The sequence below is a fragment of the Candidatus Acidulodesulfobacterium acidiphilum genome, from assembly GCA_008534395.1.
In the GTDB taxonomy this organism is placed as follows: domain Bacteria; phylum SZUA-79; class SZUA-79; order Acidulodesulfobacterales; family Acidulodesulfobacteraceae; genus Acidulodesulfobacterium_A; species Acidulodesulfobacterium_A acidiphilum.
On record SHMQ01000012.1, the window covers coordinates 1 to 57,671 of the forward strand.

Below are 57,671 nucleotides of genomic sequence, written 5' to 3' on the forward strand. Positions count from 1 at the left end.
CGCTTACATATTATATCAATAAATAATTTAATTAATTATCCTATAATGGAACAACAATTACATGACCCGGTTTTTCCGATAGATAAAGGTTATCTTAAAAGAAAAAAAATATATAATAATATTGCATTTCTTTTTGCGACGGCAGCATTTATAATCGGAGCTTTTCCGGTTTTTCATATTATTTATAAAGCTATCGCCATAGGATATAAATATCTTAACTGGAATTTTATATCTACTTTGCCTACGGGTTTTCCTATCGGCGCAGAGGGCGGTATATTAAACGCCATTATAGGCGACGTATATCTTGTAGTAATAGCTTCTATTTTTGCAATTCCCATAGGAGTCGGGGCAGGTTTATATTTATCTCTTTTTGGAAAAAAAAGAACAAACTTTTTTTTAAGGCTTTTGAATGAACTTATGATAGGAATACCCTCTATAGTATGGGGTATCGTGGGATTTTATATATTTTCCACTAATGCCGGTTTTGGTTTTCATTTTGGATTTTCGGCTCTTGCAGGAGGATTTACGCTTGGTTTTATAATGACGCCTATTATAGTGCTTCTTACAGAACAGGCGATTAATCAGATTCCTGCAAGTTACATAGAAGGCGCTCTTGCTCTTGGGGCAACTAAATTTCAGGCTACAAAATCGGTCATACTGAAGGCGGCTCTTGGCGGCATATTTATAGGAATACTGCTCGGAGTTATGAATATAATCGGACAGACGGCGCCGCTTTTATTTACAAATTATTATAATACAGGTCTGCCTACCGGAGTTACGGGCTCTGGAGGAGCGGTAGGAGACATGGCTATGCTGATATTTATATATATTCATGAACCTTCAAGAATACTGCATTATAAAGCAGAAGCGGCTTCGGTAGTTTTATTGATGTTTATATTTTTATTAGATATAGGATTGAGGCTGATAAACTATTTAGTTAAAAAATTTATTCTATAAATTATATATATTATAAAAACAAAAAAAAGGAATAATAATTTTATGCCAAATGATAAAAATGACTTAAAGCCGATAAATTCTGTTGACGGCGATAAAGACAATATAATAGTAAACGTAAAGGATTTAAATTTTTATTATGGTAATTATCATCTTCTAAAATCTATAAATCTTTATTTTAAAAAAAATTCCGTATGCACGCTTTTAGGCCCTTCGGGTTGCGGCAAATCTACTTTTTTAAGGACGCTCAACAGGATGAATGATTATACGGAGGGCGCCAGACTTACAGGCGAAGTTTTGATAGGCGGAAAAAATATATATGATAAATCGGTTGACGTTGTGGAATTGAGACGAAATATAGGTATGGTATTTCAAAACCCTAACCCGTTTCCTAAATCTATATTTGAAAACGTCGCTTTCGGATTAAAAATTCACGGCATAAAAAATAAGGATTTTATTGTAGAAAGGGTAGAAAAGTGCCTTAAATATGCAGGTCTTTACGATGAAGTCAAAGATAAACTTAATAAATCTGCTTTATCTCTTTCGGGAGGGCAGCAGCAGAGATTATGCATTGCAAGGGCGATAGCAACCAATCCCTCAATATTATTAATGGATGAACCGACGGCATACCTTGACCCTGTTTCAACCAGTATTATACTTGATTTAATTAATTCATTTAAGAAATATTATACCATAATAGTCGTCAGTCACAACGTTCAACAGTCCGGCAGAATTTCAGATTACAGCGGGTTTTTTTTAGACGGAGAGCTTATTGAATTCGACGAATCGGGGAATTTCTTTACCAGACCTAAAGACAAAAGAACGGAAAACTTTATAACAAGCAGATATTAAAAATAAATATAAAAAGAGGGGTTGCAGTGAATATTTTAGATAATGAGTTGATGAAATTGAAACACAGTGTCGTTGAGATGGGAGAAATAGTTGTAAGTCAGTTAAGTAGCGCAACTAAATTTTTATTTGAAAGAGATAAAAACCTTGCGGAACAAACTATTAAAAACGATTTAAAAGTTAATTCGCTTGAAGTGGGCATTAACGAAAGTTGTATAAAACTGCTTGCTCTATACCAGCCTGAGGCGGCGGACTTAATGTTTATAACAACCACCATGAAAATAATAACCGATCTTGAAAGAATGGGAGATTTATGCGCTTCGATATGCCAAATTGGGTTAAAACTTACGGACGGACCCTCATTTTCGGAACAATTTAAATGCGTTTATTCATATTTTGAAGATGTTGCGGGAAGGGACGACGAGATGCTTAAAATGGCCATAAAGATGTTTTCGGACGGCGTTAAAGAAAATTTAGGGCTTAAAGACGTCATTATAAAAGACGAAAACGTTATAGACTTACTTTCGCATAAGATAGTCGTGGATATAATAAATAATTCGATAAAAAATTTAAATACTTTGGAAAATAATATAACCTATATCTTTATAGCGCGCAAGTATGAAAGGTTTGCAGACCATGCCCAAAAAATTATGGAACTTTTACTTTACATGGACCTTGGCAAAGATTTAAGGAATTTGCCGGAGTATTAATCTTTTAATCCCATGCCGAGAGCATTGTAAACGTTTATAACATCTTCTTTAACCAATAAATTTTGATTGATGAGGTTGTACTCTGAATTAAGTAAATTTTCTTTATAGGTAAGATAAGTTATTTTAGAAGAAATTCCCGTTTTATACTGCACTTTATAAATATTGAAAAGTTTTAGGGCATAATGGTAATTTTTTTCATAACTTTTCAATGTTTGCATATCTTTCTGAAAATCTGCAAGGTCGCTGTCGGTTTCGCTGAATGCGTTTATTATGGTATTTCTGTAGTTCAATACTGCCTGCTGATATTGCAGTTTAGACCTTTTATATATGCTTATATTTGTTTTATAGTTAAATATCGGCGCAAGAATGTCTAATCCGAAATTCCAAACGCTGTTTGCATCGGTAATAAAATTATTTAAACTTGGGCTTGCGTATCCGTAATTTCCTGTAAGATTAAATACCGGAAAAAAATTGGCGAGGCTTTCTTTTTTGGCATAAGCATATGCAAGAACGTTATATTCCGCTTCTTTAACATCCGGTCTTTGCGTTAAAATTTCCGACGGAATATTCGGCGGTATTAACTTAAAATAACGGTTGTCGTTAAAATTTAAAACGTTTTTTATGTTTGTCTTAACTGACAACTTAAAATTTTCCGGAAATTTTCCAAGATAATATGCAAGCGTATTTTGCGTAATATCTTTTTGCTTTATAGAGTCGTTAAGTTCGGTTCTTAAAATTTCAAGGTTTGTTTTTGTATTTACTATAGGCTCTGCATTTATAAGGCCGTCTTTATACTGCACTTCATAAAGTTTTAAAATCTCTTTTTCCGCTTTATATTCTTTTTTTAAGTTAACAATGGATTCCTTTAAAGCCTGTATTTGAAAATAGGCCTGTGCAACGTTGCTTATAAGGGTTAGTTTTACTACGTCGGCGTCTTCCTTAGATACGGAAACGTTAGCTTTTGCCTGTTTAACGGCATTATTTACCTGGTTCCAGACATCTAATTCATATGAAGTGCTTAAACCTGCCTGATTTAGATTATAGATAATAGTCGGGCTAGAACCTGAAGAAGATCCTCCGGAAAATATGGAAGTTTCATAGCCCATTTTATTTCTTGTAGCTTCATAGCTAAAATTGACGGTTGGGAACAGATTGGATTCATTTTGCGAAACATATGTTTTTGCTACCTGTATATTTTTTATAGCTATTATATAATTTAAATTGTTTTTTAACGCCTTTGATACTAAATTGTCAAGTTCATTGCTTTTAAAATTTTTCCACCAGTCGTTTTTTATTTTAAAATTTACGTTATTTAACGCATATTTAAATTTCTTGGGAATTTTAACCGTAATTTTTTTTGGATGCGTAAACAAGCTGCATCCGCTGAGAACAAACATAGACCCGAAAGCCGTTAAAAAAAATAATAGTAAAGTTTTTTTAATTTTCATAATTTTTTATAGTTTAAGTTTATTTTTTTTTATGTAGTTTTTTATTGACTGAATTTTAAATTTATTATATTCTAATTATACTGACTATAAAGTCATATTGTCAATTAAAAAATTTTATAATTTAATAATCTATTTTAAAATTAAAGGTATTGATATGATTAAGCGTTTCATAATAGTTTTGCTTGTTCTTATAGTTATTTTCGGAGGAATATTCGTATACAAAGCATATAAAGATTACAAAATTGAACAATTTATGAAAACAAGAAAATATCCGCCGGTTTCGGTGTCGGTAGCCGTTTCTAAAATAGGAGACTGGCAGCCTTATATACATACTATAGGCAACGTATCCGCTATAAATTCGGTTAACGTAACGACGCAGGTTGCAGGGCAGGTCAACGGCATATATTTTAAGTCGGGAGAATTTGTTCGCAAAAATCAGGTTTTGGTTACTCTCGACGATTCACTTCAGGTTGCTCAGTTAAGACAATATAAATCACAGTTTATAGCCGATAAATTTAACTATGAGCAGTACAAAAAAGCTTATGCTCAAAATGCCGTTTCTAAAGCATCGTATATATCTATGCTCTCTACATTAAGGCAGAACGAAGCGCAAATCGCACAGTCGGAAGTAACCATAGCCGATATGACTATAAGGGCGCCTTTTTCCGGAATAGTGGGGATTAGAAATTCAAGTTCTGTAAATCTCGGTCAGTACATAAAACCAGGGGCAAATATAATACCTCTTTATTCTATCAACCCGATTTATATAGATTTTACGATGCCGCAAAACGATTTGCATAGTTTAAAGGTAAATCAAAAAGTTAAGATTAAGTTAGATTCATATAATAAAATCTTTTACGGCAGAATAAAAACTATAAGCATAGACGTAAATACCGTTTCCCGCAATATTACCGCAAGAGTTGTCGTAAACAATAAGGGAATGTATTTAAGGCCGGGAATGTTCGTGACCGGAAGAGTTTTTCTGCCCATTATACATAACGTCGTAACGGTTCCGGCGACTGCGGTAACTTATAATCCATACGGCGATTTCGTTTATGTAGTCGTTAAGAGAAAAGGCGTAAATATCGTAAAAACGGATTATGTTAAGGCTGGAGAAGAAAGAAACGGAGTCGTAGTTATACTTAAAGGCTTAAAAGCCGGAGAAAAAGTCGTTACGGCAGGGCAGGTAAAACTGAAAAACGGCATACCCGTAGTTATAAAAAACGAAGCCGAAGTTAATAAAAAAACAAAAACAAAATTAAAAAAATAGCAAAATACATAGATAAAAGGTAATTAAATGAACGAAATAAATCCGCAAAAAAAGAAAGGTTTTACAGACATATTTATTCAGCGACCGGTTTTTGCAATAGTCATAAGCCTCGTTATATTTATACTTGGAGCGAGATCTCTTTCCGAATTGACGTTAAGGGAGTATCCGAAAGTAAAAGATACCCTTATTACCGTTCAGACGGCATATCCCGGCGCAAGCGCGCAGGTAGTGCAGGGGTTTATTACAATGCCTTTGGAGAGAGCTATTGCTTCTTCTGAAGGTATAGATTATATGACTTCGACTAGCACCGAAGGCGTAAGCACTATCCAGGTTTTTATGAAATTAAACTTTAGCCCTAATGCCGCTCTTGCCGAGGTGCTTTCACAGGTTAATTCCGTACTAAATCAGCTGCCCAAGCAGTCGCAACTTCCCGTTATTACAAAGACTAGTGTTACCAATCTTGCTTATTTATATCTGGCATTTACCTCTAATACGCTGTCAAGTTCTCAGATTACGGATTATTTAACCAGGGCGGTCCAGCCTAAAATTCAGGCGGTAAGCGGAGTCGGCCAGGTTCAGATTAACGGCAATAAACAGTTCGGCATGAGGATATGGCTCAACCCAAAAAAAATGGCGGAATTTAACGTTACGCCGACGGAAGTATCAAGCGCCCTTGAAAATAATAATTATATAGCTTCTAACGGTTACACAAAAGGAAATTACATTCAAGTTAATATTTCGGCAGACACTATGCTTAAAACCGTTAAACAGTTTAGAAATTTAGTCGTTGCCGACGACGACGGCACTTTGATAAGGGTTAAAGATATAGGAACGGTAGAAATGGGAGCCGTAAGCAATGACGCCGGAAACATAATGAACGGTAAAAGAGCCGTTGTTATGGGTATTTTTACTACCCCTACCGCAAATCCGTTGACCGTAGTAAAAAAACTTACAGGTATGATTCCTTCGTTAAGAAAACAGCTGCCTGCTCATATGAAACTTAGGATTGCGTTTAACAGAACTATTTTTATAAGCAGTTCTATTAACGAAGTTATTAAAACGGTCGTAGAAACCCTTATAATAGTTATAATAGTTATATTTTTATTTCTCGGTTCTGCAAGAAGCGTTGTTATTCCGGTAATAGCTATACCCTTATCGATTATAGGCGACCTGTTCATAATGTATTATCTTAATTATTCTATCAATCTCTTAACGCTTCTCGCATTTGTCCTTGCTATAGGCTTGGTCGTGGACGATGCTATTATAGTAGTCGAAAACGTCAGTCGTCATATCGAAGAAGGTAAAAAACCTTTCGACGCGGCTATTATTGCGGCAAAAGAGCTCGGCGTGCCTATTATTGCTATGTCTATCACTTTAGTGGCAGTTTTTCTCCCGATAGGTTTTATGGGCGGTCTTACAGGAGCATTATTTACCGAATTTGCCTTTACTCTTGCCGGAGCGGTGCTTATTTCCGGAATTTTAGCCCTAACTCTTTCTCCTATGATGACGTCTAAATTTTTAAAAGAGGGGATGGGTAAAAAAGGGCTTACCCATTTTCTCGACGTAACTTTTGAAAAAATAAAAAATATATATTTAAAAATACTTCACGGCGTTCTTGATTACAAACCGGTGGTAGCGCTGGTTATAATAGTCGTTTTAACCGCCGCATATTTTTTGTTTGTTACCACAAAAAGCGAACTTGCCCCCACGGAAGATCAAGGCGTCATTTTCGTACAAGGTACGGCGTCGCCCACTTCGACTTATAAAAATTTAAAACATTACGCAAAACAGATAGGGCATATTTATGATTCTTTTCCTCAGATGAACAGGTATTTTATGGCATTGGGAGCTTCAGGCAATAATACCTTAATATCGGGTATGATTCTTAAACCGTGGAGTCAGAGAAAATTAACCCAGATGCAGCTTACCCCTATGGTACAGGAAAAACTAAATTCTATAACGGGTTTACAACTTGCGGCGTTTGCGCTTCCGAGCCTTCCGGGTTCGCAGGGTCTTCCAGTTATGTTTGTTATAACATCTACGGATAATTATCTTGAAATGAGAAGCGTTGCTATTAAGCTCGAACAAAAAGCCATGAAGAGCGGGCTGTTTTTGTATATGGACAAAGACCTAAAGTACGATGAACCGCAGATAAAAATTATCATAAATAGAAATAAGGCGCAGAGTATGGGTATTAATATGGCTACGATAGGCGATACGCTTTCTACTATGTTGAGCGAAAAATATGTAAACTGGTTTGAAATGGACGGTTACAGCTATAAGGTTATACCTCAGGTAATCCAAAAATACAGGTTTGACCAAAATTTGTTAAAAAATTATTACATTAAGGCTTCAAACGGCAATATGGTACCGCTTTCCAGTTTTGTAAGCTTTAAAACCGTTACTGTACCGGAATCGTTAAACCAGTTCGATCAGCTCAATTCCGTCACTATTTCTGCTATACCCAAACCGGGAGTTACTATAGGACAGGCGTTAAGTTTCCTTGAAAAAGCGTCAAAAAAGATTTTCCCTAAAGGTTTTTCGTATAATTTTGCCGGTCAGTCTCGTCAGTTCGTTCAGCAAGGTTCTGCTATGATCGTAACTTTTTTCTTTTCCCTGATTATTATTTATCTTGTTCTTGCCGCTCTGTTCGACAGTTTTGTGGACCCGGTTATTATATTGATAAGCGTTCCCATGTCTATTACCGGAGCGTTAATATTTTTAAGTTTAGGTTTTGCGACTATTAATATTTATACGGAAGTAGGACTTGTTACTCTTATAGGTCTCGTAAGTAAACACGGCATTCTTATTACAAAGTTTGCAAACGATTTGCAGAAAGAAGGCATGGATAAACGAACCGCAATAGAGCAGGCGGCATCTATAAGGTTAAGGCCTATACTGATGACTACTTTTGCTATGGTTTTCGGCGTCATACCGTTGCTTCTCGCTTCCGGGGCAGGCGCTGTCAGCAGGTTTGATATAGGTTTGGTTATAGCCGCAGGACTCGGCATAGGTACGTTTTTAACTATATTTATAGTACCGACCGTATATATGTTCTTCGGTAAAGATTTGCATAAAAACAAAGAAAATGCCGACTAATTAGCCGGCTTATTTATTTGCGAAGTCTTAAGAAAAAGGTGTCAGATTAATTTTACGCATACGGATAAACGGATAAAGGTGTCACGGATAAAGATAAGGATAAAGGTGTCAGATTTATTTATTCTTTTACTCCTGACTGCGTTTGCGGGTTTTTAGCTGCGTAACAATAGTGCTATCGAAAAAGGTGTCAGATTAATTTTCCGCAAATATCTTTTTATATAAATTGAATATTTCGTCTGCGGAAAATAAAATCTGACACCTTTTTCTCAAAATCTGACTTTTTCTATTTTCGAAGTCTTGGATCGACGAGAGCATAAGCGATGTCGGCCAAAAGGTTGCCGATAAGAGTAAGTACCGCGCCTATTACGAGTATTCCCATTATAGTCGGATAGTCTCGCGCAAGGACGCTCTGATAGAAAAGCCTGCCCATTCCGTTTATATCGAAAATAGTTTCTATGATAACGCTTCCTCCTATAAGTCCCGGAACGCTTAACCCTAGTATTGTTATAAAAGGAATAAGGGCGTTTTTCATGGCATGCTTGTATATTACCGTCCGTTCTTTAAGCCCTTTAGCTCTTGCAGTCAGAATATAATCCTGCCTGTAAACTTCAAGCATATTGCCCTTCAAATATCTGGAAAGTCCGGCAATACCTCCGAACCCGGCGACGAATACGGGCATGACGAGATGCTTTGCTATATTTGCGATTTTGCCCCACCAGGGAAGAAAATTATAACCGGCAGAGGTTATACCTCCTATAGGCAGTATGTGCAAATCTATTCCGAAAAAAATAATTAAAAGAAGAGCGACCCAGAAAGACGGCGCCGCAAAACCGATAAAAACCAATACCGTGGTAATTTTATCGAAGATGGAATCGTGCTTAACCGCCGACATAACCCCCAGAGGAATAGAAAATAGGAATATAAAAAACATAGCAAGAGAGTTTATAATAATAGTTATGCCTATAGTTCTTTTTATTTCGGTAATGACCGGTTCATGGTTTGCGGTAAAAGAAACCCCGAAATTAAGCGTGACTATCCGTTTAAGCCATTCGTAATACTGGGTTAAAAGAGGTTTGTTTAAACCGTAAAGTTTTGAGAGCATCTCCCTCGAAGCAGCCGAAACCTTCGGATTTAAACCCAACTGTTCGGTAAGGGGGTTGCCCGGCGCAAGGTGTATAACGAAAAATGATATTAAAGTGATTCCTATTAAAATAGGTATCATAAAAAAAATTCGTTTTATAATATATATTCCCATGACGTGAGCGTTGCCCTAAAAAAAATTTTATTTTTATAAAGCTATATTATATATTATAATATTCGATAATTAAAATTAAAAATTTGATTTAAATCATGAACGAAATAATAAACGCTTTTAAAAAAAATAAACTCGCCTTATACTCTTTGATTTTTATTTTGCTTATTATTCTGGCAGCCGTATTTGCGCCTTATATATCTCCGTACAATCCGGATAAAATAAACGTAAACGCAATACTTCAGCCGCCGAGTTTTGCGCATATCCTTGGAACCGATCAGCTTGGACGCGACGTTTTTTCAAGACTCATTTACGGTTCTAGAATTTCCGTAGAAGTAGGTTTTATATCGGTTTCCATATCTCTTTTTATAGGGATAATTATAGGCGCTTTTGCTGGGTATTATGCCGGTTTGACGGACGGTTTTCTAATGAGATTCGTCGATATCATGCTGACCTTCCCGTCTTTTTTTCTTATTCTTGCGGTAAGCGCGATTTTAAGACCCTCTATCATAAACATTATGATTATAATAGGCTTAACTTCATGGATGGGCGTCGCCAGAATAATCAGGGCAGAATTTATGCAAAACAGGGAAAAAGACTATGTCCTATCGGCTAAAGCGGCGGGAGCTTCAGACCTCTATATTATGTTTATCGAAATTTTACCGAACGTCGTCGCTCCTATTTTAGTTTCGGCAACGCTTGGAATAGCCGGAGCAATCTTAATACAGGCGTCTTTAGCTTTTCTCGGGATTGGTATTATGCCGCCTACGCCTAGTTGGGGAGGAATGCTTTCGCGAGGGAAAACCTATATAATGGTAGCATGGTGGCTGACGCTGTTTCCGGGTATTGCAATTTTACTTACCGTCCTAAGTTTTAATTTAGTCGGTGAAGCAGTCAGAAATGCCCTCGACCCCAGATATTCGACTGAGAAATAGTACTGTGAGGGAATTCAATTCTGTCGCCGTAACAAATTGGAAGGACGGAATTCGCAGGAAAAGGTGTCAGATTTTATTTTTGACACCTTTTCCTTTAAAAAAAAGCTCAAAAATGCTAATATAATCTATGTATATTTATTATTAATTAAATTTTAAAGAGGTCTTTACAATGAACGCTTACAAGCAACTTAAGGTAATTATTTTATTTTTATCCGTTATTTTTATTTCAGGTTTAATGCTAACGGGTTGCGCGACTACGCGCGATATTACGGGCAAACCCATATCGACTTCCAATGTAGATAAAATAATAAACGGAACGACGACAAAATCGCAGATAATTTCCATGTTCGGACCGCCTTATTCTATAAAGAAAAATCCTTTTAAACCCGGCGTGGTTACTTATAAATACAGATTCAGATATAAAAAATACGTTCATTTAGGAAATGAAATTCTTACTACTTCGACGAGAAAATTTAAAGAAAAATTATATATAGTTATTAAAAACGGAATAGTTATAAGCCATAGTTTTACGACTACGGGAAACACATCGCTAAGGAGGATTTTAAAAAAAGAAAAACAATGAAAATAAAATTTACGAAACTTCATGGAGCCGGCAACGACTATCTTTATATAGACGGCATTAACGATATTCCTGCCTGTGTTGTCGGTAATACGTATAGTAATAATTTCTATAACGAACTCTCGGAGAAAATCAGCGATAGGCATTTTGGAGTTGGTTCAGACGGCATTATAATAATTTTGCCTCCTTCGTCAAATGAAGAGTTTGGGGTTAAGCCGGATTTTAGAATGAGGATGTTTAATGCAGACGGTTCTGAAGGAGAAATGTGCGGCAACGGAATAAGATGCTTTGCAAAATATGTTTACGATAAGCATCTTACGGATAAAAAGATTATAAATATCGAAACTCTTGCGGGAGTTAAAACGGTGGAAGTTTTTTTGGCGGAAGGAACGGGCACGGTAAAAGAAGCAAAGGTTTTTATGGGTATTCCAGAGTTTGAGGCAAGTAAAATTCCGGCAATTTTTCAAAAAACGGAAATCATCAACGAAAAAATAAACGTAAAGAATAAGAACTTTACCGTATCCTGCGTTTCAATGGGTAATCCGCATTGCGTTACTTTCGTAGATGACGTAAAAAATTTTGATGTTCATTATTACGGACATATTATAGAAAACGATACTATGTTTCCTAATCGGGTCAATATAGAGTTTGTTCAACTGCTCGACGACGGAAACGTGATAGTAAGAACATGGGAAAGAGGCTCAGGCGAAACTCTGGCGTGCGGTACAGGCGCATGCGCAGTTTATTCGGTCATAAAAAAAACCGGCAAAATAGACTTGGGCGAAAAGGAGCTTAAGGTTAATTTATACGGCGGAACGCTTAAAATATCGGGAGATATAAATAAAGGCATATATATGGTCGGTCCAGCCGAAGAAGTTTTTAGCGGTTATTTTAATTTTTAATTATGAAAAAAGCGAGTTTATTAGCTTATATATTGTTTGCCGTCGTCCTGCTTAACTGTTGTTTTTCAGATTATGCTTTTTCTTTTGTCGATTATTTAAGTAAAAATTCAAAACCTTATCTCAATTACAATAACGAAGGCGTTTTTAAAAAAGCTTTTAACAGTTTTGTTTCCGGCAGATATAAAACTGCTGCTGGAGAATTTTGGCTTTATTTGCACAGGGGAGGTAAAACGCTCGGTAATTTTGCGCTTTATTATCAGGGGTTGTCTTTTATCAATCTTAAAGAATACGGAAAAGCGGATTATGTTCTAATGAAACTATCAATTTCTTATCCTAATTTCGTTTTTTATAAAAACACTATTTTTTATTTGGCTATATCTGAAGAAAAAACGGGAAACTATGTTTCAGAAATATCCCATTTTAAATATATTATTGCACGTTCAAAAAAATCGTCCGTACGTTCTTTTGCAATGTACGATGTATATAAAGCATATGCGAAGCTGAAAGATTATAAGCTTGCGGATAAATATTTAAAGCGGCTTTATATAGATTACCCTTACTTTTGCAAAATTCATCATATAAAAATAAAAAATGCTTTTTTAAATTTATCCGAAAAAATTAAACGTGGAGAAGATTTATATTATGATTCCTATTATACAGAATCTATTGCCATACTAAAGACGGTCGCTTTAAAAGACAAAAAAGCAAAATTAATCATTTTGAAAGATTTGATGAATATTAAAAGTTCTTTGTTTTTAGATAAAGTTGATAAATGTTTAAAATACGAAAAAAATAAATCATGCTATGAATATTACGGAGTAAAAAATTTAAAAATACTAGATTTGAAAGCCCGTTATTATTACATTAGCGGGCAAACTCAAAAAACGTTTTTAATTTTAAACTCTATATCGGAGAAATATGGATTTCTTAACCGAAGGCTTAAAAATATTTACGGGAATATTTTGTGGAGTCGCATTTTAAACGATCTGAAATCAGGGGAATTATTGAGCGCGGCAAAAAGGCTTAAGTCTTTTTTTATTATAGACGATTCCGTAAACCAAAACACGGCAAGATTTCTATTCTGGTACGGCATTATACTTGAAAAATTAGGCTATAAAAAAAGAGCCCTTTTTTATTTTAATTTGATAAGAGCTTCGAGGATTTTAAGGTATTCTTATTACGGTATTATGTCGGACATATTTGTCAGCAGAATAACCGGCGCCGCAGATTACTCTTCGGAAGTCTTGAACAATGGCGATATCCGCAGTTATAGCATTGTATCTTTGAAATATGCATCCGAATTTAAAAAAGCAATAAATAATAATTATGCCTTAAATTTAAGATTTAAGAGATTAAAAGCGCTTTTGAATCTAAATATTTATTCTCTTTCTTATATAGAACTGCGGAAAATAGCGTTAATGAATGATAATAATAAAAATTTCGACGTTTTTTTGATATATTTACTTTATAAAAAAGGATATTACGGGTCGGCCATTAACATTGCTTTCACTTTAATTTTTAAAAATGACGATTATAGGCAATTGCTCTTAAATAAAAAATTTTTAGAAATTCTTTATCCAAAGCCTTATTACGGCTATGTAGAAAAATACTCTTCAAAGTACGGTATCCCGGTAGATTTAATATACGGCATAATGAGGCAGGAAAGCCTTTATAATCCCATATGTTATTCCGGCGCAAACGCAATAGGTCTTATGCAGATTATTCCGTCCACCGGTTACTATATAGCAAGCCATACCGGCTGCTATAATTTTAATCCTTCCATGCTATACAGCAAGCATATAAATATAAGTTTCGGCTCATATTATTTGAAGACCCTTCTCGATCAGTTTAACGGAAAAAAATATCTTGCCATAGCTTCTTATAATGCAGGACCGGGAGCCGTTTCATACTGGAAAAACAATCTTTTAAAAAATGATGCAATGCCTCTTTTTATAGAACTTATACCGTTTAATCAAACAAGGACTTACGTTAAAAGAGTTTTGGCAAATTATTATGTTTATAATTTTCTTTATAATTAACCAACATATATGAAGAAAAGTTCCGATTTTGACGATACAGCAAGTAAAATTACGGAAGAAAAAGCAAAGCAAAGAATAGCAGAGCTTACCGATGCCTTGAACTATCACAATTACAGGTATTATATGCTTGAAGATCCCGTTATTTCCGACTTTGAATTCGACAAACTTATGCGCGAATTATCGGATCTTGAGCGAAAATATCCTCAATTCGTAAGGCAGGATTCACCCTCCAAGAGAGTCGGCGGCGCGGTTAGCGAAAAATTCAGCCAGGTTAAGCATAACGTCCCTATGCTATCCTTGGATAATGCTTATTCGCGTGAAGAAGTTTTAGAATTCGACGCAAAAGTAAAAAGATTCCTTGGATATGAGGCGGCAGAAAATATAGATTATGAATGCGAACTCAAATTTGACGGACTTGCCGTTGAAATTGTTTATAAAAACGGCTTTTTCGTTCAAGGTTCTACCAGAGGCGACGGCGTTATCGGAGAAGACGTAACAGCAAACTTAAGAACTATAAATACGATACCGTTAAAACTTTTAAAAGATATAGAATATATAGAGGTGCGCGGAGAAGTTTTGATGGATAAAAAATCTTTCAAAAGCCTTAACGAAGAAAGATTAAAAGAAGGTTTAAGCCTGTTTGCGAATCCAAGAAACGCCGCTTCGGGCAGTATAAGGCAGTTAGACCCAGATATAACAAAGAAACGAAATCTTATAATGTTTGCTTACGGGGTCGGCGATTATTCCATAAAAGACGTGTCCGATTTTAATACGCAGTTCGAGATGATGAATTTTTTAAAAACCGCAGGCATTAACATAAATAAAAAAATAAAATTGGTAAAAGGTATATCGGGAGCGGTAAATTTTTTTGACGATATAGCAGAAATAAGAGAATCTCTGCCTTTTGAAATTGACGGCATAGTTATAAAAGTAAACGATATCGGACTTCAAAAAAAACTTGGCGAAATATCTAAAAGCCCAAGGTGGGCTATCGCCTATAAATTCTTGGCTAAGCAGGAAACATCGGACATAATCGATATAGAAGTTTCTGTTGGAAGGACGGGTATTTTAACTCCGGTCGCTATTTTAAAACCGGTTAATATCGGCGGAGTAGTAGTCAAGAGGGCTACGCTTCATAATCAGGATGAAATAGACAAGAAAAATATAAATATAGGCGATAAAGTTCTTGTAGAAAGGTCTGGAGACGTTATTCCCGAGGTGGTTAAAGTAATATCGAAAGGCAGACATAACGGAGCGTTTAAACTGCCTGAGTCTTGTCCATGTTGCGGTTCTTCGGTCGTTATAGACGGCGCAGCCCACAGATGCATGAATGAACTTGCATGCCCATGCCAGATTAAGGGGGCTATCGTTCATTTTGCATCGAAAAGAGCTATGGACATAGAAGGACTCGGCGAAAAAATAGTCGATAAGTTAGTGGAAAAAGGTTTAATAAAAAATGTCGCAGATATTTATTATTTAAAGCGCGGAGATTTAAGCGGGCTTGAAGGTTTTGGGGAAAAGTCGGAAGAAAATCTTTTTAATTCTATTGAAAAATCTAAAAATATATCATATGATAGATTTGTTTATGCGCTCGGCATAAGACACGTCGGAGAGCATATAGCCGATTTATTAGTCAGGTATTTCGGCGATATAGAAGGTATAAAAAAAGCGGATACAGAAGAGCTGTCTTCCAAGTATGGAATAGGAGAAGAAATAGGCAGGTCTATTTATAATTTTTTTAGATTGGATTCTAACGTCGAGGTCATAAAAAGACTTTTCAATGCGGGCGTTTCTCCTTATAAAGCAAAAGTTCAAAGCAGAAACGAAAACGGTGCCGTTTACGGAAAAAGTTTTATTTTTACCGGAACTCTTAAAGATTTTACTAGAGGAGAAGCTGAAAATATAGTAAAGGCGGCGGGAGGCATCATAGAAAAGACGATTAAAAAGAAGTTGGATTACGTGGTCGCCGGTTCCGATCCTGGTTCGAAGTACGATAAAGCCGTAAAACTTAATCTTAATATAATAAACGAGGATGAATTTAAAAAAATACTTAATAAATAAAATAACTTAGCAAAATATTTGAATCGAGCAAATAAATTTAAACTTTTAATAACGGGTGTATTTATGTCAAAGTTAAAGTATTATGTTTTAGCGATGTTTTTTTTATGTTTAACCGTTTTTATCAATACGTCTTCGGCGCATGCATTTCTTACTCCCAGACTGACAAGGAACATACCGGTAGGCAATATGCCTTACGGAGTTTCTTTTTCTTCTAACGGAAATTATGCCCTCGTGACCAATGCCGACGACGATACGGTATCCGTAGTGAGTATGGCCACTAAAGGGGTCGTAGCTGCAATAAAGGTCGGAGTCCATCCGACAGGGGTCGCTATTGCCCCTTCGCTGACTTTTGCTTATGTTTCAAATACGGCTTCCGGCAACGTAAGCCTTTTAAATATGTCGACATTAACTAAAGCTTTAAATATCCATACCGGAGGAACGCCCTTAAATATAGTTTTTACGCATGACTCCAGATACGCGTTCGTAACGAATATACACGATAACGACGTAGACGTTATAAATACCGTTCAAAATGCCGTTATCAAGAGAATAAGAGTCGGAAAAGAACCTCAGGGAATCGCAATTTCTCCGAACGGAAAGATAATAATAGTAACTAATGCCGGCGGTTCGTCTATTTCGATAATAAACGTATCTACATTTTCGGTTGTAAGAAATATACATACCGGATTGAATCCTACTTCCGTTGCTTTTTCTCCGTCGGGGGCACCGGTAAAATATTTTTATGTGGCATCTGGCAAGAAAAATAAAATTTACGTATATAACGAAAAGAATTTTGCGCTGGTCAAAAAAATTAAGACATTGTCCGATCCTTCATCCGTAGCTTTAACTCCAGACGGAATGATGCTATTTGTAGTAAATTATCAAAATATGGCAGTTACTATATATAATGCCGTTCATTTTAATCATATCAAAACTATTAATATGCCTTCCGGGCCTATAAATGTATCTGTCGCTCCGGACGGCAGCGCAGCTTTGGTAACGGTAACCCGTGCGGCAAGCGCGGCTTTTATAAGGATAAAGAAGACGAATACCGTTTACGCTAAGATAGCCCCGCCTTCTCCCGTGACTGTAAGTACTCCCGTTTCAGGAGTTCCCGGTCAAACGCCTACAGAAGCTGCGGCTGCTATAACGGCCCCTGCTCCTGCTCCGGTTTATACGACGCCTCCGTCAAATTACGTTCCTAAGCCTTTTGGGAAACTTGCTACGGTTTATACAGGCAAAGGGCCGACTGCGGAAGCTATTACTCCGGACGGAAGATATCTTTACGTTATAAATACTCAGGCATCTACATTAAGTATAATAAATATTGCAAAAGATGAAGTCGTTAAAACCATTAAAGTAGGAAATTATCCGTCCGCCGTCAGAATCTCGCCGGAAGGGCATTACTGTTTCGTCGTTAATTCTGGTTCTAATACCGTAACTATAATCTCTACGGGAAATTACTATTGATTAAAAGAAATCTTTATATATTTTTTAAAGCTTTACCGTTTATCTTATTTATACTATTTACTCAAAAAAGGTTTGTTATTTTTGGAGGCAGGCGGACTTTAAGTCAAAAATACCACTTAAAGTCCGCGAAATGGCTGACACGCATAATTGCTTCATTAGGTCCTACCTTTATTAAACTGGCTCAGGTTATATCCACGAGAGCCGACTTTTTACCTTCTGCTTATTTAGAAGCCTTATCGACCTTGCAAGATGAAGTTCCGCCCGTTTCGTTTATTAAAATTAAACCTATAATTGAAAAAGATTTCGGAAAAAATATTGACGAAATATTTGAAAAATTTAACGAGAAACCTCTCGCGGCGGCATCCGTAGCGCAGGTTTATTCCGCTGTTTATAATGGTAAAGACGTTATAGTAAAAGTAATAAGACCTGATATAGAAAAAAATGTTTCGATAGATATAAAAACCTTAAGGAGCGTTTTAAATCTGTTGAAAATTTTTTTTCCGCAGAATAAATCTATTCATTCTATCTCGACGGTTTTAAGGGAGTTTAGCGTTACTATTTACGAAGAAATGGATTTAAAACATGAAGCAAAAAATATAAAAGAATTTAAGAAGATAGAAAAAGAATTAGGTTTTATCATAATACCAAAAACATATTCCGAATTAACTTCAAAAAATGTTTTGGTTATGGATTTTCATATAGGCACTAAAATAACCAACTTTAAGAAAATTAGGGAATTCGGTCTCGAACCTAAATCAATAATAGATAAACTTATAGAATTTTATATTTATCAGGCATTAGTGTCTGGAATAGTTCATGCCGACCCGCATCCAGGCAATATTCTGGTTAATGAAGAAGGCAAAATAGTTATGCTGGACTTTGGACTCGTCATTCATATGACGGAAGATACTAAGGAAAATCTTATTAAAGCCGTCCTTGCCGGAGTCAGGGAAGATATTCCCGGAATAATCGATGCATATTATGCGCTCGGTATTATAAACAAAGAAGTTTCGCGCCAGCTTTTAGAAAGTATGGCGGCTAAACTATACAAAGTTTTAAGCCAAAAAGATATTTCCGGCAAAAAGATACAAGTTATAATAACCGAAATAATGAAGAGTTTTTATGCTTTTCCATTTGAACTTCCGCAAAACCTAGTGTATATCTTTAAAACGGCGGCTCTGCTTGAAGGCATAGGGACTGCCTATAATCCTTCTTACAACTTAGTAAAGGATATTATTCCGGTAGCCAAAAGATATATAAAACAAACCGAACTCGGAAAAACTTTTTCCCCGATATCTTTTATTAAAAACGGATTTAACCAGATTAAAGAATTTTTTAACGACACAAGAAGGCTTATGCATGCCGCCTATTCCGAAAATTTCAGGGTTAAAATACATCCTACCAATATATCGGCTCTCGAGAATTTTTTAATACATGTAATAAAAAGATTGATTGCCGCAGTTACCGGAGGATTTATAGGAATAATTTCCGCGCTTATATTTATCGAATATAAAAATATTTATCTGCTTATAGCCGGTTTAATAGTTTCTGCCTTTATAGTATTCTTGTCGATAGCATTTCCTATAAAAACGACTTACGGTTATTCGACCCTCCTCGACGTATTCAGGCATGGAAACGACGAATAAATTATTTAAAGTCGTGTGTGTTATTAATCATTTTAAAAATATTTTATGCAGGTTTTTTAAATAATTTTATATAATATTAGAATTAGAAATATGATAAATGAAAATCAAGTTAAAAATTTAGGAGTTATTATTTTAGCGGGGGGCTTGGGGACAAGGATGAAATCCGAAAATCCTAAGGCGCTTTCCGGTTTGCTTGAAAATCCGCTAATATTTTATGCTATAAAATCGTTAATAGACGCCGGTGAAAAATTTAATAGCGAATCTTTCGACGAATATAGCGAAAACTTTGGCGGCATAAAAGCTAAAATAGATAGAATAATAACCGTGATAGGACATAAAGGAGATTTGGTAAGGCAATATATAGAAAATGAAGCAAGATTCAAAGCGAAAAATATTTTGTTCGAATTTGCCGTTCAAGAGCAATATCTAGGAACCGGAGATGCAGTCAAAAAAGGGCTGGAAGTTTTTAAGGACGATGAAAAAGAAACGGACGTAATTATTTTGCCTTGCGATATGCCGTTAATAACCGACGAAACTTTTGCAGAAACAGTAAAATTTCATATATCTAATAATGCCGACTTAACGGTTATGTCGGTCGATGTCAAAAATCCATATTCATACGGTAGAATTTTGAGGGATAAAAATGGTCGTGTGGAAAAAATAATAGAAGAGAAAGAATTATGCGATTATCCTAAAAAAACCGCTCTTATAAAAGAAATTAATTCGGGAGTTTACATCGTAAAACTAAATCTTTTAAAGCAGTTTATTAACGAAATTAAACCTAATAACAGAAAAAAAGAGTTTTATTTTACCGATATAGTCGATATATTTTATGGTGCAGGATTAAAAACTTTATGTTTTAAAGCGGGCGACGAGGAAGAATGCGCAGGCGTTAACTCTAAATACGATCTTCTTAATGCGCAAAAGATAATGCAGAAAAGACTTATTAAAAATCTTATCGAAAAAGGCGTCGATTTTATATCCGACGAAAATATTTATATAGGTTATAACGTTGAAATAGGCGAGGCATCGATTGTTTATCCTGACGTTTTTATTTCCGGAAAGACTAATATAATGAAAAATGTGGTTTTAGAAAAAGGATGCGTAATAAAAAATTCTCATATCATGGATAATGCTACTATAAAGAGCTACAGCGTTATAGAAAATGCGGTCATAATGAATAATGCGCAAATAGGCCCTTTTGCAAGAATAAGACCGGAAACAAAAATATCAGAAGGCGCAAAAATAGGCAATTTCGTAGAGATTAAAAAATCTTCTATAGGCAGAAACTCCAAAGCGTCCCATCTTAGCTACATTGGAGATTCCGTTATAGGCGAAAACGTTAATATAGGCGCAGGCGTCATAACATGCAATTACGACGGAGAAAAAAAGCATATTACGGAGATTGAAGACGGATGTTTTATAGGCTCGGATTCTCAGCTTGTCGCGCCTGTCAAGGTCGGTAAAAATTCATACGTCGGTTCGGGAACTACAGTAACTAAAAGCGTTCCCGAAGGCGCGCTTGCAATTTCCAGAGCGCCTCAAAAAAATATCGAAGGCTGGGTTTTGAGAAAACAAGCTGGAAAAAAGACTGAAAAAGACTGAAAATTTTAAAAATAAAACTTTAAAACTTGAACAATATTTCTTTAATTTAAAAAATAAAAAAAGGGAGACTTAAGGGTATGTGCGGTATAATAGGTTTTTCAGGCGACGGCAATGTCCGTTCCAAGCAGGGAAACTGCGAAAGTTCCGTAGATATAGTTTTAAACGGACTTAAAAGCTTGGAATACAGGGGGTACGATTCTTCAGGCGTTGCATATTACGATGAAACAGACGATAAAATAAAATCTATTAAAAAATCAGGCAAACTCGTTAATCTTTCGGCCGAGTTAAGCTGTATTAAACCCGTTAAATCCAGTATTGCGATAGGCCATATTAGGTGGGCTACGCACGGCAGACCTACCGACGATAATGCCCATCCCCATTTAGACTGTTCCGGAAATATAGCTATAGTGCATAACGGAATAATAGAAAATTATCTAGTTTTAAAAAATAAACTTATAGGTAAAGGACATAAATTTATTACTCCTACCGATTCCGAAGTAATTGCCCACTTAATAGAAGATTATATAAAAAGCGGAGCTAAAACTTTTTACGAAGCCGTCAGGCTTGCTTCGCTGGATCTTTCGGGCGCTTTTGCTTTTTTGGCGATGAATGCCGATGAAAAAAGCATATGCGCCGTAAAATATGGACCGCCTTTAGTTATGGTGAATAAAGATAAAGAAATTTATTTTGCAAGCGACGTTTCGCCTCTTATTCAGTATTCCGACGAAGTTATATATTTAAAAAATTCAGAAATAGCATATTTTAAAGACGGCTTGCTTAAATTGACGGATTTTAAAGGCAAACCGTTAAATAAAACCGTTACGAAAATAGACTGGGATGCGTCGAGAGCGGTTAAAACCGGCTTTTCTCATTTTATGCAGAAAGAAATATTCGAACAGCCTTCATGTCTTTTGGATGCTTTTTCTTCCCGCATAATTTCGGTAAAGAACGACGGCTCAGCCGTCGATTCAAATAAATCGGATTCCTTCTTTTCCGGATTTAAAATTATGCTGGAAGACGTAAGATTGACAAAGAAAGATATCGATAAAGCAGGCAGAATAATTATTACGGCTTGCGGCTCTTCTTATTACGCCGGTCTTGTAATCAAATATATTACCGAAACGCTTTGCGGTATTCCCGTAATAGTCGAATACGGTTCCGAATTTAGATATGAAAATTTTCCCGTTTCAAAAAACGATATTTTTATCGGTATTTCACAATCCGGCGAAACTGCCGACACTAACAGCGCTCTTGAGATTGCAAAAGAAAAAAAAGCAGGCATACTTTCCATAACTAACGTTCCCGGTTCGCAGATAACTACAATGTCGGACAAAGGAGTAATATATACGCACGCCGGTCCAGAGATAGGCGTAGCTTCTACTAAAGCATTTACGACTCAGATAATGTGCGGCTTGCTTTTGGCTTTGCACATTAAAGAGATTAAAGATACTGCTTCCGTTGCAAGAAAAAATTTGAACGGAGTTAATTTTTTAGAGGAAATAGTGAATCTTCCAAAGAAAGCGGAGCAAATTTTATTTTTAAACGATTCGATAAAAGAAATAGCAAAACAATATTATAAAAATACAAATTTTTTATATCTCGGCAGAGGAATATTATATCCGATAGCTCTTGAAGGCGCTTTAAAATTAAAAGAAATTTCATATATTCATGCGGAAGGTTATCCTGCCGGAGAAATGAAGCACGGACCTATAGCTTTAGTCGATGAAAACATGCCGGTGCTGTTTCTTCTGTCCAATAATATGCTTGCGCCTAAAACAATATCTAATATAGAAGAAATAAAGGCCAGAGGCGGTAAAGTCATAGCGGTGGCTGATTACGAACCGGATATAGACGGGATATCTGATCTTATTAAAATACCGGCGTCTGCCGAAGTTCTCAGCCCAATTCTTTATACTATTCCGCTGCAAATTCTGGCATATCATATAGCCGCACTGAAAGGCACCGACATAGACCAGCCGAGAAACCTTGCAAAAAGCGTGACCGTGGAGTAGAATATTAATCGTGAATAATATACAAGAAACGGATTATCTATCCGGATTAAACGAAGAACAGCTAAAAGCCGTAACTCACGCTGACGGACCGCTTTTAATACTTGCGGGAGCGGGTTCTGGAAAGACCAGAGTTATAACCTTAAGGGCAGTCCATCTTATAAAAACCGGCAAAGCAAAACCTTATAATATACTCGGCGTGACGTTTACCAACAAAGCGGCCCGCGAAATGAAAGAAAGAATAAAAAAAGCGCTTAAATATAAAGAGCATGATGAATTTTTAGGTTACGACGGATATCCCGATGCCGATAATGTCGGTATACGCGATAGCGGTGCCCTTCAAGGACTGCCGGAATTTTCTACTTTCCATTCGTTTTGTTTAAAACTTTTAAGAAGACACGCCGATTTAGTCGGCTATGAAAGGTCTTTTGTCGTTTTCGACGAAGACGATTCAGGAAAAGTGATTTCTAAGATCATTAAGTCGTTAAATTTAAACGAAAAAATAGTAACGCCGTCCAAAGTGAAATATTTTATAGAAAAAAATAAAAATTCTTTTATTACTCCGGATGAATCTTTCGGCGGCGTAAGAGCCTGGGAAAAAGATTACGCCGTAATATATTCCGAATATGCAAAAAAGCTCAAAGAAAGCAATGCAATGGATTTTAACGACCTTTTGTTTAACGCCGTAAAACTACTGCGCGATAATCCCGCTATTCTTGAACGTTATTCCAATCTTTACAAATATATTATGGTCGACGAATTTCAAGATACTAATTATATACAGGATAAACTTATTAAGCTTCTTGCGCAGAAACATCAAAATATATGCGTAGTAGGAGACGACGATCAGTCTATATACAGTTTCAGGGGCGCTACCATAGATAATATTTTGAGTTTTGAAAAAACCTATGCAGGCTGTTCGGTAATAAAACTTGAAAAAAATTACCGCTCTACCAAAAACATACTGAATGCCGCATCCGCTTTGGTAAAAGGAAATAAACTGAGAAAAGATAAAACTTTAAAGACCGATAAAAAAGGCGGCGGCAGTATAATTACTATCTACCAGGCAAATAACGATTATTCGGAAAGCTATTATATAGCAAAAGAGATAAGACGGCTTATTAGGGAGGACGGATACTCGAATAAAGACATAGCTATATTATACAGGGCAAATTCGCAGTCGAGAGTTATAGAAGACAGGCTTTTAAAAGAAAGCATAAGGTATAATATTTACGGCGGATTAAAGTTTTATCAGAGAAAAGAGATAAAAGATATTTTGTCTTTTATAAGGTTTGCAGTTAATCCGCGAGACGCCGTGAGCTTTGAAAGAAGTATCCAGTGCGTTCCGACAGGGGCCGGCGAAAAAACTATTAAAAATATGCAGGATATCGCCGCTAAAAACGGATTCGATATTTTGAAAGCCTTAAAAAACGGCTTATTTTCATCGATAAGAGGACTGGGCAATATGCAGATTCAGAGCATTTTAAGCGCAGATTTCAATGAAGAGATTTCAGCCTCTAATTCTAATTCTTCAGGCATCGCAAACTATTTTGACGTTATATTGAGAATAAGGCATATGATAGAATCTGCAGTTTCTTATTCTAAAGAAAACGTCGATTCGGAGGAAATAAAAACAGGGGATAAACTGGCGGATATAATCAATTTTACGTATAAAAAATCGGGTTACGAGAGTATGCTTAAGGCGGGAGTCGCAAAGTCCAACGAACTTGACGGAAACAGAATAGAAAATATAGAAGAATTAATTAACGCGGCGCACGATTTTGACGATATAACCGAATTTTTAGACCAGAGCGCAATAAACGATACTAAAGAAGAGCCTAATTCAGAATACGGTTCCGATATAACGAAAGTATCTCTAATGACTCTGCACAGCGCAAAAGGACTTGAATTTCCAGTAGTTTTTATAGCCGGACTCGAGGAACATCTTTTCCCTCATATAAGGTCTTTGGACAACGAAATGTCCTTAGAGGAAGAAAGACGACTGTGTTATGTCGGGATTACCCGCGCCAAAGAAAAACTTTATCTTACATGGGCAAAAAGGCGGCGGTCGGGGAAAGATTATAAATATAATATGCCTTCAAGGTTTTTAAGGGAAATACCGGAAGAACTGATAGAAGAAATAGTAGATACTTACGAATATTATTAAATTATTTTTGGATTTAAAATTTAAAGGAGATTTATATAATGGATATAAATCATGTTATGAAACTGGCAAAATTAGATTTAAACGAAGAAGAATCGGCGCATTTTGCTTCCGAACTTAATAAAATTATCGGATATATAGACATGATACAGTCTGCCGACGTTTCAAAAATAGAAGGCATTCTTGACGAACTTGATTACGACAGGTTAATTTCAAACGAAGGTTTGAACGAAAGATTTTATAAAGACTGCCGTATCGACGAGTGCAAAACTGACGATACGTTCGATTTTGAAATAGTAAAATCTAATGCGCCGAGCTTTGAAGCGCAAACTGCCGGCTTAGGTTTGGAAGATACTGCAACCGAATCCGGTTTTTTTGTAGTGCCGCAGGTTATAGAATAAAAAATAAAATATAAAGACAATTAAGAGGACAGCAAAACATGGACGATTTATACAGGTTGACTATAAGCGAACTTGCCGGTCTTTTAAAGAAAAGGGAAGTTAAAAGCACGGATATTCTTAATTCCTACGTAAAAAGAATAGAAGCCGTAGAGCCGGAAATTTCCGCTTATCTTTACAACGACCTTGAAGAAGCCGAAAGAAATGCCGAAGCCGCAGATAAAATTATATCTTCCGGTTCAGATTATCCGGTACTTACCGGAATACCTCTTTCCATAAAAGATATTTTTTTGATAAAAGGTAAAAAAACCACGTGCGCGTCAAAAATATTGGATAATTTTATTAGCCCTTATGATTCTACCGTAGTAAGGAAACTTAAAGAAAATAATTATGTTTTTTTGGGCAAAACGAATCTTGACGAATTTGCAATGGGTTCTTCGACCGAAAACAGCGCATATAAAATAACAAAAAATCCTTACGATTTTAACAGGGTTCCAGGCGGTTCAAGCGGCGGTTCAGCCGCTTCTGTTGCGGCCGATTTATGCGCGGGTTCTTTCGGAACTGATACCGGAGGTTCGGTAAGGCAGCCTGCCGCCCTTTGCGGAGTAGTCGGATTAAAGCCCACGTACGGCTTGATTTCAAGATACGGCATAATTGCTTTTAGTTCCTCTTTAGACCAGGCAGGCATTCTCTCCAAAGACGTCGCTGACGCCGCTGTTATGCTTGAAGCCGTTGCGGGTTTCGACGAAAAAGACCAGACTACGAGAAAATTTAACGTACAAAAATATGCCGAAATAGTTAAAAAAGCCGATAAATCCATATTAAAAGGATTGAAAGTCGGAATTCCGGCAGAATTTTTTTCCGACGGTTTAGACCCCGAAATAAATTCAAAAGTTTCTGAAATAAAGGTTTTACTGAAAGACTTGGGCGCAAACATAGTCGATATATCTCTTCCCGATACCAAATATTCCGTATCGGCATATTACATAACCGCCACTAGCGAGGCAAGCTCTAATCTCGAAAGATACGACGGCATAAGATACGGTTACAGATATAACAGAAAAGACGGAGAGACTATACAAAGTTTAGACGATCTCTACAGAAAATCTCGTGAAGCCGGGTTTGGAAACGAGGTTAAAAGACGCATAATACTGGGAACTTTTGCGCTTTCGGCGGGTTATTACGACGCTTATTATAAAAAAGCTTCCTTAGTCAGAAAACTTATTATAAAAAATTATAAAGATGCGTTTGCAAAAGCAGATATCATAATCGGCCCGACTTCACCGACGCCTGCGTTTTTAATCGGAGAAAAAACGGCCGACCCTCTAAGTATGTACCTGTCCGATATTTACACTATTTCCGTTAATCTTGCATATCTTCCTGGTTTAAGCATACCTATCGGAGTCGTAAAAAATCCTACGAAACCGGACGGCGTTCTTCCGGTAGGACTGCAGATTATATCGCCGTGGGCTACTGAAGACAGGCTTCTTTCCGTTGCAAAAATTATAGAGGACGAAGTTAAGTTCAGAGAAAAAATAAAAAAAAATAAAGGTGTCAAATAAAGGTGTCCAAATAAACAAATAAAGGTGTCAGATTTATTTATTTTTGAATGATTATATTTTAAAGAGGATAAAATATGCACGGTAATAACGATTCATTCGAGGCGGTTATAGGGCTTGAGGTTCATTCCCAACTGCTCACCAAAACAAAAATGTTTTGTTCTTGTCCGAATATTTTCGGTATGGAACCGAATACTGCGGTATGTCCCGTCTGTCTTGCTCTGCCAGGCGCCCTTCCGGTAATAAATATCGAGGCTGTAAGACTTGCTGTGAAAGCGGCTCTTGCTTTGAATATTAATATTAATAAAAAAAGCTTGTTTGCCAGGAAAAATTATTTTTATCCCGACCTGCCTAAAGGCTATCAAATATCGCAATATTTGGATCCAGTGTCTTCCAACGGCTATTTAGATATAGAAACCGAAGACGCTTCTAAAAAAAATAAAATTAATAAAAGAATAAGGATAAATCGCCTTCACATAGAAGAAGACGCGGGAAAATTAATTCATATAGGAAACAGGTCATATGTCGATTTAAATAGGGCAGGCACGCCCCTCGTGGAAATAGTTTCCGAACCCGATATAAGTTCAGCGGCCGAAGCTTCCGCTTATTTAAAATCGCTCAGAGAAATACTGGTATATCTTGGAGTTTCAGACGGAAATATGGAAGAGGGCAGCTTCAGGTGCGATGCCAATGTTTCGGTCAAAAGGAAAGGCGATGCGGAACTTGGTACAAGGGCGGAAATTAAAAACGTAAATTCTTTTAAATTCGTGGAGAAAGCCATCGAGTATGAAATAGAAAGACAGATAGACCTGATATCAAGCGGCGGGAAAGTAATTCAGGAAACAAGATTGTACGATTCTAAGGAAAATATTACAAGGTCCATGAGAGGCAAAGAAGAAGCACATGATTACAGATATTTTGAAGAGCCTGATCTGCCGCCGTTAATTCTTTCCGAAGAATTTATTAACGAAATAAAAAATTCTATTAAGGAACTTCCTGCAGAAAAAAGACGCAGATATGTTTCGGAGTATAAACTTACAGAATATGATGCGGAAGTACTCACTCAGGATAAATATATAGCTGATTATTTTGAAGATTTAATTAAAGAAAACTCAGGTAGAATAGAGATAAAAAAATTAGCAAACTGGGTTATAAACGAACTTCTTTCCGAATTAAAATTAAAAGAATCAGGAGAAAGAAGGCAGAGAATGACTGTTGACGCTAAAAATTTTCTTGAGCTTATAACGGCTGTAGAATCAGGGAGTATAAACAGAAATACCGGTAAAATAGTACTTGCCGAAATGCTTTCGTCAGGTAAAAGCGCTCCCGAAATAATTAAAGAAAAAAATCTTGCCCAAGTTTCGGACGATAAAGGCATAGAAGATATAGTAAAACAGGTAGTCGCCGAAAATCAGAAAGAATTTACCGACCTTGCAGGCGGGAAAGACAAACTGTTCGGTTTTTTCGTGGGCGAAATTATGAAAAAAACTAAAGGTAAAGCAAATCCTAAAAAAGCTAACGAGATATTGCGAAAATATATAGACGAAAATAAATAGGACATTTAAGTTTTATTCGGAGGCTAAAAAATGGCTTTTTATACGCTAAGATTAAGAAACGACGACATAGTCGAAATGATAGACCAAAGAAAACTCCCTCTCGAAGTAACTTACGTTGAATTAAAAACTTATAAAGAAGTTTATGATGCAATAAAAGATATGATAGTTAGAGGCGCTCCTGCAATAGGAGTTTCCGCCGCTTTCGGTTTATATCTCGGCGCTAAATCTTTGCTTGAATCGACTGAAGTAAAAGATTATGAATCATTCAAAAAAAAGTTTTTCGATATAGCCGATTTTATGTTTTCTGCAAGACCTACCGCCGTAAATCTCGGATGGGCCGTCGATAGGATTAAAAAACTTGTTTTAGACGAAGAACATAATAATTCAAATTCAGATTTAAAAACATTGGTTGACCGCATAAGAAAAGAATCCGTTAAAATTTACGATGAAGATATAGAAATTAACAAAAATATGGGAAAGTACGGAGCAGCCCTTTTAAAAGACGGATATAACGTTCTTACCCATTGTAACGCAGGAGCGTTGGCTACCGCCGGTTACGGAACCGCTCTAGGCGTTATCAGAGCCGCAGTTTCGGAAAACAAAAAAATATCGGTGATTTCCGACGAAACGAGGCCTTTTCTTCAAGGCGCAAGACTTACTACTTGGGAATTAATGGAAGACGGAATACCGGTAACCCTTATAGCCGATAATTCCGCAGGTCTTTTAATGAGAAAAGGAAGAGTAAACGCCGTTATAGTCGGTGCGGACAGAATAGCTTCCAACGGCGACGTTGCCAATAAAATAGGTACTTATCAGGTTGCAGTCCTCGCTAAAGAAAACAATATTCCTTTCTATGTCGCGGCGCCGCTTTCAACTATAGATATCAATATTAAATCGGGCGACGAAATTCCGATAGAAGAGCGCGACGTTAACGAAGTAGTTTCCGTATTTGGCAAAAGAATAGCTCCGGAAAACGTAAAAGCGGCTAACTATGCTTTTGACGTTACTCCAAATAAATACGTTTCAGCCATAATAACCGAAAAAGGAGTATTATATCCGGATTATAAAAAATCTATTGCGGACGTTTTCCGTAAATGATAATATAATAAAGCACTTATAATTCTAACAGCCGTTATGCGTATACCGTTAATGATAACGATAGTATATTAATCATAATATAAATAAAAAAATAAATAGAATTAATTTTATTAACTAACCCCAATAAAATATAAATATAAATAAAAATTAAAAGAGCGAAAAATCATGAAAGACAAAAAAACGGCAGGTAAAAAAAACGGCAGTCCATTTGAAGGTTCAAAAGTATGGATGGACGGAAAATTCTTAGATTATAAAGATGCAAAAGTTTCCGTAAACAGCCATTCCCTTCATTACGGATTAGGCGCTTTTGAAGGCATAAGATGCTATGAAACAAAAAAGAAAGGTTCCGCAATATTCAGGTTGGACGAACATATAGACAGACTTTACGACTCCTGCCATATTCTTCAACTGCCTATTCCATATGAAAAGAAGGAAATTAAAAAGGCTGTTATAGAAACCGTAAAGGTAAATAAATTCAAAGAATGTTATATCAGGCCGATAGCGTTTATCGGCGACGGCGGAGGATTAGGCATATTCCTGAAAAATTACGATACTAAGGTAGCGGTTTCGGCATGGTACTGGGGGGCATATCTTGGAGAGGAATCCCTAAAAAACGGCATTAAAGCTAAGGTTTCTTCATATGCAAGATTTCACGTCAATACTTTTATGGGTATGTCTAAATCGACAGGGCAGTATATAAATTCAATTCTTGCCAAAAAAGAAGCCGTAAGCGCGGGATGCGACGAAGCTATAATGCTAGATACTTCAGGATTTGTCTGCGAAGCAAGCGGAGAAAATATCTTTATCTATTCCGGCGGTTATATTAAAACTCCTCCGCTGTCTTCAGTTTTGCCCGGTATTACTCGAAACAGCGTTATAGAGGTTATGAGCAAAGAAATGGGTTTGACTATTAAGGAAGAAAGAGTGACGAGGGACGAACTTTATATCGCCGACGAGGTATTTTTAACTGGAACCGCCGCCGAAGTTACTCCGGTAAGAGAGATAGACGACAGGAGTATAGGAATAGGAAAAGCCGGTAAAATTGCATTAGAGCTCCAAAAAATATTTTTTGATATAGTCAAGGGCGGAAATAAAAAATATGAAAAATGGCTGACTTACGTTTAATTAAAGTCCCTATCTGCTTGCCCATCCATTATCTTTTATTTTAAATCTGTAAGGCAATTTTGCATGTTCGGCGGCGTAATCCACCCCTATTCTTGGCGTCGAAATTATTAAATCTTCGCCGATATTTATATTTCTGTCTTCAAGCCATATTTCTAAACTGCCGTCCTTTTCGCCTTTATTTTTTAAAATATTCTGTTCGCAAATCGGAATGCCGTTATGTTTTAAATTTATTCCAAGCGCTACGGTTAAAAGACCAGGGCCGGAAGTAATTCTTTTTGTGTTTTCTTTATTCTTTATTTTCAAATTTTTATTTCTTCGCTCCAGCATAATATCTATGCCTATTTCAGGTTCTATTGCCCTTATAAGAACCGCATCGGCAAAATTTTCTTTTCCGGTGACTACGTTAAAAAGGTAATACATTCCGTATATAAAGTAAACGTATGAGTAGCCGCCTTCTTTGTACAAATTTTTATTTCTTTCCGTTTTTTTGTTTCCGTAACCGTGCGACGCTTTGTCTATAGCTCCGAGATAGGCTTCAGTTTCGACTATTTTTCCTCCGGTTAAGCCTTTGCCGTCTATATCGGTCATTAAATATTTTCCGAGCAGTTCCCTTGCTATTTTAACGGTATCGCCGCGAACGTAAAAGGATTTGTCTAATTTTTTAAAAATCATCGTAGAGGCGGGCTGACTGTCTATTGTTTAATTATATCTTAAGGCGGACATTCTAATTATAAAAAATATTTGTTTTTATTTATAAATATTTGAAAAAGCTCTATAAGCATAGGCATGGAATCGGCGATTAAATTAACGTGTCCTCCGGGTTTATGCCGCCAGTTTACGCTGGCTTCTTTAACTTTTATATTATTTAATAAAGCTATATATAGTATTTCCACATCGAAAGAAAAACCTTTAATTTCCGATTTTGCAAAAATCTTTTTTGCCGTCCGCATTCTGAAAGCTTTAAATCCGCATTGCGAATCGAAAAAATTAATTCCAAGCAATTTGGATTTAATAAAACTGAATGTTCTGCCGACTAAATTTCTGAAAGGCGGCTGTATTATGACTGCTCCTTCGGGAAGATACCGTGAACCGATTATCACGTCTGTTTCAGGTTCATTTTTAAAAATATCTATAAAATTTCCGATCTCATCCGTTCCCGTGGAAAGATCCGCGTCCATAAAAAAAACGTATTCGTTTTCGTCGTTTGCGGAAAGTATTCCTTCTTTAACGGCTGCGCCTTTGCCGCTTTTAGTGATAGTTATTACCCTTAAATCGGTCGATAAAGAATCTTTAAGCACGTTTAAAGTTCCGTCGCTGCTTCCGTCATCTACTACAATTATTTCGTACGAGTATTTTTTCGATTTCAGGTAAGACCTTAATGCGATTATGGTCTGCTTTATTCTATTTTCTTCGTTATAAGCAGGAATTATAATAGATAAAGCAATCCTTGAATTTTTGAAATTATAATTTTTATAATCTATGTTTTCAGTCATATTTAAATATTCATGTCCCTTATAAATATCTTATAATGTTTTTAAATAATTTACAATTTGAATTTAAAAAATTTATAATTATAGTATAATATAAAATAATATAAACAAGATATGATTAAAAACCCAAAATTTATAATTCTTTTATATCATAAGATAGGAAGGTACCCCGAAAACGCCAAATTTCCGGGTTTATACGTTACCGAAGAAAATTTCGACAGGCAGATTAAATATTTGAAAAATGCTGGTTATTCTTTTTTAACGTTGTCTGAATTAAAAAAGACGTATGATTATTATTACGCAGGTGAAAATAAAAAAGACGGACGACTTAATGATTTAGGGGAACAGTTAAAAATAAATAATAATAAAAAATATGTCTCAATAACTTTTGACGACGGCTCTAAATCCGTTTATTCAGGTGGATTTAAAATAATTCGCGATAATGGGGTAAATGCTACGGTTTTTATGGTTTCCGGACTTACAGGAGGACTAAACGAGTGGGATATTAAAAACGGAGAAAATAAAGACGAAATGTTAAGCGTATCGGAGCTTAAGGAGCTGACGGAATACGGTATCGAAATAGGCGCACATACTGTAACGCATCCCCATCTTACCCAAATTTATCCGGAAAAAGCTTTCGATGAAATATCGGACTCTAAAAAAAAATTAGAGGAACTCTTAAATATTAAAATAAATTTTTTTGCATATCCATACGGCGATTATAGCGAGGACGTTAAATTACTTGTTATAAAAGCCGGTTTTGAAGGAGCCTGCATAACTAAAACCGGCATAGTGAAAAAAAATGCAGATTTTTTTGCATTAAAAAGAGTTGCCATAAGACATAATACAAATTTTTTTAAATTTAAAAGAAAGATTTTTAAAGTCAGGCTTTTTTATTAATTTATTTTTATCTTTGTCTTTATATTTATATGAAAATTAATATAGATTATTATTGCATTCATTATAAAAATATAATGAAGTATGAAGGTTAATGAATATACTTATTATAAAATTAAGTTCAATAGGAGACTGCCTTCTTGCGACCCCTGCGGTAGAGTCTATCAGAAAAGGCTATCCGGACAGTTTTATTACTTGGCTTATTGAAGATAAATCTAAAGACATAGCCTTATTAAATCCTAACGTGGACGAGGTTCTTGTTGTAGATAAAAAAAAATTTAAATTTAGGGATTATTTGTCTTTAATAAAAAAAATCAGAAATTTTCGCTACGATATAGTTATCGATTTGCAGGGTGTTGATAGAACGTCTATTTTCTCTTTTTTAAGCGGCGCTCCGGTCAGATATTACGAAGAATATGCAAAGTTAGGTTTTTTATGTAATAGAAAAATTGTAAGACAGGGAAGACCCTTAGAGCATGCGGTAAATTTTTATCTTTTTTTGGCGGAAAACAGCGGCGGAGCAAAAATTGAGAAGCCTCAGCCCGTTCTTATTACCTCGCCGGAGGATAAAAAATTTGCCGAAGATTTCTTAAAAAATAGTTTTGAAAATATTGAAAACAAAATATTTATAGGCATAAATCCTACCGGAACTTGGAAAACTAAAAGATGGCCTACAAAATATTTTATAGAAATTTCAAGGCGGCTATTGGATTTTTTTGGCGATAATATACATATAATAATTTTTGGCGGCAAAGGGGAAGAATATCTATCCGATGAAATATTGCAGGCATTAAACGGCAAAAACGTAGTCAGCGCAATCGGAAAAACGACGCTCAAGCAGGCTAAAGAACTGTTATCTAAAATGGATTATTTTATAACGCCCGATTCTGGACTAATGCACGTAGCGGCTTCAATAGACAGCCTTAAAACAATAGCTTTATTTGGGCCGACGGATCCTAATCTTACAGGACCGGTAGGAAAAAATTTTACGGTATTAAGGGACAACCTTATATGTATTCCCTGCTTTAAAAAAGAATGCCCTCTTAATAAAATAGACGATAAAAATTTAACGGAATGCGTATTATGCATGAAAAGAATTACTCCAGACTCTGTATTAGATATAATTAAAAAGGATTATTTAATAAAAAATGAAAGATATTTTAATATTCGGGCATAATTATATCGGTGACGTATTAACTATTACGCCGGCAATAAGGGCTTTGAAGCTTAAATTCCCTGAAAGCAGGATAGTAGTGGTCGTTTCTAAAAATGCTTCCGCTGTTTTGAGAAGAAACGAAGATATCTATAAAATAATAGAAACGGATAAATTTAACGGTATAAAAGGTATTGCGGCATTTTTTAAACTGTTTTTAACGCTTAGAAATATTAATAAAACAAACGGAAGTAAATTTTATATTTGCATTAATTTTCTTACTTCTTTAAAGTTTACTATGCTTGGATTTCTGCTTTCCAAGAAACAGGTTGGACAGGAAAAGTTTTTAAATAATTTTTTTTTACGCTACCCCATAAAATTTGACGGAGAAATAAATAATATCGATAAGTCTTTAAAACTTGTCGAACCGTTTTATATTAACGCAAGCAATAAATATTTTAGCAAAAATTATGTTTACGATATAGAAGATGGCGATATAAAAAATGCTAAAAATATTCTTCAAAATTCTTTTAACGGATACGGAACGGAAATAACAGACGAAAATTTTAAATTAGCTTTATTTTCTCCAGGTTCGACAAGGAAGTCTAAGGAATCGCCGCCTTACTTATTTTCGGTTTTTGCGGACTTTTTAAACAAAGAAGGATATTTCGTAATAATTACCGGAAGCAAAAAAAATACAGATATTTCCAAAGAGATATGCGATCAGATCGAAAATAAACATATGAGCTTTAATTTAACGGGTTTAACCGATATATTTACTCTCGGCGGATTAATTTATCTTTCAAAATTAGCGGTAACGGTAGATAACGGAACCATGCATTTAGCTTCGGCGCTTAAAGTTCCGACTATAGCGTTATTCGGCTCTACAGACCCTGCGATTTGCGCCCCTATGTCCGATAAATTATTTATAATAGACAAAAAAATTGGATGCTATCACTGCTTTAAAAATTTATGCGATACCGAAAACTATAAAATTAAAAGATATCCAGATTGTATGAATAATATTTTGTACGAAGACCTTATAGAAGGATACGATTTTTTGCTTAATTATCACATTAAAGTTTAAATTTAATTTTAAAAAAATTAAAAATAATCTAAACCATATATAATATATTTACTATTTAGCTTAATAAAAATAAAAAATGAAAATTTCTGGTTTTACTTTTATAAGAAACGGCATATTAATGGGTTATCCGTTTAAAGAATCTATTATGTCGGCGCTTCCTTTAGTCGATGAATTTATCGTAGTCGTGTGCGAAAGTGCAGACCAAACTAAAAACGAACTCGAAAAACTGAAAGATTTAAATCCTAAAATTAAATTAATAGAATCCGACTGGAAAATTACAAAAAAAAGCGGAACTATTTTATCCGAAAAAACCAATTTAGCGATACAAAATATTACCGGAAATTATGGGCTTTATGTGCAGTGCGACGAAGGCATCCATGAAAAAGATTATGAAAAGATTTTACGCGTTCTTGAAGAAAATATTAACGATAAAAACGTTAAAGGCTTTGTTTTTGACTATATACACTTCTTCGGAGGCTATTTTTCTTATGCCAAACGGTCGGAAAAAAGATTTTTTTACGATAGAGAAGTAAGAATTATTAGGAACGATGGAACTGTTTTATCATGGGGCGACGCTATGGGTTTTAAAGATTTAAACGGCGTCAAAATAAACATTGAAAATAAAAATGCTTTGCCATTGAACGTCAATATGTTTCATTATGGCAGGGCTAAAAATCCGGCAGATATGTATAAAAAAGACAAAGAAATGGAAAGGCTTTATAACTTTCAAATAATTAACAGGCTGAAAAATTGGGTTTCAAATTACGATCCGCGCATCGATAAGTATATATATTCCGACTTTGGATGGCTTGAAAGAATCGACAGGAAAAATTTAGATTTTCATCCGGCGCCGTTCAGAGAACTTGCTTCAAAACAAGACTGGAAAGTAGACGATTTTAAAACGTTTTTGAAAGAAAAAAAAGGAACTTCGCAATTTTTTAAGATGCTTATTTACAGAATAGTAAAAGATTCGATAAACGAAACTTCTAATGCATATAAAAAAATAAGAGCTTTTTTAAAAAATAAATAACTTATAATAACTAATAACGCAAATAACATACATTATATATTACAGTGAAAATTTTAGAATTTATTACTCCGTCAAATATTGGAGGAGCAGAGAATTACGTAGCCAACTTATCAAAAAAATTTATAGAAAAGGGACACGAGGTTTTTATACTTTCTGCAGCTACCGGTAACAATAAAAATCCGGATTTATCGGTAGAGCAGTTTTTTTCCAAAAGCGGATTGCCTTTCAAAATATTAAAAGTGGATTTTAAATATAATCCGTTTACGATATTAAAAATTGCATATTTTATAAAAAAGAATAAATTCGATATAGTTCATACGCATTTGTCTAAAGCAAATCTTATCGGGGCATTAGCTTCAAAAATAGCGAAAAAAAAATCTATTTCTACAGCACACGGATTAAACAAAAAAGCGCAGTATAAATACGGAGATTACGTTATTTGCGTATCTAATGCGGTAAGAGAAAATTTAATATCCCAAGGGATGAATGAAACAAAATTAGGCGTTATTTACAACGGAATAGATATTTTAAAGTTTAATCCCAAAGCGGAAGGTCTTCCGGCAAGAAAAGAATATTTTTTTTCGGAGGATATGGGCAATAATAATCATAATAGTGCCGATAATGCGGCAAGACAGTTTAGCGTTGGTATAATTGCAAGGCTTTCCCGCGAAAAAGGTGTAGATTTATTTATCGAAGCAGCAAAATTCGTTCTCATTAAAATACCTGAGGCTAAGTTTTTTATTGCCGGTGCAGGCAGCCTTAAGGATGCGCTGATTAAAAGAGCTAAAGATTTAAATATTTATAACTCCATATATTTTGTAGGATTTGTAGGCGATAATTTAGTTTCTTTTTTAAATGAATTAGACGTCGTCGTTTTTCCGTCTATGAAAGAAGGACTTCCGCTTGCACTTTTAGAAGCAATGTCTATGAAAAAGATAGTAATCGTTTCTGATGCCGGAGGCATGCCTGAAGTGGTAGAAGACGGTAAAAACGGTTTTGTGGTTAAAAAAGGAGATATAAATGCTATTTATCAAAAATTAATTTTCGTGTATAATAATATGTCGGTTTTAAACGAACTTGCCGATTCTGCCGCAAAAACCATTAAAGAAAGGTTTAATATCGAAAATTGTGCGGATAAAACTATAGATTTATTTATGAAATATTTATAAAAATATAAACAGATTAGATGCCTATCCCGTTTTCAAAAAATTTGATAGATATAGTAAAAAAATTTAGTCAGGCCAGAATACTCGTCGTGGGAGATATTATGGTCGACCATTTTGTTTACGGAACCGTTAACAGAATATCTCCCGAAGCTCCGGTGCCGGTCGTTAACGTTAAGTCGGAAAAGCTTATGCCTGGCGGAGCCGCAAACGTTGTCAGCAACGTGGCTAAACTCGGCGCAAAAGTTTATATAGCCGGAGTAGTAGGAAACGATTATAACGGCGATATATTAAAAAAATTAATCGGCAATGTCGATAGTTCATATATTTTAACTTTAAAAAATTTTCAAACGATTATTAAAACCAGAGTAATTGCCCATAATCAGCAAATCGTGAGATTCGACAGGGAAGATAATGGAAAATTTAATGCTTCGGTTTACAGGAGGCTTCTTGAAGGAATCAAAAATATTGCCGATGAAATAGATGCGGTAATAATTTCAGATTACGGCAAAGGATTAATAGAAAAAAATTTTTTTTCAAGTTTAGTTAATTTTTTAAGAGAAAAGAATAAATTTATAGCTCTTGATCCGAAGGTTGAAAATTTCAAATTCTATAAAAATGTTTCAGTCTTAACTCCAAATTTAAATGAAACTTCAGGCGGTTCAGGCATTAAAATAAAAGACGAAAAAACGCTTGAAAAAGCAGGCAGGGCGGTTATGAAAAAAGTCAAACCGGATTACCTGATTATAACAAGGGGAGAGTCCGGCATGTCGCTTTATTATAACGACGAGAGGAGTCCTTTACATCTAAAAGCGCGCGCAAAAGAAGTTTATGACGTTACCGGTGCAGGAGATACGGTTATTTCGACGCTGGCTGTTGCAAAAAGCGTCGGAGCTTGTATTACCGATGCATGCTATATCGCAAACGCCGCGGCAAGCATTGCGGTTTCCCAGCTTGGAACATACGCGGTAGGCGTTAACGAGTTAGAGGAACTGTTACTTTCGGATTTTCGGCGAAATAAAGAAAAAACTTTATAATATATAATTATATAAAATAATAAACAAGTTCTATAAAAATAATCTAATTTTTATTTAAATGCAAAAACTTATAAATATAGGGTTTGGAAACGTAGTTTTGCAGAACAGAGTCGTAGCAGTAGTTTCTCCTAGTTCTTCGCCGATGAAAAGACTTAGAGAAACGGCAAAGGATGGAAATAATTTAGTAGATGCTACCGAGGGAAGAAAAACCAGGTCTGTTATTATTACAGATTCGGGACATATCATACTTTCTGCGCTTAATACTTCAACGATTATTGCAAGATTAGAAGGGAAAGAGCATCAAACGTAATTAATAACATAATTTTAAAAATCAAAAATATAAAAATGAATAATGATAAGGAAAATATTGATTTTAAGAATGAATCGCTTCACGGCGACGGGAAGCCTAAGGGTTTAATTTTTGCAGTGTCCGCTCCTTCCGGCACCGGAAAAACTACTTTATGCAGTATGCTTTTGAAAGAATTTAAAGATATAAAGCCGAGTGTTTCCTTTACCACCAGGGCGAAAAGAGAGGGCGAGATAGACGGCGTCAGCTATCATTTTATAAGCGATACCGAATTCGATAAGATGATAGGGTCGGATAAATTTATAGAATGGGCAAATGTTTTCGGCAAAAAATACGGCACCGCATACAAATCGGTTTATAATCCGGATTCTTTATACGATATTTTATTGGAAATTGACGTTCAGGGCGTTGAAAAGCTAAATAAGATATATAAAAACAAAAAAGATACCGCTTTAAAAAGCAATAGTTTAATAACTATATTTATTGCTCCGCCTTCCTATGAAAAATTAAAGGAAAGATTAAAAAAAAGAGGCGGGTTAAACGACGACGAATTAAATAAAAGGCTATCTACTGCTTACGAAGAGATTAAGCGCAGTGAATTTTACGATTATATTATTACAAACGACGATTTAAAAGAGGCATATACAAAATTAAAATCTATCGTTATCGCCGAGAGATGTAAAAATTTAAATAAATTTAAAGCTTAAATCCAAAAACAATGATATAATAAATATATTACAGTGCCAGAATTCAATTCTGGCACTGTCACAAAATTGAAAGGACGGAATTCAATTCTGGCACCGTCACAAAATGGTAAGGTCTAAACGGAAAACTACAAAATTTTAAACGGAGGAATTTAAATGGCAAGAGTAACTATCGAAGATTGTTTAAGAAACGTGGAAAATAGATTTACGCTTGTAATAATAGCGGCAAAAAGGGCAAGACAGATTATGGAAGGAGCCGAACCGAAAGTCGTTTCAAAAAATAAGCCTATCGTCGTAGCGTTAAGGGAGATAGCGCAGGGATATGTCGGCGTTAAACAGCGGAAGTAAAATAAACCATCTATTTTTTTATGAGTATTTCAAACGAAAACCTTGTAACGGTTAATCCCTCCAACGATTTCAGCGCCTTAAACAATATAATAGAGCTTTTTAGGAATAATATAAATACTCTTGACGACGTAAGCATAGAAGAAATTCATACCGAAAAGTTCAAACTGCTCAAAAAGGCTTATACATTTTCCAAAAAAATGCATCAGGGGCAAAAAAGAGTGTCCGGCGAGCCTTACCTTACCCATCCGATCGAAGTTGCCGCTATAGTTGCGGGTTTAAGGATGGATTGTGCTTCCGTAGTTTCCGCTCTTTTGCACGATACCGTAGAAGATACTTTAACGACGATAGAAGATATCAAATCCGAATTCGGCGAAGAAGTCGCTTTTATAGTCGACGGATTGACTAAGTTGGGCAAACTGAACTTTAAAACCTCTGAAGAACTTGAAGCCGAAAATATCAGAAAAATGATAGTCGCAATGGCTAAGGATATAAGGGTTATAGTTATAAAATTAGCCGACAGGCTTCATAATTTGCGAACCCTGGAAGTTCTTTCGAGAGAAAAACAGATTAAAATAGCGCAGGAAACCTTAGATATTTATGCACCTTTAGCTAACAGACTTGGAATATTTTTTATAAAAAGCGAACTGGAAGACCTTTCTCTTAAATATTTAAATCCACAGGCATACAAAGATTTATCTTTCAAAATAAATAAAAAAAAGACGGAAAGAGAGAAGTATATAGAAAAAGTTACGGATATTCTTAAGGAATATTTAGAAAAACATAATTTAAAAGCTGAAATATACGGAAGGCCAAAGCATTTTTACAGCATTTACAAAAAGATGATGGAACAGCACGTCAGCTTTGAGGATATTTATGATTTACTGGCGCTTAGAATCATAGTGGATAACGAAACCGAGTGCTATGAATCGCTGGGCATAGTTCACTCAATCTGGAAACCTATTTCCGGAAGGATTAAGGATTATATCGCCATGCCTAAGGCAAATCTATACCGCTCATTACATACGACGGTAATAGGTCCGGAAGGTATGAGGGTGGAAATTCAAATCAGGACTAAAGAGATGCATTTTATAGACGAGTTCGGCATAGCTGCACATTGGAAATATAAAGAAAACATAAAAGAAGTTGAAAAAGAAGACATAGAGCAGTTTAACTGGTTAAGACAGCTTGTGGAATATCAAAGAGATATGAAAGATCCGCATGAATTTTTGGACAGCGTAAAAATAGATCTTTTTCAGGAAGAAGTTTATGTTTTTACGCCGAAAGGAAAAGTTATAGCGTTGCCGAAAGATTCTACGCCCATAGATTTTGCTTACTACATACATACCGAAATAGGCGACAAAACTACCGGAGCTATAGTAAACGGCGTTATGGTGCCTCTTAAATATAAACTTTCAAACGGCGATATAGTAGAAATTTTAACGAAAGAAGGACATCATCCTTCAAACGACTGGTTAAAATATGCAAAGTCTTCAAAAGCCATATCTAAAATAAGAAATTACGTCAGGCAGGAGGATAGAGAATTAAGTATTGCCGCCGGCAAAGAAAATTTAGAAAAGGAATTTAAAAAATTAGAAAATAAATCCTTAGACTTTAAGGAATTATTATTTTTAACGATGCAGAAACTTTCGTTAAAAACTGAAGAAGAACTGTTTGCAGCCATAGGTTATGGCAAATATTCCCCTCAATATATATTTTCTTTAGCCATACCAAATTATAAAAAGACGGACAAATTATCTTTAATTACAAAAACGACCGGAAACGTAATTAATAAAATTATTCAAAAAATTAAGCCAAGTTCGACTAGCAACGATGCTGTAGTTTCTTCGCTGGGAGACGGCCTTCTTTATAAGCTTGCCGGATGCTGCCGTCCTATACCTGGGGATGATATAGTAGGATTTATTTCAAGGGGCAGGGGAGTTATAGTTCATAAAACAGACTGCAGAAATATAATAGGAATAGACGAAAGCAGGCTTATAAGCGTTAATTGGAAAGAAACTTCCAAAAATAAATCAAATTTATCCAAAGCAGAGTTGTTTGAAACAAAAATAAGGATTATAACCGACGATAAAAAAGGCGTTTTAGCCAATATAGCATCTTTGATATCTGCCAGAGAGGCTAATATATCAAAAGCGCAGGTCAGAACTCTTATAGACGGAAGAGCGGTTCATTTGTTCGATATCGAAGTGAGAGACAACAAACAGGCGGAATCTATTATTGACGGTATTAAATCTATTAAAGGAGTAATAAAGGTCAACAGGGTAACTTAAAAATTATAAAGCATTAAATAACGGTAGCGTTATTATTCTTTATTTTCTAAAAATAAATACATGTATAAATGAAAGCGAAAGACTGCTAAGCGGGAGAGATATTAACCCAGGCTAAAAAAATATATTCTCTCCCGTTTGCGCGTAATTATTTTACTTTTGGCAATTTTTACACGTGTTTATTCCAAGCAGCGTATATAATGCGCAAAATCCGGTAATTCCAGTAATTAAAGCTATTAAACCGACTATTATAAGTATAATTCCCAATACTTCTGCGCCCTTAAGCGCTAATGCGCCGACGACTATTAAAACTATTCCTATAATAACTCTTATTATCCTGTCGGTGCCGCTTTCATTCGTTTTCATTGATAAACCCCCCCTCATTGATTTAAAAAAAATTAATTTAATTTAAAAATTAAATATAAATATATGAATAATCATATCTATTAATTAGTGTATCATATTTTTTAAAAAAAGCAATTAGTTATAAAGCGTTATTTATAAGGCGGTTAGTTTAGCGGCATGCCTATAATGAATTTTAAGATATACAATCAATGTAATAACCGCAATATTAATAAGGATTTTTTAGAGTTTATTATTGACTAAAGGCATTAAAAGTTATAGTATATCAGCTGATTAGTCCGTTTGTTAATTAAAATAATCGTTAAATAATAAAAAAATTAAATGACGAAAAAGATAAAAAATAAAATTGCTTTTTATGTAGATTATGAAAGTTTTAATTCCAAAGAAGCCCCGCCTATACTCTTTTTTATTTCTTTTTTGAGAAATAAAGGTTACAAAGTAGATTTTTTTGCGTCGGAAAAAATGCTTCTTGAAGCATTTAAAAATACCGCAAACAAAAATAATCCAATAACGCAACAATCAGCTATGCATTATGATGTGTGCCTTCTTTCTTTAATGAGTTCCGATAAATTAAGAAAAATACTCCAGACGGCTATTAAAGTTAAAGAATACAGTCCTTTTACCGTTAACGTTCTCGGAGGAACCGGAGTTTACGGCTATTATAAAGATATTATAGAAGCAGAAGGCATAGATGTTACAATAGAAGGCGACGCCGAAAAAATTCTTCCCGCAGTGCTAGAAGGTATTGCCAATGTATTGAATCAAAATAACGTTTTGGTTTTAAATAACAACGGAGATTATAAGGCGGAAGACCTTAATTCGTTAATTTTCCAAAATTATCCGGAAAAATTAACATCCGGAATAACACAGCAGGAAGCATATTATTGCACTCCCGAACATATGGGACTGTTGTTTAAACGAAAGGGACGCTATCTTTCTCCTATAGCAAAAATACCGGAAAATATTTTTTTCGAAAGAATACTTTCGGGATATACGATAAAGTGTCCTATTTCAAATACCGCAATAAAATTAAACAATGGGAAAATCAGATTTTTTGAAAAAATAGATGCTTCACATGAAGACTTTGATATATTTTATTCAAATTATAAAAATATAATGACTAAGGAAGAATTTACGAATACCATACCGCCTTTTCCTACGGAAACCGAAATCAATGCTGAATATACGGATTATCCTTGGGATATATACGACGATTTTAAGTTTGAATCCGTAGGTTTATATGCCCAAAGAGGCTGCAACTGGGGAAAATGCACCTACTGTTCTATAGTTAATTATAAATACAGAAAATTAAGCACGAAGTTCCTTTTAAAAATTATAAAAGAAGCGAGCAGTCATAATGTTTACGGTTTTAGTTTCGACGACGATCTTTTTGTTCAGAATAAAATATGGCTTAATGAATTTTTAGACGGTATTATCGCCGGAAAGTTCAATGAAAAATTCAGTTTTACGGCTATGTTTAAAGTAGAGCATATTACGGACGAAGACATTTTAAATAAGCTAAAACAGGCTAATTTTACCAAAATTCAAATAGGCGTAGAAAGTTTTTTGCCAGAAAAGATTTCATATTTTTCAAAAACAAAAAAAGACAAAGAACGGTCATATATCGATAAAGCTAAAAAAATTATAGATTATTGCGCATCTATAAAAATTATTCCTTCGTCCTTTATTATTTTGACGCTACCGGATAAAAATTTTAGTTTATTTGATATAGTTTCCGAAATGGGAGAAATTATAGACATTATAATAAATGTTTACGACAGGCATGAAGTCGTTCCCATTTTCTTGTTTAACGACTTTATAAACGCATATCCGAATGCTCCTTTATTAAATCGAAACGCTTATTCTAAATTTATAATTCCTCTTTGCGGCGAAATAAAAAGAGTTAAAAACGAAGAAGGCGTTAATGCAGATATGCTGAATTTAAAAACTATAGAAGTACCTTATCTTTATAAATTTGAAAACTTAAAAATTGCTCATTTTATTGATTTACTTATAAAAAATAAAAATATAAACGGCAATCTGAATAATGAAAAAGAAAAATATAGTAAATCTAGTAAATCGAGCAAAATAAAAACTGGTGACGAAACGGGCGAAAAAGAGATGTTTGCAAATATAGACAATATTCTTAATTCTCTGAGCGCCGCTTTCGATTTATACGGAACACCCGAATTTTTGTTATACGATATTATAGACGGTTTAATTGCGGCGTACGACGGAAACGACGATATAGTAAAAAAAATTATAACGGAATATTTTAACGTAAACGATATAAATAAATTTAAAAATTATGTAGCTTCCGGTAAAATAGACCGCAATAAGGCTATAGATATTTTCAGCTCTATAATAACCGGCTTTGACGAACTAAAAGCACGGCAAGAAGAAAAAAAGCTTAAAGGTAAATCTATAACAGGCGTTTTAAATGAAAGGATAAGCGCATTTATAAAGCAATATTATAATAATTTGCAATTATAATATTGCTTTAATCCGCCGCAATAAATTTTTATCTGCATAAAAACTGCATACGTTTGTAATGCGAAAGCCGAAATATGAAATATAAATTTTTAAATCAGTTTTATAGCATCCAGCCGTGATTTAAAGTAATATATTGTGCTATTGCCGCTTTATTTATCCTTATTTTTATTCGCAAGCATTTGCAGAGCTTTAAGATAGCTTGCTTTAAGCCTGTTGAACGATTTAGCCAGCAAACCTATTTCGTCGTTCCCTTTTACTTCAAAATTTTCGTTAGACTTTCCCATTGAAATATCCTCGGCTAATTTAGTCATTTCATGAATAGGTTTAATTATAGCTTTATTGATAAAAAACAGCGCTACGATGAATGCCAAGAATGGAAGAATAAATATTGCCAATACTATTATCAAAGAACTTCTAAAAGCTACTTTATCCATATATTTTGTAGGAACTAATACGCTTAACGAACCGACGATTTGCCCCGGTTTCCAATGCCAGCCGTGCGTACCGCCGTATTTTTTAACAATAGCTTGGGTAATAGGGGATTTGTTTTCGGGATTGCCGTGACAGATCATGCATCCATTTTTTGCGACTACAGGTTTCATAACGTAAAAATATGAACGTCCGTTAAAAATATGATAGCCGCTTAATGATTTAATATCGGGATTGTTTTTAAATTTTTGTATAATTTTTTGTTGAAACGGGTTTGCTTTATTGTTTAAATTTAACGGGTTTAAAGTAGGTTCGGAATATATGTAATGAGGAAGAAATTTTTTAATAAGTTTTGCAACGCCAAGCGCTACAAATGTAGCAGATTCGGCCTGCATAACAAATTTGGGGGTGGCTTTCATGACGGCAGGCCTTAATTCGTTAGAAGTATAATCTCTTGTCGATTTTTCGGCATACAGAACCATAGCCGCTTCATGCGTGAGTTCGTTTTTTTTGAATTTTTGAATATAATAAAAAGAAACGGCGGCAACTAAAAGGTTAGCGCCGAAACCGATAATTATCATAATTACCGCAAATTTCGTTTTTAAAGACGCATTTTTGAACATTTCTACCCCCTTATTTAAGCAATATTTACATTATATTTCAATTTCGCTAAAATATATATTATATTATAAATTTTATCATAAAAATATATTACTAAAGTTAATTTGATTTTATAATATATTAAATTTTATTTCAATAAAAAAAAGATATAATTAATCGGTTTATATTTTTATGCAATAACTTTAATATATTAATATAAAGATATTTATTAAATTCGATAAAAAAATATTATAATTATATAATCGTCTATTATTATATATAAAGCTACGCCGAATAAATTTTTGAAGTAAATTGATAAAATAATATTCAAAAATAAATCATAAACAATATTAACGGGAGGCCTATTAATGGAAGTAGCTAAATTGTTTTTTGAGTGCGAAAAATGCGGACAGCCGTTTGATTTAGCAATAAACAGGGGAGATTTTAAGAAGATAATAACGGAAAACATAGAATCGTCCAAGGAATATACGCATGAATTTAAAAGAAAGTTTTATTGTTGCGGTAAAAGTATAGAGATAAGAATAAGTATAAGGCGTAATAATTTTAACGAATACGAAACGCACGAGGTGTATCATAAGGGTTTGAGAAATTTTAGAGTCGGCGATAATTTTGACTCGATAATAAAAGAGGTAGGTTCCAACTAAATTTTCGCGGCAATATATATAAAAAATAATTTAAAAAAGGGACGGTCAATAAATGGAAAATGACATGATTAAAGAAAAAATAGAATTAGAAAAAGAAAAAAACGATTTAGAAAAACAAGTCGCAGCAATTATCGATAAAAAAGGAAATGGATTTTTCGATAAATACAAGAAAGAAATCGAACTTGATATAGAGCTTGCAATCAAAAAATTTGCTTACGAAAAAATAGAAAAAAAGGAAAAAGAAAACGATTTAGACAACATTAAAACCGATATTTTATCATTGAAAGTATTATTAGATTATACCGGCAGGGATGACTCATAAATACCGGTTTTATGTTTATGCTAACCGGCTGACGTCCAAGGTAAATATTTTACGAGTTAATTATTTTTATTTAAAAATCAACTTGTATAGAAATGGTTAAAAATCTTTATTGACAAAATAAAAGGATTAATAGTAATATATATTAGTTTTATTTCCAAATTTTTAGGCGCGTAGCTCAGGGGTTAGAGCACTACCTTGACACGGTAGGGGTCGGCGGTTCGAGACCGCCCGTGCCTACCAGTATAAACCGCAATAAATAAGCCTTTCCAGACTCCCTTAATAAATTTTATATTGATTATATTTTGCACAAATTTTATAATTTTTATAGAATTTTTGTCCCAAATTTGTCCCAAATTTTTTAAAAGAATTTACAAGCAAGGAGAACGAAAATGTCCGGAAACATAAGGCTTAGAGGTAAATTTTACCATTACGACTTTATGATAGACGGCAAACGTTATAAAGGTTCTACCAAAACAAGCGACAAAAAGCTTGCCGAGCATATAGCGGATACGATTAAAGCGGATTTGCTCAGGAAAAAGCACGACTTGCCGACTACGGTAGATTATATTTTTGAAGACTTGTGGAAAATATATTTAGATTCGCAGGCAACAGCGTTAACCACTCAAAAAGTAAAAAGATGGATATCTAAACATTTTTTACCTGTTTTTAAGAATAAGAAAATTGCTGAAATCAATAACGACCAAATAGAAAATTATAGATTAAAAAGGCGACTTGAGATATTATCTATGCCTAAAAATATCGGCAAAAAAGAATCCGAAGTTTCATTTGCATATCTAAATAAAGAGATTTTAATTCTTTCAAATTTCTTTAACTTCTGTATCAAGAAAGGCTATATCGATAAGAACCCTTGCGTCGGCATTAAAAAACTAAACGAATTATCCCGCCTTAAAACATTATCCGACGAAGACATAGGGAAGCTCATTAACGGAGCTACGAATAAGCTTACAAAAGATTTAATATCTTTTTTGATATATACGGGTTGCCGCAAAGGCGAAGCTCTAAATCTTAAATGGGACGACGTGGACTTAAAGAACGGAGTTATTGCAATTAAGGCGACGAAGACCAGATACGACAGGCGTATCCCTATTTCCGCCCCATTGGAAGCCGTTTTAACCGGCATTGAAAGAAATCAAGACTGTCCATACGTATTTAATCGAAACGGAGTAAAATTGACGGATTTTAAACGTTCCTTTCATACCGCCTGCCGCAATGCCGGATTAAAAGATTTGCATATCCACGACTTAAGGCACGTATTTGCAAGCGCTCTTACCATGAGCGACGTATCACTTTATAAGACGGGAATACTCTTGGGACACCGGACGCCTAACATGACCCAGAGATACGCCCATTTAAAGCCCGAAGAGTTAAAAAAAGAGATAGAAAAGGCGTTCGGCAAGAAAAATGAAGATAAAGAGGAAGAAATCAAACGAGAAGAATACGAAAAAGCTTTGGAGATTATAAGGAAATACGAAAAAAGCGGCGGTAAATAATTACGCCTATAGTCTTCATTTCGGTCGTAGAATTTGTAACAAATTATGTTACGCCGTAACGTATTGCTTTACGTTAGTAACATAATTTGTTACATTCGCAACGTATTTTTTTACGGTATTACGTCGAGAAAGCGGTTGACGACGTGCGGAATAAAAAATAAAGCTGATTACCGCATATGGTAGTTATATAATTTTTCGGCAAATTCATCCAATATTTTATTTTTTGCCGCTTCTATTTCAGGAATAAAATCATCCTCTATCATTTTTTTAAGATTTATAACCGACCTCCTTTCTAATTCTAATTTGCGCATTTCTTCCGATGTCTTCTTTCCTTTCCCGACCAGATAAACCAGAAATTATATTTCCGCCTCCGCAAAAATTAATTCCGCAATAAACATCGATATAACCCCCTTAAAATAAATTAATACCGATTATATCAAAAAAATATTACTGGATTATGATGGTTTTGTTATAAAACGGTTAAATTTATATTACAAATGCGTTACAAATTGCCGCTAAATCCATAAAATAGAGGATTTTGACTTTTTTATTATACTATTTTTTATTAAATACCTCAGAGTAAACATATTTTTTAGGAATTAAAATTATATTAGATGATTTTTTGCAATCCACATAATAACTATCGGGAGTTTTAAGAAATAACAAAAAATGAATCCAATTAATATTTGCAGTTGTTTTACTCTTTTTAATATTGCATAAGTCTGATTTAACCTTAATGTATTTACTGATATCTGAATTATTGATATATTTTTTAGAAACACTTAATTCAACGGGAACATTCCCGCCAATTTTTAATACTCTTAACGGTAACCCGGGATACTTCCAAGATAACATAAAATACAAAATACAGAACATAATAAAAATGTATTTCGTTAGGGATATTAATTTTTTCATGAATACTATAAAATAAAAGCTAAAAGATATTAAATTTATTAAGATAACGCACGCAACTGCTAACAAAAAGTTATTATGTATTTCAAAAAATAAATTCAGAAAAATATATGGGATTATAAATTCAATTAATAAAAAAAATATAATAATTAAAGGTGAATATATTACAACCCAAGATTTTTCTATTTTGCCAGACATTGATTTATCAGATTTTGATTTTAATATATTAACCGCTTCTTTAATATAAAATGGAATTATTAAGGGAAAGATAAATATAGTAAAATAAATTACGCTGACCACTATTGCGTATAATAAAGGGAAAGCGATAAATAATTCGGGATTCAATAACGAAATAGGCAATTGTCCTTGATTTTTAAAAAGATACCAAAGAAATTCAAGCAAACCTAAAAAAGGTAAAATTGTAATAATATATTTCCAATTATTTTTCAAGAAAATAAATAAAGAATTAACCATATCTATGATTGGCCTTATTTCCGCCCTGTTACGCAACATTTCAACCCTATCTTTATAATAGCTTTTTGAAAAACTGTGAATTTCTGTATTGTTATATTTTAAACTAAACTTTATCCAACGATCTTTAGCTCTATCTGGTAAGAGAAAGTCCGTCTTAAAATCAAAAGAACCTCCTTTTTGTTTGTCTTTTTTTATCTTTATTTTATCATTTTCAATTGTTCCATTCTTTAATAATAAAGTAAAGATATTATTAAAATCAAAAAATTCATAATCGATAACAATATTGTTTTCTTCCAATGTTTTATCGAAATTAAACTTTATCGGACAACCGTTATAATCGGAATCTTCAGATATAGCAAAATAAATCGGCGGAATAAATTGAATATGGATAGCCGAGTTCACAGTATATTCAATATAGTTAGAGATACCGCCAAGCTTTGTAAAATCAAAATGCTTTTCAAGCGATAAATATTTGCGCAACTCAATTTCATTTTTAAAAGGAGTATTTTTTAATAATACATCAATGTGTAAGTCGCAATCCGCCCAAATACTTGGTTTGCCGTGAATATAAAGGTCTCCGTACGGTATCGTCGAACCTGAAAAAAAGTTAAAAATAGGGAGATATTCGTCAAAGCTAAGGCAAAACTCATCCGTATTTTTTATTTTATTTTCCTTTATAGCGTCAATATATATTTTATCTATTTCTTCCGGACTATTAATTTTCTCGAATTTTATATCGATATTTATTTGGTCAGAATGAATAGTTTTATTTTTGGATTTTTCTTTAAATTCTTTTTCAATATTTTCACCTTGTTCCTCAAGAAAAGAAGGTAATAAAATAATTTTGCCGTAAAACAAAACCCATTTATTATTATTAGGATTTTTAATTGCGCAATAAGATGTTATCTTATATTTAAATGCTTTAGAGAATTCATCTAAATACTTTCTCGCGTCTACAAGCTTTCCCGTTAATAATTCAGACAATTCGGATTCTTTCATGTTTTTGTCGGTATCTATAAAAAAGCAAAATTTTATTCTATAATAGGTGTTATTGGTTTGTTCTCAGCTAAAATCATTTCTATCTTATTTATAATTTCGAATATTACAGGCATTGATTCCTTAAATGCGTCGACAATATTTCTTATCGCTTTAAGCATAAATTCCCTTGACTTAGGGTGAAGAAGAGCCAAAAAAGTCGCCGCGACTAATATTATTTTAATCCATGCAGGCAGTTTTTCTATCCAAACGACAATTTGCGCAATTATGCCGGAAATAATTTTAAAAGTTTCAAATCCGACAACAATTGAAAAAGCTCCTCCTACTTTCAAAATAGCGGTTACGGTAGCTTTTCGAGAATAATCGCGCGCCGAAGCGCAAAATTCAAATACTAAAACTCCTTTATCGCCTACAGGTTTTGCCGATAATACTTTGCCGCCCATTGATTTTAAGTCTCTATCTTTGTTTATAATAGCGTCTGCCGATAATAATTCCGCTAATGCTAAAATCGGAATATCGTCGGGATCTATAGGATTTTTATATTTATCGATAATTACTTTGTCTGGTTCTTTAATTTTAAGCATCGCTTTGTAAGATTTCCACTCTTTTTTAAGAGAATCCATAGGTATATTGTGTTGAGAAGCTATATCTTTTAAATGCTCGTCGACTTCTTTGATGACGGTTTTAGTGCAATAAACAATAAAAGTGCCGGCGAGAATGCATTCTTGTATTTGTGTTATAGCTTCAGGATTTTTTCTTTCTTTAACAAGCCAAATAATATCGCCTAAAATACAATTGGCGTCGATAACGAGGCGAAATTGAGCTAAATCGCCTATTAAATCTTTTATAAACTTTGAACTTTTGATTAACTGACGTAACGATAAAAGATAGGCGGAATTTACAGGAATATTTTTTTTAGCGGTAGGTTTCATCGACGATTTCAATATTATTTATTAATTTTTTTTAAATATTTTATTTTCTGATCACTTTAGAGGCTTCTTTTTCTATATTGGCGTCGTTTGATAATGTTCCCAAATCCTGAATAATTTCCATCCTATTTTTTTGTAATATTCATTGACTTCGACATCTCTCGCCTTGTTTCGTTCTATTTTGGCAACCCAATATTCAATCCTCGTTTTTGGCATCCTTAAATGAGTTTCGCAACCGTGCCAAAAACAAGAATCCACGAAAATAACAGTTTTATATTTTTTTAAAACCAGATCAAATTTACTAAAAAGACTTTAAATCATTTTTTCTGCATTTTAAATGAATCTGGTTTATATCGTAGTATGTATATAGATGTGTTTTTAAATCTGGCATTATTTTAAGTTATATCTCTTTTGAAACCAATAATTCTCCACCTAAAACATCGACTATTTTAACGGCAATTTTTATTTTTTTGTTTTGTATATCAATATCATAATCAGCCTTTATTAAATCTTTTTGTTTTTCAGGAATATCTATATATATAGTTTGGAAGAACTTTTCATTATAATTTACATCAACCGCCACATATTCAATCATACTTCTAAAATCCGGCATATCTTTATCAAGTAAAGTTTTTGCTAAATTAAACCTTTTTATTACTGTTGGCGATATAAAATCATTAATTTTAATTTTTGCTTTATTCTTATTTATTCTTTTTATTTCTATATCAGCTTGTGGTGGCTCATAGATCAAAAATCCTCCAGTTTCTTTATTCGTTTTTAAATTAACAACTTCAATTTTATTTACAGGCATTCTTTTATTCCATTCCTCTATCCAAAGATATGTATTTATTTCCTGACCATAAGTTACAATTGTGATGTTTCTTTCTTCATTATCCCTCTTCTTTAATTCGTCTTTAATATTTTCTAAATCTATCAAGTTTAGAGGATGATTAAAATCAATTATTTTGACCAATCTTTTACCTAGTTTGCCCTCAAAAAAATTGTCTGTTCCCATTTTTTCAATTTCAAGGTGTTTTACTGCCAATTCTTTAGCCTCGCTTTGGAATTGCTTAAACTCATAATCATTTACTTTATAATTTGCAAAAGAACTATAAATTTTTACTTTATTATCTTGAATTAATTTCAAATTTTTATCTTTTTCTAATTGTTCCCTGATTATTTTAGATATGCCTTGTGCGGTAAGTTGTATTGCTCCTTTGTTAATATCGCAGCCAATCCAGCGTCTACCAAGTTTCTGCGCAACCCTAACAGTTGTGCCAGATCCAATAAAACAATCAAGAATTAAATCGTCAAAATTAGTTGAGGCTTTGATAAATATTTCTAATAAATCTTCAGGTTTTTGCGTCTCAAAACCTGTGCGTTCTCCGGAGGTAGAGGCCATTATCGCTACATGATTAATAACATCATCAATTCTTTTACCCTCCGTTTTTGGATAAGTTTTCCCATAGTAGATTGTTCCATCTGTTTTTCTCCTTTTTATTTGAGCATATTTATTACCCTCTTCATCTATTTTATTGTATCTATTCATATCAGTATCTCTATAAGGCTGCCACACATCGTTCCAAACATAATTTTTACTTTTTGAATACCATAAAATAACATCGTGAGCGTGCTGGTAAATATTTTTTGATTCTGTGCCCCTAAAGCCTTTATTCCAAATAATCTCATTTCTAAAATTTTCTTCTCCAAATATTTCGTCCATAATTAATTTCACGTAATGCACCATTCTGTAATCCAAATGAACATAAATACTGCCGCTATCAGATAACAACTCCTTCATGAGTATTAATCGTTCATATATCCATTGAAAATACTCATCCCTTTTCCAAATATCTTCATACATGATCTGTTGCAAAAGCGGGGCTTCATCCTCTTCTATTTCATTGCCCTTAAATCCCTTTAACTTAACCTTTCTTAGATAATCTCTATTGCTTGCATAAGGAGGATCAATATAAATTAGGTCTATTTTGCTACGATAGCCGTTTTCTAAAAGCGTTGCTAAAACTTCTTCGTTGTCTCCCTCGAACAAAAGATTATACCAATTTTTTTCTAATTCTTTATAGTCTGGCGAGTCAACAGGTTTTATATCATTTTTTGGATTGTGAAACTCAATTAATTGTGCAGGAAATCCCTTAACTGTTTGTATCGGTTTTTTTCCTACCCAATAAAACATAGGTCTGCCTTTTGGCGCTTGTATTTTTAACTGTTCGCTCATTTTTTATTGTCCTTTATAGATTAAATTATAGATTTTATCTAATTCGCCATAGACAAGGTTTTCGCCGTCAGTTTCCAAAATTTCATATTTTATCTTTTCTGCGTTTAAGTTTTCCATTTCTTTCATTGATTTTTCAATTAAATTATTTCTAAACGGTTCACCTTTTATTTCGATAATTAAAATTTTGCCACTTGCCTTGCGAATAATAAAATCGGGCGTATAAGTATGCCATTTGCCATCATTGCCTTTATATTCAAAAAGCAAATCCGTTTTGTTATACGAAGTTATAGCGCCTGTAAAATAGACATCTTCAACATCATCAATATCTTCACCAAGTCTTAATAGAATTGAATTATAAAAATCTTTTTCAGGTTTACTGTCAAAATTATAAGGTGTATAATGAAATCCGAATTTCATATTAGGATATTTGTTGATATCTAAACATAATTCATCAAATCGTCTTTTATTTATTTTTATCTCAGTATAATATGAAGTTTCGTCATTATTAAAACCATCTAATTTTAGCAACGCTAATGCTTTTTCAATAATTTCCTCTTTTATTTCATACTTAGATAATTGTTCCTCAATTATTTCTTTTAATTTGTCAATAACTGATAATGGTATTTCAGTTTTATTATTAAATGCTTTTTTTAGTAATTTTAAAACATTCAAGCTTTTCAATCTGTAAGTGTCTGCTAATTCAGTTGCTACAAAATAAATACCTGAAGTTTGCTCTTCAATTTCAAAGGTATTCTCATCAATAATATTTAGCACTTTGCCTTTTTTATCGCTTAATGTAAGCGTATTAGATTGCACTTTTATTTTTTGAGGTGTAACATCTAACTCTGGAAAATATAATTTAGATTTATCAACTGTTTCTTTTAAAACAACGTTTTTGACTTTTTCTTTTACTGAAATAGGTTGAACTTTTGTTTTTCTAATTGTCAGTCTAATAGAAATTAATTCTGATGATTGCAGGTTAATATCATTTAAACTTTCTCCATAAGTTTCTTGTAATTGATTATCTAGAATGCTAACATTTTTTTGCGATAAATAAATTTTTGCTTTTTTTGTATTGTTTGGAATTTGTCTTAAACAACGAGATGCAGCCTGCAAGCAAAAATTATTTGAACCTGTTAATTCACGAGCTAAAGCAGTAGCAAACAACGACGGGCAATTCCAGCCCTCAGTTCCTTTGTTTACAAGCAATAAAATTCTAAATGGGACACTTGGACTATTAATGCGGTTATCAAATAAATCTTTTATTTCATCTTTTGAATTACTGTGGACTTCAAGCAATATTTCATTTGGATTAATATTATTTTTTATTAAAACTTTTTCAATAGTTTCTTTTGCATTTTTTATGTAATCAATTTGAGGAAAATAGAATGCTAATTTTGCTTTTGTCCCATCATAAATTTTTACATTCCAGTATTCTCTTATAAAATCTTCTGTAACTATCTGTGTAAAATAGCTGTTATTCACATCTTCAAATGCTTTAATATTACCACTTACATCTTTTAAAATTCCGTCTTTAATTCCTTGTTTAAGTCCATACCAATAAATTACATCTCGTAAAATTTTTTTTTGATAATATGGTGTTCCTGTTGTATTAATAACAACTTTTAAATTTGTTTTATCTGCAATATAATTTATAGTTTGCCGTATTTTTTTTAATTCATCCCCAATTGATTGCCCGTAAGTATGATGCGCCTCATCAGAAAAAATACCTAAATCAGGCAAAGAAGTCAGGGTCTGCAACCGTTGATTTGCAAGTAATTCTTTTACTTCTTCTTTTTTTTTATCTTGAAGATTTTTAATGTCTTTAAATAATGAGTTTTTTATTGAACTTGCTGTTAATCTTATTTTTTCAGTATTTGTAACAATTACATTAAAAACACTACCTTTAATAACAGGAATATCTTTTTGATTATCTTGTGTATAAATTAATTTCACATTTGTAATAAATTTTTTAAATAATCGCTTTGGCAGAATTATCTCATAAGGAGCAAAACTAATTTCTCTTAATGCACCTAAAATGGTTTTTCCTGGCGCAAAAACTAAAGCATTTTTTATAAAATGCTCATTAGGATATTCCAAAGACATAGCAAATTCAGTTGCAATAATGCTTGCAATTAAAATTGTTTTTCCAGAGCCCATTGCCAAAGCAAGAATATATGATGGATAAGATAATGTAAGTGTTTCACGAACTCCTTCTAAACGATGTCTTTTTACAAAATCATTATCTTCTTTTATATTTTCAATAAAACTTTTATATACTTGTTTTTTTATATCTTCATTTGGAATATTTTCTAAACCAGAAAGTATTTCTTTAGGAATTCCGAGTGCTTTTAATAACTCCATTCCTTCGAAATATTTTTTATATAATTCTTCAATAGTCGGTGAACCTAAAACATTTCTTATATACCAATAATTTTCTAATGCTTCAATTTGCGCTTGTCGTAAATAATTTTCTTTATTTATGTGTTCAAATATTTCGGTTAAAGTTTCAAATTGTGATTTATATCCTCCGTTTCTCCAATCTTTCACACTTTCTTTTATTATTTCATATAAATTCATTTATTTTCTCGTCGTTATACATACTATTATTAATATATATATAATTTCTGTAATTTATAATAATGCTAAAACCTAATCATCGCCTCTAATTTTATCCCGTTTAGTACATACACGAAAATAGTCCCGACGTAAGCTCCCGTCTTTGCTATTATCCTGTATCCGTAATAATTAGCCGTAGCTTTGTCGTCTTGACGTGCCTCTTGGATAGTATTATTTATAACAGATTTAATCCCCTTTGGCAAGTTATCCCACCCTGCCATATTGGTGTTTTTAATATCTGCGATATTGCCGGAGCAAATCTTATAATTTTCGATAGCCCAATATGCCGGTTTCGGAAAGCCCTGCGTGCGTCTTATGATACTTATGAGTTTACAGCCGGACATAGTCGTCGTTATAGGCAAAGCGTTATAGGTATAAGCTCCGTAAGTGTAGGTATAAGGACTACCGAAATTATAAACCCGCATTGCAAGCTTGTTAAAGTTAGAGTCTGACTGGTTGTAAGGGATATTAAAAATCCCTAAAGCAAAAATCTTATTTGCAGAAAATAAGATAAATGCAAATATAAATATTTTTATTATAATTTTATTCATCAAACTCTTTTCATTTGAACTATTATTTGATTGGCAAGGCTTCGTTTGTCTATTAAATAATTATCCCACTTGTTCGATTCTTTTTTCTTTCGTCCGGCAACAAATCCGAGAGATTTTCCGCCGTCAAGTTTATTGGCTAATTTAATAAAATCCGGAGCAGGAACAAACCAGATATAATCCCATAAGTCGTCTTCTTCAGTATCGAAAAAGCAAAAAATAACCGCCATTGAATAATTATCCGAAATAGAAGAAGTTTTAACGTTAGCCGTAAAAATCTTATCGGGATTATCGCCGAAACGGCTTTTAATTTGAATATACATCGTCTTTAAACTGCCTTTTTC

47 protein-coding genes and 1 tRNA gene (1 of these 48 running past the window's edge) are annotated in these 57,671 nt (G+C 34.1%); 35 read left to right on the plus strand and 13 right to left on the minus strand.

The window, feature by feature from the left end:
• The first annotated feature begins 45 nt into the window (after positions 1-45).
• Genes EVJ48_05215 through phoU form a run of 3 tightly spaced genes read left to right on the plus strand, consistent with a single transcriptional unit; the run spans position 46 to position 2,513 of the window.
• Positions 46-957, plus strand: coding sequence for an ABC transporter permease subunit (locus EVJ48_05215; protein ID RZV39115.1), 912 nt, complete (start codon positions 46-48; stop codon positions 955-957).
• 42 nt (positions 958-999) lie between these two features.
• Positions 1,000-1,806, plus strand: coding sequence for a phosphate ABC transporter ATP-binding protein (gene pstB / locus EVJ48_05220; protein ID RZV39116.1), 807 nt, complete (start codon positions 1,000-1,002; stop codon positions 1,804-1,806).
• A 26-nt stretch (positions 1,807-1,832) separates the two neighbouring features.
• Positions 1,833-2,513 (plus strand): phosphate signaling complex protein PhoU, encoded by a 681-nt coding sequence (phoU, locus tag EVJ48_05225; protein ID RZV39117.1) that lies wholly within the window; start codon positions 1,833-1,835, stop codon positions 2,511-2,513.
• On the opposite strand, the gene EVJ48_05230 is transcribed toward phoU, so the two are convergent.
• Positions 2,510-3,961, minus strand: a complete 1,452-nt coding sequence (locus tag EVJ48_05230; protein RZV39118.1) for a TolC family protein — start codon at positions 3,959-3,961, stop codon at positions 2,510-2,512. The genes phoU and EVJ48_05230 overlap by 4 nt on opposite strands.
• A gap of 154 nt (positions 3,962-4,115) precedes the next feature.
• Between EVJ48_05230 and EVJ48_05235 the strand changes: the two genes are divergently transcribed.
• A complete protein-coding gene (locus EVJ48_05235) occupies positions 4,116-5,231 on the plus strand; it encodes an efflux RND transporter periplasmic adaptor subunit (protein ID RZV39119.1) in 1,116 nt (371 codons plus the stop codon).
• Between the two features lie 27 nt (positions 5,232-5,258).
• Positions 5,259-8,330, plus strand: coding sequence for a multidrug efflux protein (locus EVJ48_05240; protein ID RZV39120.1), 3,072 nt, complete (start codon positions 5,259-5,261; stop codon positions 8,328-8,330).
• Positions 8,331-8,613: 283 nt separating this feature from the next.
• Here EVJ48_05240 and EVJ48_05245 read toward each other — a convergent pair whose 3' ends face one another.
• Complete coding sequence (locus EVJ48_05245) at positions 8,614-9,585, minus strand: ABC transporter permease (protein RZV39121.1); 972 nt, start codon at positions 9,583-9,585, stop codon at positions 8,614-8,616.
• 95 nt (positions 9,586-9,680) lie between these two features.
• Between EVJ48_05245 and EVJ48_05250 the strand changes: the two genes are divergently transcribed.
• From EVJ48_05250 to EVJ48_05320, 15 genes are all read left to right on the plus strand, one after another.
• Entirely contained in the window at positions 9,681-10,517 is an 837-nt protein-coding gene (locus EVJ48_05250; protein ID RZV39122.1) for an ABC transporter permease, read from the plus strand.
• Positions 10,518-10,686: 169 nt separating this feature from the next.
• Positions 10,687-11,100, plus strand: coding sequence for a hypothetical protein (locus EVJ48_05255; GenBank protein ID RZV39123.1), 414 nt, complete (start codon positions 10,687-10,689; stop codon positions 11,098-11,100).
• A gap of 2 nt (positions 11,101-11,102) precedes the next feature.
• Positions 11,103-11,999, plus strand: a complete 897-nt coding sequence (locus EVJ48_05260; protein RZV39171.1) for a diaminopimelate epimerase — start codon at positions 11,103-11,105, stop codon at positions 11,997-11,999.
• 2 nt (positions 12,000-12,001) lie between these two features.
• Positions 12,002-14,038 carry a lytic transglycosylase domain-containing protein gene (locus tag EVJ48_05265; GenBank protein RZV39124.1) on the plus strand — a complete coding sequence of 679 codons (2,037 nt, stop codon included), beginning with the start codon at positions 12,002-12,004 and terminating at the stop codon, positions 14,036-14,038.
• Between the two features lie 9 nt (positions 14,039-14,047).
• Positions 14,048-16,099 carry an NAD-dependent DNA ligase LigA gene (gene ligA / locus EVJ48_05270; GenBank protein ID RZV39125.1) on the plus strand — a complete coding sequence of 684 codons (2,052 nt, stop codon included), beginning with the start codon at positions 14,048-14,050 and terminating at the stop codon, positions 16,097-16,099.
• A gap of 63 nt (positions 16,100-16,162) precedes the next feature.
• The gene (locus EVJ48_05275; GenBank protein RZV39126.1) at positions 16,163-17,569 is read left to right on the plus strand and encodes a hypothetical protein; all 1,407 of its coding nucleotides are present in this window, start codon (positions 16,163-16,165) and stop codon (positions 17,567-17,569) included.
• A complete protein-coding gene (locus EVJ48_05280; GenBank protein RZV39127.1) occupies positions 17,566-19,215 on the plus strand; it encodes an AarF/ABC1/UbiB kinase family protein in 1,650 nt (549 codons plus the stop codon). Before EVJ48_05275 ends, EVJ48_05280 begins: the two co-directional genes overlap by 4 nt.
• A 90-nt stretch (positions 19,216-19,305) precedes the next feature.
• On the plus strand, positions 19,306-20,820 hold the full coding sequence (gene glmU, locus EVJ48_05285; GenBank protein ID RZV39128.1) for a UDP-N-acetylglucosamine diphosphorylase/glucosamine-1-phosphate N-acetyltransferase: 1,515 nt from the start codon (positions 19,306-19,308) through the stop codon (positions 20,818-20,820).
• A gap of 77 nt (positions 20,821-20,897) precedes the next feature.
• Positions 20,898-22,832, plus strand: a complete 1,935-nt coding sequence (gene glmS, locus EVJ48_05290; protein ID RZV39129.1) for a glutamine--fructose-6-phosphate transaminase (isomerizing) — start codon at positions 20,898-20,900, stop codon at positions 22,830-22,832.
• A 10-nt stretch (positions 22,833-22,842) separates the two neighbouring features.
• A complete protein-coding gene (locus EVJ48_05295; GenBank protein RZV39130.1) occupies positions 22,843-24,996 on the plus strand; it encodes an ATP-dependent DNA helicase PcrA in 2,154 nt (717 codons plus the stop codon).
• A 38-nt stretch (positions 24,997-25,034) separates the two neighbouring features.
• The gene (locus tag EVJ48_05300; GenBank protein RZV39131.1) at positions 25,035-25,394 is read left to right on the plus strand and encodes an aspartyl/glutamyl-tRNA amidotransferase subunit C; all 360 of its coding nucleotides are present in this window, start codon (positions 25,035-25,037) and stop codon (positions 25,392-25,394) included.
• Positions 25,395-25,432: 38 nt separating this feature from the next.
• Positions 25,433-26,953, plus strand: coding sequence for an Asp-tRNA(Asn)/Glu-tRNA(Gln) amidotransferase subunit GatA (gatA, locus tag EVJ48_05305; protein ID RZV39132.1), 1,521 nt, complete (start codon positions 25,433-25,435; stop codon positions 26,951-26,953).
• Between the two features lie 74 nt (positions 26,954-27,027).
• Positions 27,028-28,506, plus strand: coding sequence for an Asp-tRNA(Asn)/Glu-tRNA(Gln) amidotransferase subunit GatB (gene gatB, locus EVJ48_05310; protein RZV39133.1), 1,479 nt, complete (start codon positions 27,028-27,030; stop codon positions 28,504-28,506).
• 30 nt (positions 28,507-28,536) lie between these two features.
• Positions 28,537-29,604, plus strand: coding sequence for an S-methyl-5-thioribose-1-phosphate isomerase (gene mtnA, locus EVJ48_05315; GenBank protein RZV39134.1), 1,068 nt, complete (start codon positions 28,537-28,539; stop codon positions 29,602-29,604).
• Between the two features lie 165 nt (positions 29,605-29,769).
• A complete protein-coding gene (locus EVJ48_05320) occupies positions 29,770-30,729 on the plus strand; it encodes a branched-chain amino acid transaminase (GenBank protein RZV39135.1) in 960 nt (319 codons plus the stop codon).
• A gap of 9 nt (positions 30,730-30,738) precedes the next feature.
• On the opposite strand, the gene EVJ48_05325 is transcribed toward EVJ48_05320, so the two are convergent.
• The gene (locus EVJ48_05325; GenBank protein RZV39136.1) at positions 30,739-31,401 is read right to left on the minus strand and encodes a DNA-3-methyladenine glycosylase; all 663 of its coding nucleotides are present in this window, start codon (positions 31,399-31,401) and stop codon (positions 30,739-30,741) included.
• A gap of 56 nt (positions 31,402-31,457) precedes the next feature.
• Positions 31,458-32,222 carry a glycosyltransferase family 2 protein gene (locus EVJ48_05330; protein RZV39137.1) on the minus strand — a complete coding sequence of 255 codons (765 nt, stop codon included), beginning with the start codon at positions 32,220-32,222 and terminating at the stop codon, positions 31,458-31,460.
• A gap of 111 nt (positions 32,223-32,333) precedes the next feature.
• On the opposite strand from EVJ48_05330, the gene EVJ48_05335 reads away from it, so the two are divergent.
• From EVJ48_05335 to EVJ48_05380, 10 genes are all read left to right on the plus strand, one after another.
• Positions 32,334-33,119, plus strand: coding sequence for a polysaccharide deacetylase family protein (locus EVJ48_05335; GenBank protein ID RZV39138.1), 786 nt, complete (start codon positions 32,334-32,336; stop codon positions 33,117-33,119).
• 91 nt (positions 33,120-33,210) lie between these two features.
• Positions 33,211-34,293: a lipopolysaccharide heptosyltransferase II gene (gene waaF, locus EVJ48_05340; protein ID RZV39139.1), complete on the plus strand. Its 1,083-nt coding sequence runs from the start codon at positions 33,211-33,213 to the stop codon at positions 34,291-34,293.
• A complete protein-coding gene (locus EVJ48_05345) occupies positions 34,265-35,356 on the plus strand; it encodes a glycosyltransferase family 9 protein (GenBank protein ID RZV39140.1) in 1,092 nt (363 codons plus the stop codon). The genes waaF and EVJ48_05345 overlap by 29 nt, the downstream gene beginning before the upstream one ends.
• A 76-nt stretch (positions 35,357-35,432) precedes the next feature.
• A complete protein-coding gene (locus tag EVJ48_05350; GenBank protein RZV39141.1) occupies positions 35,433-36,386 on the plus strand; it encodes a glycosyltransferase in 954 nt (317 codons plus the stop codon).
• Between the two features lie 44 nt (positions 36,387-36,430).
• Positions 36,431-37,555: a glycosyltransferase family 1 protein gene (locus EVJ48_05355; GenBank protein RZV39142.1), complete on the plus strand. Its 1,125-nt coding sequence runs from the start codon at positions 36,431-36,433 to the stop codon at positions 37,553-37,555.
• Between the two features lie 17 nt (positions 37,556-37,572).
• Positions 37,573-38,586 (plus strand): D-glycero-beta-D-manno-heptose-7-phosphate kinase, encoded by a 1,014-nt coding sequence (gene rfaE1 / locus EVJ48_05360; protein ID RZV39143.1) that lies wholly within the window; start codon positions 37,573-37,575, stop codon positions 38,584-38,586.
• A gap of 58 nt (positions 38,587-38,644) precedes the next feature.
• Entirely contained in the window at positions 38,645-38,896 is a 252-nt protein-coding gene (locus EVJ48_05365; GenBank protein ID RZV39144.1) for a DUF370 domain-containing protein, read from the plus strand.
• Positions 38,897-38,931: 35 nt separating this feature from the next.
• Positions 38,932-39,600: a guanylate kinase gene (locus EVJ48_05370; GenBank protein ID RZV39145.1), complete on the plus strand. Its 669-nt coding sequence runs from the start codon at positions 38,932-38,934 to the stop codon at positions 39,598-39,600.
• Positions 39,601-39,753: 153 nt separating this feature from the next.
• Entirely contained in the window at positions 39,754-39,945 is a 192-nt protein-coding gene (locus EVJ48_05375) for a DNA-directed RNA polymerase subunit omega (GenBank protein ID RZV39146.1), read from the plus strand.
• 20 nt (positions 39,946-39,965) lie between these two features.
• Complete coding sequence (locus EVJ48_05380) at positions 39,966-42,233, plus strand: bifunctional (p)ppGpp synthetase/guanosine-3',5'-bis(diphosphate) 3'-pyrophosphohydrolase (protein RZV39147.1); 2,268 nt, start codon at positions 39,966-39,968, stop codon at positions 42,231-42,233.
• A gap of 150 nt (positions 42,234-42,383) precedes the next feature.
• Here the strand turns inward: EVJ48_05380 and EVJ48_05385 are convergent, their stop codons facing one another.
• Positions 42,384-42,596: a DUF2892 domain-containing protein gene (locus EVJ48_05385; GenBank protein ID RZV39148.1), complete on the minus strand. Its 213-nt coding sequence runs from the start codon at positions 42,594-42,596 to the stop codon at positions 42,384-42,386.
• Between the two features lie 318 nt (positions 42,597-42,914).
• Here EVJ48_05385 and EVJ48_05390 point away from each other — a divergent pair, with 318 nt between their 5' ends.
• Positions 42,915-45,086 carry a hypothetical protein gene (locus tag EVJ48_05390; protein ID RZV39149.1) on the plus strand — a complete coding sequence of 724 codons (2,172 nt, stop codon included), beginning with the start codon at positions 42,915-42,917 and terminating at the stop codon, positions 45,084-45,086.
• A 149-nt stretch (positions 45,087-45,235) separates the two neighbouring features.
• Here EVJ48_05390 and EVJ48_05395 read toward each other — a convergent pair whose 3' ends face one another.
• Complete coding sequence (locus EVJ48_05395) at positions 45,236-46,138, minus strand: DUF3365 domain-containing protein (GenBank protein ID RZV39150.1); 903 nt, start codon at positions 46,136-46,138, stop codon at positions 45,236-45,238.
• Positions 46,139-46,483: 345 nt separating this feature from the next.
• Here EVJ48_05395 and EVJ48_05400 point away from each other — a divergent pair, with 345 nt between their 5' ends.
• The 4 genes from EVJ48_05400 (at position 46,484) to EVJ48_05415 (ending at position 48,613) form a co-directional block, all read left to right on the plus strand.
• On the plus strand, positions 46,484-46,780 hold the full coding sequence (locus EVJ48_05400; GenBank protein RZV39151.1) for a hypothetical protein: 297 nt from the start codon (positions 46,484-46,486) through the stop codon (positions 46,778-46,780).
• Between the two features lie 52 nt (positions 46,781-46,832).
• On the plus strand, positions 46,833-47,102 hold the full coding sequence (locus EVJ48_05405) for a hypothetical protein (protein RZV39152.1): 270 nt from the start codon (positions 46,833-46,835) through the stop codon (positions 47,100-47,102).
• Between the two features lie 164 nt (positions 47,103-47,266).
• Positions 47,267-47,342 (plus strand) — tRNA-Val (locus tag EVJ48_05410).
• 149 nt (positions 47,343-47,491) lie between these two features.
• On the plus strand, positions 47,492-48,613 hold the full coding sequence (locus EVJ48_05415; GenBank protein ID RZV39153.1) for a site-specific integrase: 1,122 nt from the start codon (positions 47,492-47,494) through the stop codon (positions 48,611-48,613).
• Between the two features lie 555 nt (positions 48,614-49,168).
• Here EVJ48_05415 and EVJ48_05420 read toward each other — a convergent pair.
• From EVJ48_05420 to EVJ48_05450, 7 genes are all read right to left on the minus strand, one after another.
• Positions 49,169-50,998, minus strand: coding sequence for a hypothetical protein (locus tag EVJ48_05420; GenBank protein RZV39154.1), 1,830 nt, complete (start codon positions 50,996-50,998; stop codon positions 49,169-49,171).
• A 32-nt stretch (positions 50,999-51,030) separates the two neighbouring features.
• Positions 51,031-51,927, minus strand: coding sequence for a hypothetical protein (locus tag EVJ48_05425; protein ID RZV39155.1), 897 nt, complete (start codon positions 51,925-51,927; stop codon positions 51,031-51,033).
• 72 nt (positions 51,928-51,999) lie between these two features.
• A complete protein-coding gene (locus EVJ48_05430) occupies positions 52,000-52,215 on the minus strand; it encodes a hypothetical protein (GenBank protein ID RZV39172.1) in 216 nt (71 codons plus the stop codon).
• Between the two features lie 109 nt (positions 52,216-52,324).
• A complete protein-coding gene (locus EVJ48_05435) occupies positions 52,325-54,160 on the minus strand; it encodes a site-specific DNA-methyltransferase (protein RZV39156.1) in 1,836 nt (611 codons plus the stop codon).
• Between the two features lie 3 nt (positions 54,161-54,163).
• On the minus strand, positions 54,164-56,740 hold the full coding sequence (locus EVJ48_05440) for a restriction endonuclease subunit R (GenBank protein RZV39157.1): 2,577 nt from the start codon (positions 56,738-56,740) through the stop codon (positions 54,164-54,166).
• A 65-nt stretch (positions 56,741-56,805) separates the two neighbouring features.
• Entirely contained in the window at positions 56,806-57,330 is a 525-nt protein-coding gene (locus EVJ48_05445; GenBank protein RZV39158.1) for a hypothetical protein, read from the minus strand.
• Positions 57,330-57,671: the end of a hypothetical protein gene (locus EVJ48_05450; protein ID RZV39159.1), read on the minus strand. Its footprint extends 417 nt past the window's final position; 342 of the gene's 759 nt are visible here — the last part of the coding sequence; its start codon lies off the right edge, out of view; it ends in the stop codon at positions 57,330-57,332. The genes EVJ48_05445 and EVJ48_05450 overlap by 1 nt, the downstream gene beginning before the upstream one ends.

Bases quoted from the DNA above. Each gene is read 5' to 3' on its own strand.
- EVJ48_05370 (RZV39145.1), top strand. From the start codon at position 38,932: ATGAATAATGATAAGGAAAATATTGATTTTAAGAATGAATCGCTTCAC.
- gatB (RZV39133.1), top strand. From the start codon at position 27,028: ATGCACGGTAATAACGATTCATTCGAGGCGGTTATAGGGCTTGAGGTT.
- EVJ48_05235 (RZV39119.1), top strand. From the start codon at position 4,116: ATGATTAAGCGTTTCATAATAGTTTTGCTTGTTCTTATAGTTATTTTC.
- EVJ48_05415 (RZV39153.1), top strand. From the start codon at position 47,492: ATGTCCGGAAACATAAGGCTTAGAGGTAAATTTTACCATTACGACTTT.
- EVJ48_05335 (RZV39138.1), top strand. From the start codon at position 32,334: ATGATTAAAAACCCAAAATTTATAATTCTTTTATATCATAAGATAGGA.
- EVJ48_05390 (RZV39149.1), top strand. From the start codon at position 42,915: ATGACGAAAAAGATAAAAAATAAAATTGCTTTTTATGTAGATTATGAA.
- rfaE1 (RZV39143.1), top strand. From the start codon at position 37,573: ATGCCTATCCCGTTTTCAAAAAATTTGATAGATATAGTAAAAAAATTT.
- gatA (RZV39132.1), top strand. From the start codon at position 25,433: ATGGACGATTTATACAGGTTGACTATAAGCGAACTTGCCGGTCTTTTA.
- EVJ48_05395 (RZV39150.1), bottom strand. From the start codon at position 46,138: ATGTTCAAAAATGCGTCTTTAAAAACGAAATTTGCGGTAATTATGATA.
- EVJ48_05250 (RZV39122.1), top strand. From the start codon at position 9,681: ATGAACGAAATAATAAACGCTTTTAAAAAAAATAAACTCGCCTTATAC.
- EVJ48_05445 (RZV39158.1), bottom strand. From the start codon at position 57,330: ATGAATAAAATTATAATAAAAATATTTATATTTGCATTTATCTTATTT.
- EVJ48_05255 (RZV39123.1), top strand. From the start codon at position 10,687: ATGAACGCTTACAAGCAACTTAAGGTAATTATTTTATTTTTATCCGTT.
- EVJ48_05375 (RZV39146.1), top strand. From the start codon at position 39,754: ATGGCAAGAGTAACTATCGAAGATTGTTTAAGAAACGTGGAAAATAGA.
- EVJ48_05400 (RZV39151.1), top strand. From the start codon at position 46,484: ATGGAAGTAGCTAAATTGTTTTTTGAGTGCGAAAAATGCGGACAGCCG.
- EVJ48_05385 (RZV39148.1), bottom strand. From the start codon at position 42,596: ATGAAAACGAATGAAAGCGGCACCGACAGGATAATAAGAGTTATTATA.
- EVJ48_05230 (RZV39118.1), bottom strand. From the start codon at position 3,961: ATGAAAATTAAAAAAACTTTACTATTATTTTTTTTAACGGCTTTCGGG.
- glmU (RZV39128.1), top strand. From the start codon at position 19,306: ATGATAAATGAAAATCAAGTTAAAAATTTAGGAGTTATTATTTTAGCG.
- EVJ48_05365 (RZV39144.1), top strand. From the start codon at position 38,645: ATGCAAAAACTTATAAATATAGGGTTTGGAAACGTAGTTTTGCAGAAC.
- waaF (RZV39139.1), top strand. From the start codon at position 33,211: ATGAATATACTTATTATAAAATTAAGTTCAATAGGAGACTGCCTTCTT.
- EVJ48_05330 (RZV39137.1), bottom strand. From the start codon at position 32,222: ATGACTGAAAACATAGATTATAAAAATTATAATTTCAAAAATTCAAGG.
- EVJ48_05245 (RZV39121.1), bottom strand. From the start codon at position 9,585: ATGGGAATATATATTATAAAACGAATTTTTTTTATGATACCTATTTTA.
- mtnA (RZV39134.1), top strand. From the start codon at position 28,537: ATGGCTTTTTATACGCTAAGATTAAGAAACGACGACATAGTCGAAATG.
- EVJ48_05380 (RZV39147.1), top strand. From the start codon at position 39,966: ATGAGTATTTCAAACGAAAACCTTGTAACGGTTAATCCCTCCAACGAT.
- pstB (RZV39116.1), top strand. From the start codon at position 1,000: ATGCCAAATGATAAAAATGACTTAAAGCCGATAAATTCTGTTGACGGC.
- EVJ48_05345 (RZV39140.1), top strand. From the start codon at position 34,265: ATGAAAGATATTTTAATATTCGGGCATAATTATATCGGTGACGTATTA.
- EVJ48_05275 (RZV39126.1), top strand. From the start codon at position 16,163: ATGTCAAAGTTAAAGTATTATGTTTTAGCGATGTTTTTTTTATGTTTA.
- EVJ48_05320 (RZV39135.1), top strand. From the start codon at position 29,770: ATGAAAGACAAAAAAACGGCAGGTAAAAAAAACGGCAGTCCATTTGAA.
- EVJ48_05300 (RZV39131.1), top strand. From the start codon at position 25,035: ATGGATATAAATCATGTTATGAAACTGGCAAAATTAGATTTAAACGAA.
- EVJ48_05440 (RZV39157.1), bottom strand. From the start codon at position 56,740: ATGAATTTATATGAAATAATAAAAGAAAGTGTGAAAGATTGGAGAAAC.
- ligA (RZV39125.1), top strand. From the start codon at position 14,048: ATGAAGAAAAGTTCCGATTTTGACGATACAGCAAGTAAAATTACGGAA.
- EVJ48_05265 (RZV39124.1), top strand. From the start codon at position 12,002: ATGAAAAAAGCGAGTTTATTAGCTTATATATTGTTTGCCGTCGTCCTG.
- EVJ48_05405 (RZV39152.1), top strand. From the start codon at position 46,833: ATGGAAAATGACATGATTAAAGAAAAAATAGAATTAGAAAAAGAAAAA.
- EVJ48_05215 (RZV39115.1), top strand. From the start codon at position 46: ATGGAACAACAATTACATGACCCGGTTTTTCCGATAGATAAAGGTTAT.
- EVJ48_05240 (RZV39120.1), top strand. From the start codon at position 5,259: ATGAACGAAATAAATCCGCAAAAAAAGAAAGGTTTTACAGACATATTT.
- EVJ48_05325 (RZV39136.1), bottom strand. From the start codon at position 31,401: ATGATTTTTAAAAAATTAGACAAATCCTTTTACGTTCGCGGCGATACC.
- glmS (RZV39129.1), top strand. From the start codon at position 20,898: ATGTGCGGTATAATAGGTTTTTCAGGCGACGGCAATGTCCGTTCCAAG.
- EVJ48_05420 (RZV39154.1), bottom strand. From the start codon at position 50,998: ATGAAAGAATCCGAATTGTCTGAATTATTAACGGGAAAGCTTGTAGAC.
- EVJ48_05425 (RZV39155.1), bottom strand. From the start codon at position 51,927: ATGAAACCTACCGCTAAAAAAAATATTCCTGTAAATTCCGCCTATCTT.
- EVJ48_05350 (RZV39141.1), top strand. From the start codon at position 35,433: ATGAAAATTTCTGGTTTTACTTTTATAAGAAACGGCATATTAATGGGT.
- EVJ48_05435 (RZV39156.1), bottom strand. From the start codon at position 54,160: ATGAGCGAACAGTTAAAAATACAAGCGCCAAAAGGCAGACCTATGTTT.